The sequence below is a fragment of the Streptomyces sp. NPDC018833 genome, assembly GCF_044390825.1.
Taxonomy (GTDB): Bacteria; Actinomycetota; Actinomycetes; order Streptomycetales; family Streptomycetaceae; genus Streptomyces.
This window is the reverse complement of record NZ_JBIRZM010000024.1, coordinates 1-56,348: the sequence shown is the minus strand read 5'-3', so window position 1 is coordinate 56,348 and position 56,348 is coordinate 1. Positions and strand designations below refer to the sequence as shown.

General features: G+C 72.1%; 49 protein-coding genes, 3 pseudogenes and 1 riboswitch (1 of these 53 running past the window's edge). Of the genes and pseudogenes, 30 read left to right on the top strand and 22 right to left on the bottom strand.

Features of this window, described 5'->3' with window-relative positions; translation table 11 throughout:
• Both ACH5AF_RS32895 and abc-f read right to left on the bottom strand, forming a co-directional pair.
• On the bottom strand, window positions 1-110 hold the beginning of the coding sequence (locus tag ACH5AF_RS32895; protein WP_398906876.1) for a helix-turn-helix domain-containing protein. Its footprint begins 112 nt before the window's first position; only the first 110 of its 222 coding nucleotides appear in the window; the start codon lies at window positions 108-110; its stop codon lies beyond the left edge, outside the window.
• A 354-nt stretch (window positions 111-464) separates the two neighbouring features.
• Entirely contained in the window at window positions 465-2,063 is a 1,599-nt protein-coding gene (abc-f, locus tag ACH5AF_RS32890) for a ribosomal protection-like ABC-F family protein (RefSeq protein ID WP_398906874.1), read from the bottom strand.
• Window positions 2,064-2,570: 507 nt separating this feature from the next.
• Here abc-f and ACH5AF_RS32885 point away from each other — a divergent pair.
• A complete protein-coding gene (locus ACH5AF_RS32885) occupies window positions 2,571-2,978 on the top strand; it encodes a VOC family protein (RefSeq protein WP_215181381.1) in 408 nt (135 codons plus the stop codon).
• 35 nt (window positions 2,979-3,013) lie between these two features.
• Here ACH5AF_RS32885 and ACH5AF_RS32880 read toward each other — a convergent pair whose 3' ends face one another.
• The 3 genes from ACH5AF_RS32880 to ACH5AF_RS32870 all read right to left on the bottom strand — a co-directional run bounded on the left by ACH5AF_RS32880 (window position 3,014) and on the right by ACH5AF_RS32870 (window position 6,949).
• Window positions 3,014-4,492: a hypothetical protein gene (locus ACH5AF_RS32880; RefSeq protein WP_398906872.1), complete on the bottom strand. Its 1,479-nt coding sequence runs from the start codon at window positions 4,490-4,492 to the stop codon at window positions 3,014-3,016.
• An 89-nt stretch (window positions 4,493-4,581) separates the two neighbouring features.
• Complete coding sequence (locus ACH5AF_RS32875; protein WP_398906870.1) at window positions 4,582-5,709, bottom strand: alpha/beta hydrolase; 1,128 nt, start codon at window positions 5,707-5,709, stop codon at window positions 4,582-4,584.
• A 550-nt stretch (window positions 5,710-6,259) separates the two neighbouring features.
• Window positions 6,260-6,949 (bottom strand): class II aldolase/adducin family protein, encoded by a 690-nt coding sequence (locus ACH5AF_RS32870; protein WP_398906868.1) that lies wholly within the window; start codon window positions 6,947-6,949, stop codon window positions 6,260-6,262.
• A 220-nt stretch (window positions 6,950-7,169) separates the two neighbouring features.
• Here ACH5AF_RS32870 and ACH5AF_RS32865 point away from each other — a divergent pair, with 220 nt between their 5' ends.
• The 7 genes from ACH5AF_RS32865 (at window position 7,170) to ACH5AF_RS32835 (ending at window position 15,640) form a co-directional block, all read left to right on the top strand.
• A complete protein-coding gene (locus ACH5AF_RS32865; RefSeq protein WP_398906867.1) occupies window positions 7,170-8,408 on the top strand; it encodes an anion permease in 1,239 nt (412 codons plus the stop codon).
• 12 nt (window positions 8,409-8,420) lie between these two features.
• A complete protein-coding gene (locus tag ACH5AF_RS32860) occupies window positions 8,421-8,642 on the top strand; it encodes a hypothetical protein (protein WP_398906865.1) in 222 nt (73 codons plus the stop codon).
• A 146-nt stretch (window positions 8,643-8,788) separates the two neighbouring features.
• Window positions 8,789-8,931, top strand: a riboswitch (cobalamin riboswitch).
• 89 nt (window positions 8,932-9,020) lie between these two features.
• The gene (locus ACH5AF_RS32855; RefSeq protein ID WP_398906863.1) at window positions 9,021-9,971 is read left to right on the top strand and encodes a cobalamin biosynthesis protein; all 951 of its coding nucleotides are present in this window, start codon (window positions 9,021-9,023) and stop codon (window positions 9,969-9,971) included.
• Window positions 9,968-11,476 carry a cobyric acid synthase gene (locus tag ACH5AF_RS32850; protein WP_398906862.1) on the top strand — a complete coding sequence of 503 codons (1,509 nt, stop codon included), beginning with the start codon at window positions 9,968-9,970 and terminating at the stop codon, window positions 11,474-11,476. The genes ACH5AF_RS32855 and ACH5AF_RS32850 overlap by 4 nt, the downstream gene beginning before the upstream one ends.
• A 53-nt stretch (window positions 11,477-11,529) precedes the next feature.
• On the top strand, window positions 11,530-13,587 hold the full coding sequence (locus tag ACH5AF_RS32845) for a putative cobaltochelatase (protein ID WP_398906860.1): 2,058 nt from the start codon (window positions 11,530-11,532) through the stop codon (window positions 13,585-13,587).
• On the top strand, window positions 13,587-14,195 hold the full coding sequence (gene cobO / locus ACH5AF_RS32840) for a cob(I)yrinic acid a,c-diamide adenosyltransferase (RefSeq protein WP_398906858.1): 609 nt from the start codon (window positions 13,587-13,589) through the stop codon (window positions 14,193-14,195). Before ACH5AF_RS32845 ends, cobO begins: the two co-directional genes overlap by 1 nt.
• Entirely contained in the window at window positions 14,189-15,640 is a 1,452-nt protein-coding gene (locus ACH5AF_RS32835) for a cobyrinate a,c-diamide synthase (RefSeq protein ID WP_398906857.1), read from the top strand. Before cobO ends, ACH5AF_RS32835 begins: the two co-directional genes overlap by 7 nt.
• 11 nt (window positions 15,641-15,651) lie before the next feature.
• Here the strand turns inward: ACH5AF_RS32835 and ACH5AF_RS32830 are convergent, their stop codons facing one another.
• Window positions 15,652-16,371, bottom strand: a complete 720-nt coding sequence (locus tag ACH5AF_RS32830) for a ZIP family metal transporter (protein ID WP_398906855.1) — start codon at window positions 16,369-16,371, stop codon at window positions 15,652-15,654.
• A gap of 100 nt (window positions 16,372-16,471) precedes the next feature.
• On the opposite strand from ACH5AF_RS32830, the pseudogene ACH5AF_RS32825 reads away from it, so the two are divergent.
• Both ACH5AF_RS32825 and cobC read left to right on the top strand, forming a co-directional pair.
• Window positions 16,472-16,852: pseudogene (locus ACH5AF_RS32825) on the top strand (cobalamin biosynthesis protein); the annotation flags it as partial.
• Window positions 16,853-16,980: 128 nt separating this feature from the next.
• Complete coding sequence (cobC, locus tag ACH5AF_RS32820) at window positions 16,981-18,114, top strand: Rv2231c family pyridoxal phosphate-dependent protein CobC (protein WP_398906853.1); 1,134 nt, start codon at window positions 16,981-16,983, stop codon at window positions 18,112-18,114.
• A gap of 184 nt (window positions 18,115-18,298) precedes the next feature.
• Here the strand turns inward: cobC and ACH5AF_RS32815 are convergent, their stop codons facing one another.
• On the bottom strand, window positions 18,299-19,243 hold the full coding sequence (locus ACH5AF_RS32815; RefSeq protein ID WP_398906852.1) for an SCO1860 family LAETG-anchored protein: 945 nt from the start codon (window positions 19,241-19,243) through the stop codon (window positions 18,299-18,301).
• Between the two features lie 358 nt (window positions 19,244-19,601).
• Between ACH5AF_RS32815 and ACH5AF_RS32810 the strand changes: the two genes are divergently transcribed.
• Window positions 19,602-19,976, top strand: a complete 375-nt coding sequence (locus ACH5AF_RS32810; RefSeq protein ID WP_398906851.1) for a VOC family protein — start codon at window positions 19,602-19,604, stop codon at window positions 19,974-19,976.
• Window position 19,977: 1 nt separating this feature from the next.
• Here the strand turns inward: ACH5AF_RS32810 and ACH5AF_RS32805 are convergent, their stop codons facing one another.
• Together ACH5AF_RS32805 and ACH5AF_RS32800 are read right to left on the bottom strand one after the other, a co-directional pair.
• Entirely contained in the window at window positions 19,978-21,087 is a 1,110-nt protein-coding gene (locus ACH5AF_RS32805; RefSeq protein WP_398906849.1) for an ABC transporter substrate-binding protein, read from the bottom strand.
• Between the two features lie 315 nt (window positions 21,088-21,402).
• Window positions 21,403-22,488, bottom strand: coding sequence for an amidohydrolase family protein (locus ACH5AF_RS32800; protein WP_398906847.1), 1,086 nt, complete (start codon window positions 22,486-22,488; stop codon window positions 21,403-21,405).
• A gap of 511 nt (window positions 22,489-22,999) precedes the next feature.
• On the opposite strand from ACH5AF_RS32800, the gene ectA reads away from it, so the two are divergent.
• The 4 genes from ectA to thpD are packed head-to-tail and all read left to right on the top strand — an operon-like array spanning window position 23,000 to window position 26,181.
• Window positions 23,000-23,557 carry a diaminobutyrate acetyltransferase gene (gene ectA, locus ACH5AF_RS32795; protein WP_398906845.1) on the top strand — a complete coding sequence of 186 codons (558 nt, stop codon included), beginning with the start codon at window positions 23,000-23,002 and terminating at the stop codon, window positions 23,555-23,557.
• A gap of 23 nt (window positions 23,558-23,580) precedes the next feature.
• The gene (gene ectB, locus ACH5AF_RS32790; protein WP_398906982.1) at window positions 23,581-24,849 is read left to right on the top strand and encodes a diaminobutyrate--2-oxoglutarate transaminase; all 1,269 of its coding nucleotides are present in this window, start codon (window positions 23,581-23,583) and stop codon (window positions 24,847-24,849) included.
• A gap of 33 nt (window positions 24,850-24,882) precedes the next feature.
• Window positions 24,883-25,281, top strand: a complete 399-nt coding sequence (locus ACH5AF_RS32785) for an ectoine synthase (RefSeq protein ID WP_215181350.1) — start codon at window positions 24,883-24,885, stop codon at window positions 25,279-25,281.
• A gap of 3 nt (window positions 25,282-25,284) precedes the next feature.
• Window positions 25,285-26,181 carry an ectoine hydroxylase gene (gene thpD / locus ACH5AF_RS32780; RefSeq protein ID WP_398906843.1) on the top strand — a complete coding sequence of 299 codons (897 nt, stop codon included), beginning with the start codon at window positions 25,285-25,287 and terminating at the stop codon, window positions 26,179-26,181.
• A gap of 78 nt (window positions 26,182-26,259) precedes the next feature.
• On the opposite strand, the gene ACH5AF_RS32775 is transcribed toward thpD, so the two are convergent.
• Window positions 26,260-27,336 carry an alkene reductase gene (locus tag ACH5AF_RS32775; protein WP_398906841.1) on the bottom strand — a complete coding sequence of 359 codons (1,077 nt, stop codon included), beginning with the start codon at window positions 27,334-27,336 and terminating at the stop codon, window positions 26,260-26,262.
• Window positions 27,337-27,520: 184 nt separating this feature from the next.
• Here ACH5AF_RS32775 and ACH5AF_RS32770 point away from each other — a divergent pair, with 184 nt between their 5' ends.
• Window positions 27,521-28,030, top strand: coding sequence for a MarR family winged helix-turn-helix transcriptional regulator (locus ACH5AF_RS32770; protein ID WP_398906980.1), 510 nt, complete (start codon window positions 27,521-27,523; stop codon window positions 28,028-28,030).
• Window positions 28,031-28,046: 16 nt separating this feature from the next.
• On the opposite strand, the gene ACH5AF_RS32765 is transcribed toward ACH5AF_RS32770, so the two are convergent.
• The gene (locus ACH5AF_RS32765) at window positions 28,047-29,105 is read right to left on the bottom strand and encodes an aminotransferase class V-fold PLP-dependent enzyme (RefSeq protein ID WP_398906839.1); all 1,059 of its coding nucleotides are present in this window, start codon (window positions 29,103-29,105) and stop codon (window positions 28,047-28,049) included.
• Window positions 29,106-29,181: 76 nt separating this feature from the next.
• Here ACH5AF_RS32765 and ACH5AF_RS32760 point away from each other — a divergent pair, with 76 nt between their 5' ends.
• Window positions 29,182-29,670, top strand: coding sequence for a GNAT family N-acetyltransferase (locus ACH5AF_RS32760; protein ID WP_398906837.1), 489 nt, complete (start codon window positions 29,182-29,184; stop codon window positions 29,668-29,670).
• Window positions 29,671-29,840: 170 nt separating this feature from the next.
• Here ACH5AF_RS32760 and ACH5AF_RS32755 read toward each other — a convergent pair whose 3' ends face one another.
• Window positions 29,841-30,551 (bottom strand): DsbA family oxidoreductase, encoded by a 711-nt coding sequence (locus ACH5AF_RS32755; RefSeq protein ID WP_398906836.1) that lies wholly within the window; start codon window positions 30,549-30,551, stop codon window positions 29,841-29,843.
• Between the two features lie 122 nt (window positions 30,552-30,673).
• A pseudogene (locus ACH5AF_RS32750) lies at window positions 30,674-30,910 on the bottom strand (ArsR/SmtB family transcription factor); the annotation flags it as partial.
• Here ACH5AF_RS32750 and ACH5AF_RS32745 point away from each other — a divergent pair.
• From ACH5AF_RS32745 to ACH5AF_RS32735, 3 genes and pseudogenes are all read left to right on the top strand, one after another.
• Window positions 30,829-31,269, top strand: a complete 441-nt coding sequence (locus ACH5AF_RS32745; protein ID WP_398906978.1) for a ketopantoate reductase family protein — start codon at window positions 30,829-30,831, stop codon at window positions 31,267-31,269. The pseudogene ACH5AF_RS32750 and the gene ACH5AF_RS32745 overlap by 82 nt on opposite strands.
• Window positions 31,227-31,340, top strand: a pseudogene (locus tag ACH5AF_RS32740) (oxidoreductase); the annotation flags it as partial. The gene ACH5AF_RS32745 and the pseudogene ACH5AF_RS32740, both read left to right, overlap by 43 nt.
• Before the next feature lie 88 nt (window positions 31,341-31,428).
• Entirely contained in the window at window positions 31,429-31,599 is a 171-nt protein-coding gene (locus ACH5AF_RS32735; RefSeq protein ID WP_398906835.1) for a ketopantoate reductase C-terminal domain-containing protein, read from the top strand.
• Between the two features lie 360 nt (window positions 31,600-31,959).
• Here the strand turns inward: ACH5AF_RS32735 and ACH5AF_RS32730 are convergent, their stop codons facing one another.
• Window positions 31,960-32,391, bottom strand: coding sequence for an SMI1/KNR4 family protein (locus ACH5AF_RS32730; protein ID WP_398906833.1), 432 nt, complete (start codon window positions 32,389-32,391; stop codon window positions 31,960-31,962).
• A gap of 37 nt (window positions 32,392-32,428) precedes the next feature.
• The gene (locus tag ACH5AF_RS32725; protein ID WP_398906832.1) at window positions 32,429-33,964 is read right to left on the bottom strand and encodes an aldehyde dehydrogenase (NADP(+)); all 1,536 of its coding nucleotides are present in this window, start codon (window positions 33,962-33,964) and stop codon (window positions 32,429-32,431) included.
• Between the two features lie 164 nt (window positions 33,965-34,128).
• Between ACH5AF_RS32725 and ACH5AF_RS32720 the strand changes: the two genes are divergently transcribed.
• From ACH5AF_RS32720 to ACH5AF_RS32700, 5 genes are all read left to right on the top strand, one after another.
• Complete coding sequence (locus tag ACH5AF_RS32720) at window positions 34,129-34,899, top strand: IclR family transcriptional regulator (protein ID WP_398906830.1); 771 nt, start codon at window positions 34,129-34,131, stop codon at window positions 34,897-34,899.
• Between the two features lie 275 nt (window positions 34,900-35,174).
• Window positions 35,175-36,164: a hypothetical protein gene (locus ACH5AF_RS32715; RefSeq protein ID WP_398906828.1), complete on the top strand. Its 990-nt coding sequence runs from the start codon at window positions 35,175-35,177 to the stop codon at window positions 36,162-36,164.
• Window positions 36,161-37,570, top strand: coding sequence for a sensor histidine kinase (locus ACH5AF_RS32710; protein ID WP_398906827.1), 1,410 nt, complete (start codon window positions 36,161-36,163; stop codon window positions 37,568-37,570). The genes ACH5AF_RS32715 and ACH5AF_RS32710 overlap by 4 nt, the downstream gene beginning before the upstream one ends.
• Window positions 37,567-38,223, top strand: a complete 657-nt coding sequence (locus ACH5AF_RS32705; protein ID WP_398906825.1) for a response regulator — start codon at window positions 37,567-37,569, stop codon at window positions 38,221-38,223. Before ACH5AF_RS32710 ends, ACH5AF_RS32705 begins: the two co-directional genes overlap by 4 nt.
• A 944-nt stretch (window positions 38,224-39,167) precedes the next feature.
• Window positions 39,168-40,397 carry a TerD family protein gene (locus tag ACH5AF_RS32700; protein WP_398906976.1) on the top strand — a complete coding sequence of 410 codons (1,230 nt, stop codon included), beginning with the start codon at window positions 39,168-39,170 and terminating at the stop codon, window positions 40,395-40,397.
• Window positions 40,398-40,442: 45 nt separating this feature from the next.
• Here the strand turns inward: ACH5AF_RS32700 and ACH5AF_RS32695 are convergent, their stop codons facing one another.
• A complete protein-coding gene (locus ACH5AF_RS32695) occupies window positions 40,443-42,098 on the bottom strand; it encodes a TROVE domain-containing protein (RefSeq protein ID WP_398906975.1) in 1,656 nt (551 codons plus the stop codon).
• A gap of 251 nt (window positions 42,099-42,349) precedes the next feature.
• Window positions 42,350-43,435, bottom strand: coding sequence for a DUF2855 family protein (locus ACH5AF_RS32690; RefSeq protein ID WP_398906823.1), 1,086 nt, complete (start codon window positions 43,433-43,435; stop codon window positions 42,350-42,352).
• A 55-nt stretch (window positions 43,436-43,490) separates the two neighbouring features.
• Between ACH5AF_RS32690 and ACH5AF_RS32685 the strand changes: the two genes are divergently transcribed.
• Window positions 43,491-44,138, top strand: a complete 648-nt coding sequence (locus ACH5AF_RS32685; RefSeq protein WP_398906821.1) for a TetR/AcrR family transcriptional regulator — start codon at window positions 43,491-43,493, stop codon at window positions 44,136-44,138.
• Window positions 44,139-44,970: 832 nt separating this feature from the next.
• Here the strand turns inward: ACH5AF_RS32685 and ACH5AF_RS32680 are convergent.
• Entirely contained in the window at window positions 44,971-46,431 is a 1,461-nt protein-coding gene (locus ACH5AF_RS32680; RefSeq protein ID WP_398906820.1) for a hypothetical protein, read from the bottom strand.
• A gap of 332 nt (window positions 46,432-46,763) precedes the next feature.
• Here ACH5AF_RS32680 and ACH5AF_RS32675 point away from each other — a divergent pair, with 332 nt between their 5' ends.
• Window positions 46,764-48,602 carry an endonuclease/exonuclease/phosphatase family protein gene (locus ACH5AF_RS32675; RefSeq protein WP_398906818.1) on the top strand — a complete coding sequence of 613 codons (1,839 nt, stop codon included), beginning with the start codon at window positions 46,764-46,766 and terminating at the stop codon, window positions 48,600-48,602.
• A 188-nt stretch (window positions 48,603-48,790) separates the two neighbouring features.
• Window positions 48,791-49,699 (top strand): 4-hydroxy-tetrahydrodipicolinate synthase, encoded by a 909-nt coding sequence (dapA, locus tag ACH5AF_RS32670; protein WP_398906816.1) that lies wholly within the window; start codon window positions 48,791-48,793, stop codon window positions 49,697-49,699.
• Here dapA and ACH5AF_RS32665 read toward each other — a convergent pair.
• Window positions 49,684-49,887, bottom strand: a complete 204-nt coding sequence (locus tag ACH5AF_RS32665) for a hypothetical protein (RefSeq protein ID WP_398906815.1) — start codon at window positions 49,885-49,887, stop codon at window positions 49,684-49,686. The genes dapA and ACH5AF_RS32665 overlap by 16 nt on opposite strands.
• A gap of 120 nt (window positions 49,888-50,007) precedes the next feature.
• Window positions 50,008-51,009, bottom strand: coding sequence for a 2,3,4,5-tetrahydropyridine-2,6-dicarboxylate N-succinyltransferase (gene dapD / locus ACH5AF_RS32660; RefSeq protein WP_398906813.1), 1,002 nt, complete (start codon window positions 51,007-51,009; stop codon window positions 50,008-50,010).
• Between the two features lie 363 nt (window positions 51,010-51,372).
• Between dapD and ACH5AF_RS32655 the strand changes: the two genes are divergently transcribed.
• Window positions 51,373-52,392, top strand: coding sequence for a glycerophosphoryl diester phosphodiesterase membrane domain-containing protein (locus tag ACH5AF_RS32655; RefSeq protein WP_398906812.1), 1,020 nt, complete (start codon window positions 51,373-51,375; stop codon window positions 52,390-52,392).
• Between the two features lie 96 nt (window positions 52,393-52,488).
• Here ACH5AF_RS32655 and ACH5AF_RS32650 read toward each other — a convergent pair whose 3' ends face one another.
• Window positions 52,489-53,448 (bottom strand): esterase/lipase family protein, encoded by a 960-nt coding sequence (locus ACH5AF_RS32650; RefSeq protein WP_398906810.1) that lies wholly within the window; start codon window positions 53,446-53,448, stop codon window positions 52,489-52,491.
• A 268-nt stretch (window positions 53,449-53,716) separates the two neighbouring features.
• Between ACH5AF_RS32650 and ACH5AF_RS32645 the strand changes: the two genes are divergently transcribed.
• Window positions 53,717-55,009, top strand: a complete 1,293-nt coding sequence (locus ACH5AF_RS32645) for a PucR family transcriptional regulator (protein WP_398906809.1) — start codon at window positions 53,717-53,719, stop codon at window positions 55,007-55,009.
• 242 nt (window positions 55,010-55,251) lie between these two features.
• On the opposite strand, the gene ACH5AF_RS32640 is transcribed toward ACH5AF_RS32645, so the two are convergent.
• Window positions 55,252-56,301, bottom strand: coding sequence for a transcriptional regulator (locus ACH5AF_RS32640; protein ID WP_398906807.1), 1,050 nt, complete (start codon window positions 56,299-56,301; stop codon window positions 55,252-55,254).
• Between the last annotated feature and the right edge of the window lie 47 nt (window positions 56,302-56,348).

Sequence of the window (56,348 nt, the reverse complement as noted above, 5' to 3'; positions counted from 1 at the left end):
GCCAGCGCCCGGATGCTCGCACCGGAGTCGTACTTCTTCTTCAGGTCTGCCGCGAGCTTGTCGCGCGCGGCGCCGGTAACCCGGCTGCCCTTCTTCAGAGTCTCGGCCACCCGTGCCTCCTCATGGGAAGTGCGCTCTGGACTTCTCATGATCACCCCTCACGGGCGTCCTGGCCACCCATTCGACAAGGTCCGTACGGATCGCTTGGCAACGCGATATGCGGCCACGGTGACCGGAATCAACCCTTCCGATCCGGCGCGAGGGAACGTATCGCCTGGCGTCCCGCGAAAATGCCTGGTCAGCGGGTCGGCGGAGGCCACCCCGGGATCGGGGGCCGGAACGCGGCAGTTGGCCAGCCGCCACACTGCGATACCAGACGCTCTCACACAGATGACGGATCACGCGTAGGCCGAATGATCCATACGGAGTGGATCAACAGCGCCCGGAAGTGCCGACCGAGCGCGTCAGGCGAGGGCCACCAGGTCCGCGTAGTCCGCACCCCACAGGTCCTCGACGCCATCCGGCAGCAGGATGATCCGCTCCGGCTCCAGCGCCTCGACCGCTCCCTCGTCGTGCGTGACGAGGATGACGGCGCCCTTGTAGGTGCGCAGCGCGCCGAGGATCTCCTCGCGGCTGGCCGGGTCCAGGTTGTTGGTGGGCTCGTCGAGCAGCAGGACGTTGGCCGACGAGACGACGAGCGTGGCCAGCGCGAGACGGGTCTTCTCACCGCCCGAGAGCACCCCGGCCGGCTTGTCGACGTCGTCACCGGAGAAGAGGAACGAACCGAGCGTCTTGCGCACCTCGACGAGGTCGAGGTCGGGCGCGGCGGAGCGCATGTTCTCCAGGACCGTGCGGTCCGGGTCGAGGGTCTCGTGCTCCTGGGCGTAGTAGCCGAGCTTGAGGCCGTGACCGGGGGTGACCATGCCGGTGTCGGGCTTCTCGACACCGGCGAGGAGGCGCAGCAGCGTCGTCTTGCCCGCACCGTTGAGGCCGAGGATGACGACGCGCGAGCCCTTGTCGATGGCGAGGTCCACATCGGTGAAGATCTCGAGCGAGCCGTACGACTTGGACAGGCCCTCGGCGGTCAGCGGGGTCCGCCCGCACGGTGCGGGCTCCGGGAAGCGCAGCTTGGCGACCTTGTCGGCCATCCGTACGTCCTCGAGGCCGGACAGCAGGCGCTCGGCGCGGCGGGCCATGTTCTGCGCGGCGACCGTCTTCGTGGCCTTGGCGCGCATCTTGTCGGCCTGGGAGTTGAGGGCTGCCGCCTTCTTCTCGGCGTTCTGCCGCTCGCGCCTGCGGCGCTTCTCGTCCGCCTCCCGCTGCTGCTGGTAGAGCTTCCAGCCCATGTTGTAGACGTCGATCACCGATCGGTTGGCGTCGAGGTAGAAGACTTTGTTGACGACCGTCTCGACGAGGTCGACGTCGTGGGAGATCACGATGAACCCGCCGCGGTACGTCTTCAGGTAGTCGCGCAGCCAGACGATCGAGTCGGCGTCGAGGTGGTTGGTGGGCTCGTCGAGCAGGAGGGTGTCGGCGTCCGAGAAGAGGATGCGCGCGAGCTCCACACGCCGGCGCTGACCGCCGGAGAGCGTGTGCAGGGGCTGGCCGAGGACCCGGTCGGGCAGGCCGAGCGCGGCGGCGATGGTGGCCGCCTCGGCCTCGGCGGCGTAACCGCCCTTGGTCAGGAACTCCGTCTCCTGACGCTCGTACTGCTTGAGCGCCTTCTCCCGGGTGGCGCCCAGTCCGTTGGCGATGCGGTCCTCGTTCTGGCGCATCTTGCGGATCAGCAGGTCGAGTCCGCGGGCGGAGAGGATGCGGTCGCTGGCGAGGACGTCGAGGTCGCCGGTGCGGGGGTCCTGCGGGAGGTAGCCGACCTCGCCGGAGCGGGAGATGGTGCCTGCGGCGGGGATGCCCTCGCCGGCAAGGCATTTGGTGAGGGTGGTCTTGCCCGCTCCGTTGCGGCCGACGAGGCCGATGCGGTCGCCCTTGGCGATACGGAAGGAGGCGGACTCGATGAGGACGCGCGCGCCGGCGCGCAGCTCGATACCGGATGCGGTGATCACGGGGAAATACTCCAGGGCGGTGGGACGGCGGAAGGGACGGGCGCAGCGACGCTTCGACGCCGTCTAATGCACAAGGAGAATTGCCATACGGGCCAGTCTAACGGGGCAGGGCAAGTGCTTTTCCGGCTGCGACAGCGGCCGGACGGGTGCCCTGCGGCCCCGTGAGCGCATGGCGCGCAGCCGTGAAGCACCCGCCGGAACGGGGGCGGACGGCCGCGGCGGTCCGGGCGCGGAGCGGCGATCGGGGGCCGGGGCCGGGGAGCCGATCCGGGAGCGCCACCAGGGCCGGGACGCCCCGAAGGCCGGGACGGATGGCTCGGCGGCGCGCACGCGGCAGTCGTTCGCGACGGCCGCGGCACAGGTCAGGGGCCGCTGCGACACGTTCGCCTGAGCCGTACGGAGCGGTGTTGACGGGCGCGGCCGCTGCGGGCCGGGATTGTCGGAGGGCGGTGCCAGACTGAGACGCAGATCACCATCCTGTCGTCGAGCGAGTGAGGAGTGATCGGGATGACGCAGTCGCCGAGCATCTGTCCCACGCTGGTCTACACGGACGCCAAGGCCGCGATCAGACAGCTCACCGAAGCTTTCGGCTTCACCGAACACGCGGTGTACGAGGACGAGGACGGCGGGGTGCTGCACGCCGAGCTGACGTATGGGAACGGCATGGTGATGCTGGGCAGCAGGGGCACCGGCAGCGAGTTCGACAAGCTGATGCAGGATGCCGGTCCGGCAGGGGTGTTCGTGCATGTCGACGACGTGGACGCGCACCACGGCACCGCCGTGGAGCACGGCGCGGAGATCGTCATGCCGCCGACCGACCAGGACTACGGGGCGCGGGACTACATGGCCCGGGACGTCGAGGGCAACATCTGGAGCTTCGGTACGTACACACCGGGGGCGGCGGAGTCCTCGTAGCCCTGCGCCGCCCCGGATGCGTGGTGTGCCGGATGTCAGGCGTGACCGGTGTGCACCTGGAAGGCCGCGCGCCGGACGGCCTTGGCCAGGGCGGGGTCCGGGTGTGCGGCGGCGAGGGCGACGAGGACCTGGACCGTACGGGGGTGCCCGCCGGCCCGGACCTCCTCGATGAGCGCGGGGACCGTGCCCTGCACGGCGGAATCGAGGTGGCGCAGCAGCAGCTGGGGCTCACCGTGGTCGGCGACGGCGGCCGCGGTGTCCACCCAGAGCCAGGTGGCCTCCTCGCGGGTGAGGACATCGGCGGCGTCCTCGGGGTCGGCGCCCTCGTACTCCGCCAGCCACAGCAAGGCGTAGGGCCTCAGGGACGGTTCGGCGGCGGCGGCGCGCACCTCGGGCTCCGCGGGGCCGCCGACGACGCGCAGCGCCTCGAAGGCCAGTCCGCGCAGCAGGGCGTCCTCGCCGCGTGCTACGCCGAGGAGTTCACCGACCGCGCTGGAGACGGTGCGGGCGGCGAGCCAGGCGCGGTACTCGGCGCGCGCTGGTCCGGGGGTGAGGCGGGCGCATCCGCGCAGCATGTCCTCGGCGGACTGCTCGATGTTGCCCGCGGGGCTCTGGGCGGCGACGCAGATCTGCTCCAGTTTGACCCACACCGCCCAGTTGCCGAGGGGGGTGAGCGTGGCCTGACCGCGCTCCAGGGTCAGCGCGCCGATGGCGGCCAGTCCTTCCAGGGCCCAGTCGAGCAGCAGTGGGAGGGGGACGTCGTCGTCACCGGGGCCTGCGGGGGCCGGAGAGGCGGGCACGGCGGGGCCGGCGGCGGGCTGCTCGTCGGCAGCGGGGGCCGCCTCGCCGCGGGGGCCGTAGGGGACCTCGCAGCGTTCCTCGCGCAGTTCGGCGACGCGCTGCCGCAGCAGATCGAACAGGGCCGGTACGAGCACGGGTCCGGCCGAGAGCTGGAGGAGGGAGAGCACCTGGGGCACGGCCTCGACGACCTCGGCCACGGCGGTGGGTGCGACGTCCTCGGGGGCGGGGTGCGCGAGCGACCAGGCGTCGAAGAGGGCGACCCAGCCGCGCAACACGGCCATGTCGTCCCGGTCCCAGGCGCGCAGCCGCCAGCCGGGGCGTGCGGTGCCACCGTGCAGTTCGACGAGACCGGCGAGGCGGGCGCGGTCCCAGCCCGAGCGGACCTGGTCCGGTGTGAGGTCCAATGCGGCTGCCGCCCGTTCCTGGGCGCCGATCGCCGACGGGACCGTGGGCGGGGGGCCTCCGGGCGGCCCTTCGGGCAGGGAGGGGGCCACGCCCGCGGCCGCCCACCGAGCGATGCGTACGGCGTCGGCGAGGACCGCGCGGGCCTGTCGGGCCAGCTCGGCCGGGGCGGGGGTGCCCTCCGGCGGGCGGGGCGCCGGACGAGTGCGCCGGGTCGTCACGGCCCGTCGTGCGGTGGCCAGCGATCGCGGGCGGACAAGACGGAGTCTGGAGTTGCGCGCCAATTGCTCATCAGGCTTTCGGGACGTCACGGGGAGCAGTCTTCCCGCTGACGGCCCGAAAGCCCAAACGGAACGTGGGGGGCCGGGCCGTGGACGTCTCCCGCCTGCGGCTGTGTGAGTTACATGAGAGGCGTGAGGAAGCGGCGGAGCGCTTCTTCGTACGCCATGGGGTCGGCGTTCCACATCGCCGCGTGCGGGGCGCCGGGGACGGTGTGGAGGGTGGCCAGAGCGGGGCGGTCGGCGGCCAGGCGGCGCGAATGCTCCCACGAGGCGATGGTGTCGTCCGGCCCGTGGAAGAGGAGCATCGGGACGCGGACGGCGAGCGGGTCGGCGGCCTCGGCGAGCCGGTCGCCGTGGGGGCCGGTACGGCCGAGCGCGGCGCGCACCGCGAGCGGCAGCAGCAGGGCGGGGGTGCGCCGGGCGGCGGCCAGGGCGCGCAAGGTCGCCTCCCAGTCGAGGACCGGGGAGTCCAGGACGAGTCCGCTGATCCGATCGCGCAGACCGGAGTTGGCGGCGGCCCGCAGGGCCATCGAGGCGCCGGTCGACCAGCCGAGGACGACGACGCGTTCGGCGCCGTGCCGCACGGCGTGCCGTACGGCCGCGTCGAGGTCGCGCCACTCGGAGTCCCCGAGGTGGCTCAGGCCGTCGGGCGGCCGGGGGGCGCCCTCGTCGCCGCGGTAGGCGAGGTTGAGCACGGGGAACTGGTGGTCGCGCAGGAACGCGAGCAGGTTCAGCGGGTGCTCCCGGGTGGTGCCGATGCCGTGCACCGTGATCACCCAGGTGCTGCGGGAACCCGGCACGAACCACGCGGGCAGCGCGCCCAGTTCGCCGGGTACGAGGACATCGGCGTACGGGATGCCGAGGGCGTCGGCGGGGTTTCCGCTGTACACCTGCGGGGTGAAGCGGACCCGGCTGCCGGGCCGGAGCCCCCCGTCGGCAACGCGCTCCAGGCGGCGTACGACCGTGTCAGCGGAGTGCGCGACCTCGTCGAGCACGGGCCCGACGACGGCGTGCACCCCGGAGCCCTGGAGTCCGTACGTCCCCGGGCGCAGGGAAGCGAGGCTGCGGGTGAGCGTCACGCGGGCGGGACCGGTCTCGTGCACGGTGAGCTCCGGGTCGCCCGGCAGAGGGCGGCGGAAGGGTGCCCCGAGGGCGGCGCTGGACGCGTGACGGCCGGCGGCGACCGTCGCCGCGCCGACGCCGATGAGTGTGGTGACGGCCGCTGCCGTCGCTGTAGCGGGGCGCACGGGTCCAGTGTCGACGGGGGCGGGCGGGGGTGCCAGTGGGCGGGACGGGGCGGGTCTCGGCGGGGGTCTTTCCCCACCCCGCCCCTTCCCGTGACTGGGACTCCGCCCCAGACCCCGCCCTGCCCTTCGGGTGGGGGACCTCCCGCGGGCGCCGGACCGTACGGGAGCGTGGTCCTCAAGCGCCGGACGGGCGGGAATCACCGCCGCGCCGGGCGCCGGATCGCCGCCTCACCGCACCCCGGGGCTCCACCCCGGACCCGTGCCACCTGAGGCAGAGCGCCTCCCTCAGCCACCACGCCGCAGAGCAATGTCCTCAAACACCCGGACAGGCGGGAATCACCGCCGCGCCGGGCGCCGGATCGCCGCCTCACCGCACCCCGGGGCTCCACCCCGGGACCTTGCCGCCCGAGGCGGAGCGCCTGCCACGGCCGCCAAGCCGCAGAGGAATGTCGTCCAACACGGGGCACCGCCGCGCGGGCGCGGGTGCCGGATCGCCGCCTCACCGCGCCCGGGGCTGCACCCCGGAGCCGCATGGCCTCCGTTCGTGTCCTCACTGGCGTGAATCACCGCCGTGCGGCAGCCCGGGCTGGCCGTAGGTCGTCAGGCGGGTGGCGGCCGACGCGAGTTCCTCTTCGGACAGGAGCCGCGGTGTGAGCGGCGGGACCGAGGAGGCCGTCAGCCAGACCTGGCACATCCATTCCAGCTGGGCCGTCCTGTCGTACGCCTCGGCCGGCGTCGTGCCGTACGCGACCGTGCCGTGGTTCTGGAGGAGGCAGGCCGTGCGGTCCCGGAGGGCCGTGAGCATGGCGCGGGCCAGTTCGGGCGTGCCGTAGAGGGCGTAGGGCGCCACGCGGACCGGGCCGCCGAGGGCCGCCGTCATGTAGTGGATCGGCGGAAGCTCGGGCACCAGAGTCGAGACGGCGGTGGCGTGCACTGCGTGGGTGTGGACGACGGCCGCGGCCGCTGTGTTCCGGTAGACCTCCAGGTGGAGCGGCAGCTCGCTGGTGGGGGCGAGCGTGCCGATGGTCTGTCGGCCGTCGAGGTCCACTGCGACGACGTCGCCGGGCCCGAGCCGGTCGTAGGGCACCCCGCTCGGCGTGACGAGCACCAGATCACCGACCCGTACGGAGACGTTGCCGGACGTGCCGACCACCAGTCCCTCCGCGGCGGTTCTGCGGGCCGTCGCTACGACGTCGTGCCAGGCCTGTTCGATCGTGTCCTGTCGCACGTGATCAGTCATGACGACGATCCTTGCAGCCGGGCTCGGAGGCCGACAGGGACGGCGGCCACGACAGAGTGTGTTCGAGTGAACGCCGGGTGCTGTCAACGGGTCCCGAAAGGCCAAACGGAATGCCCCGTACCTACTTAACGACACCGTGGAGCCGGACCCAGTTCATCTTCCGTTCACCCAGGTTGCCTACGGTCGGCCAGTCAATGACGTCAAACGATTGCCTGGGTAAATGGAACACATCACGCTGCTGCTCGCGATTGTGATCGTGACAGCTCTCGTGTTCGATTTCACGAACGGTTTCCACGACACCGCCAACGCGATGGCGACGACCATCTCGACCGGCGCCCTGAAGCCCAAGACCGCGGTGGCCATGTCCGCCGTTCTGAACCTCGTCGGTGCGTTCCTGTCCGTGGAGGTCGCCAAGACGATCTCCAGTGGCCTCGTCGACGAATCAGGCATCTCCCCTGAAGTCATCTTCGCGGCGCTCGTCGGCGCCATCCTCTGGAACCTGCTGACCTGGCTCATCGGTCTGCCGTCCAGCTCCTCGCACGCCCTGATGGGCGGCCTCATCGGTGCCACCGTCGCCTCCGCCGGTTTCAACGCGGTCAATGGCGGCGTCGTCATCACCAAGGTCCTGATCCCCGCGGTCGCCGCGCCCCTCGTGGCCGGTTTCGCCGCGTTCCTCGCCTCCCGGCTGACCTACAAGATCGGCAAGAACGCCGACCCGAAGGCCACGGCCAAGGGCTACCGCTCCGGGCAGATCGCCTCCGCCGGCCTCGTCTCGCTGGCGCACGGCACCAACGACGCGCAGAAGACGATGGGCATCATCACCCTGGCCCTGGTCGCCGGGAACGTCATCGCCCCGGGCTCCAACCCTCCGCTGTGGGTCATCGTCTCCGCCGGTGTCGCCATCGCCCTCGGCACCTACCTCGGCGGCTGGCGCATCATCCGCACCATGGGCAAGGGCCTGACCGACCTGCAGCCGCAGCAGGGCTTCGCCGCCCAGACCGGTGCGGCGAGCGTCATCCTCGCCTCCTCCAACCTCGGCTTCTCGCTGTCGACCACGCACTCGTGCTCCGGCGCGGTGATGGGCGCGGGTCTCGGCCGCAAGGGCGGTGTGGTCCGCTGGTCCACCGCGACCCGGATGTTCGTCGCCTGGGGTCTGACCCTGCCGGCCGCGGGTCTCGTCGCGGCGGGCTCGGAGTTCGTCACCAAGCAGGGTTCCTGGGGCGTCGCGGCCGTGGCCGTCTTCCTGGTCGCGTCCTGCGTCGCCATCTGGTTCGTCTCCCGCCGCCAGGTCGTCGACCACACCAACGTCAACGACGTCTCGGACGGGGAGCCGGCGGGCGTCGTCACCGCGGCCATCGCGGCCGTCACCCCGCCGCCCGCGGGCGAGCTCAAGACCACCATCCCGGCCCCGGCCACGCCGCCGGCCGACCCCGAGCCGGTCCGTCCGGCCACGGTGTAAGGAATCATCAGCATGAAGATCGACTGGGCAGCTCTCGGCTCCGTGTTCAGCGTGAGCCTGATCGCCACCGTCGCCCTGGTGGGCCTGTTCACCCTGGGCATCGTGGGCCTGACCAAGCACGAGACGGCGAGCGCGAACGGCGGATCGGCCACCATGGTCCGCACCGGCGCCTACGCCTGCTTCGCCCTGTGCGCCGCGGCCGTGACGTACGGGATCTATCTCATCGTCACCTGACTCCCGCTGACACCTGTCGTCCGCTGACGACGCCGTCCCGCTCGGAGCCGGGCCGGAGGCACCCCGTGTGCCTTCGGCCCGGCTTCGGCGCATCCGGGATGTGGGGCTTCGCACACTGTCCTGCCGCAGGTCAAGGGTGAGTTGACGGGCGTTCGCGGGCATGGTGGACTGCCGGGGCCAAATACGGCGGCAGAAGAGGAAGTCCGGTGCGAATCCGGCGCGGTCCCGCCACTGTCATCCGGCGCACATGCCGGGGAGCCAGGAACTCTCACCGCCGGTCACGTCGAACCAGGGCGCGGACCCTGAGTGAGGACCTCACCATGCCTGGCTGCCGTTCAGCCCTGTCCGTCGGACACCACCTGCGGGACCACTGACCCGATGCGTGCCGACCGTGTATTCGTGTACGGCGCCGCCGCCGGCCTCGCCAGTGACCTGCTCGTCGGCGACCCCCGCCGCGGGCATCCCGTGGCCGCCTTCGGGCGGGCCGCGGGCGCCGTGGAGCGCCTGCTGTGGCGCGACCACCGGGGCTGGGGCGCCCTGCACACCGCCGTGTGCGCGGGCGGCGCCGCGGCTCTGGGCGCGGTGGCGTCCCGTGCCGTGCGCCGCTCCCCCGTCGCGTCCGTCGCCCTGACCGCGGCCGCCACCTGGGCCGTGGTCGGGGGCACGACGCTGGGCCGGGAGGCCCGCGTCATCGGCGAGGCACTGGCCGCGGGGGATGTCGAGGCTGCCCGTGCGCGGCTGCCCCATCTATGCGGGCGTGACCCGCAGGCCCTGGACGAACAGCAGATCGCCCGTGCCGTCGTCGAGTCGGTCGCCGAGAACACCTCGGACGCCGTCGTCGGCGCGCTGGTGTGGGGCGCGGTCGCGGGTGTTCCCGGGCTCGTCGGCTTCCGGGCGGTGAACACGCTGGACGCGATGGTGGGCCACAAGTCACCGCGCCACCGGCGCTACGGCTGGGCCTCCGCGCGGCTCGACGACGTGGCGGGCTGGCCCGGCGCACGGCTCACCGCGGCGCTCGCCGCCGTGGCGGGCCCGGACCCACGCGGGGCGGTCCGCGTGTGGCGCGCCGACGCGGCGAAGCATCCGAGCCCCAACGCGGGCCCGGTGGAGGCATCGTTCGCGGGCGCGCTCGGCGTACGGCTGGGCGGGACCCTGTCGTACGGGGGCCGCGTCGAGCACCGGCCTGTGCTGGGCGGGCAGGGCCGAGCGGTGGAGTTCGGCGACATCGACCGGGCCGTGCGGCTGTCGCGGCGTATCGGAATGCTGACGCTCGTGGCGTGCGCGGGAGCGCGGCTCGCCTACGGGGCCATGAGGGGGAGGCGTACATGAGCGGTGGCGGACTGCTGGTCGCGGGGACCACGTCGGACGCGGGCAAGAGCGTCGTCACCGCCGGGATCTGCCGCTGGCTGGTGCGGCGCGGGGTGAAGGTCGCGCCGTTCAAGGGCCAGAACATGTCACTGAACTCGTTCGTGACGCGCGAGGGCGCGGAGATCGGACGGGCGCAGGCGATGCAGGCGCAGGCGGCCCGCGTGGAGCCGACCGCGCTGATGAACCCGGTGCTGCTCAAGCCCGGCAGCGACCGCTCCAGTCAGGTCGTGCTGATGGGCCGGCCGGTCGGCGAGCTCAGCGCGAGGGGCTATCACGGCGGCAGGCAGCGGGAGTTGTTCGAGCCGGTTCTGGCGTGCCTGGAGGAGCTGCGGGGCACGTATGACGCGGTGATCTGCGAAGGGGCGGGCAGTCCGGCCGAGATCAATCTGCGGCGCACGGACATCGTGAACATGGGCATCGCGCGGGCCGCGCGACTGCCGGTGCTCGTGGTCGGGGACATCGACCGGGGCGGGGTGTTCGCGCAGTTCTTCGGGACGACGGCGCTGCTGGCACCCGAGGACCAGGCGCTGGTCGCCGGCTACCTGGTGAACAAGTTCCGCGGGGACGTGACGCTGCTGGAGCCAGGACTCGACATGCTGCACGGGCTCACCGGGCGGCGGGCGTTCGGCGTCCTGCCCTACGCGCACGGCCTCGGCATCGACGAGGAGGACGGGCTGCGGGTGTCGCTGCGCGGGGCGGTCAGGGAGTCGGTCGTGGCTCCGCCGGTCGGCGATGACGTGCTGCGGGTCGCCGTGTGCGCGGTACCGCTGATGTCGAACTTCACCGATGTGGACGCGCTGGCCGCCGAACCGGGTGTCGTGGTGCGCTTCGTGGACCGCCCCGAAGAACTGGCGGACGCCGACCTGGTGGTCGTCCCGGGCACGCGCGGCACGGTACGGGCGCTGGCGTGGCTGCGGGAGCGCGGGCTCGCGGACGCTCTGGTCCGGCGGGCGGCGGAGGGCAGGCCGGTGCTGGGCGTCTGCGGCGGCTTCCAGATCCTGTCGGAGCGCATCGAGGACGAGGTCGAGTCGAAGGCCGGTGCCGTCGACGCACTCGGACTGCTGCCCGTGCGGGTGCGGTTCGCGCACGAGAAGACCCTTGCGCGCCCCGTCGGCGAGGCGCTCGGCGAGCGGGTGGAGGGCTACGAGATCCACCATGGCGTCGCCGAAGTCCTCGGCGGCGAGGCGTTCCTGGACGGCTGCCGGGTCGGGTCGGTGTGGGGCACGCACTGGCACGGCTCCCTGGAGAGCGACGGCTTCCGCCGGGCGTTCCTGCGCCGGATCGCCGCACAGGCGGGCCGCCGTTTCGTGCCGGCGCCGGACACGAGCTTCGGTGCGCTGCGCGAGGAGCAGCTGGACCGGCTCGGCGATCTGATCGAGGAGCACGCGGACACGGACGCGCTGCTGCGGCTGATCGAGCAGGGCCCGCCGGACGGGCTGCCGTTCGTCCCGCCGGGGGCACCGTGAGCGCCCCGCGGGTCCCGTCCCCAGGTGACACCCCGTCACGTCAAGGAGTGAGCATGAGCACCCGTTATCCGTTCACCGCGGTCGTCGGCATGGACGACCTGCGGCTGGCGCTGCTGCTCAACGCGGTCAGCCCGGCGGTGGGCGGTGTCCTGGTTCGCGGAGAGAAGGGCACGGCCAAGTCCACCGCGGTGCGCGCGCTGGCGGACCTGCTGCCGCCGGTGCCGGTGGTGGCGGGGTGCCGCTTCGCCTGCGATCCGGCCGCGCCCGATCCCCGGTGCCCGGACGGACCGCACACGGACAGCCCGGCGCAGCACCGGCCCACGCGCATGGTCGAACTGCCCGTCGGCGCCTCCGAGGACCGGCTGGTCGGGGCGCTCGACATCGAGCGAGCGCTCGCGGAGGGGGTGAAGGCCTTCGAGCCCGGCCTGCTGGCGGACGCGCACCGCGGGATCCTGTACGTCGACGAGGTCAACCTGCTCCACGACCACCTGATCGACCTGTTGCTGGACGCCGCGGCCATGGGCGCCTCCTACGTGGAGCGCGAAGGCGTCTCCGTACGGCATGACGCGCGCTTCCTGCTCGTCGGGACCATGAACCCCGAAGAGGGCGAGTTGCGGCCGCAGTTGCTGGACCGCTTCGGCCTGACGGTGGAGGTCGCAGCCTCCCGGGACCCCGACCGGCGGGTGGAGGTCGTACGCCGCAGGCTGGCGTACGACGAGAACCCGGCGGGCTTCGCGGCGCGCTGGGCGGACGAGGAGGCGGCGCTGCGGGACCGGATCGTGGCGGCGCGGGAGCTGCTGCCGCGCGTGGTCCTCGGTGACGGGGTGCTGCGTCAGATCGCGGCGACCTGCGCGGCCTTCGAGGTGGACGGCATGCGCGCGGACATCGTGATGGCGCGTACGGCGACGGCGCTGGCCGCGTGGGCCGGCCGCCGTGAGGTCACCCCCGACGACGTACGGCAGGCCGCGCTGCTCGCCCTGCCGCACCGCAGGCGACGCAATCCCTTCGACGCACCCGGCCTGGACGAGGACAAGCTCGACCGGACGCTGGAGGAGTTCGGCGAGGACGAGCCGGAGCCCGACCCGGACCCGGATCCCGGTCCCGGCGATGGCGGTCCCGGCGGCGGCGGGCCCGGCGGCGGGGGCGGGGTGCCTCCGCAGGGCCAGGGTCCTGACACGTCACCCGAGTCCGCCGAACACTCCGAGCCTTCCGAGGAGGCTCCGCGACCCACGCCGGCTCCAGGGGCCGGGAGCGGTGAGCAGCAGCCCGTACGGGCCTCGGAGCCGTTCCGCGCGAAGATGCTGAGCGTGCCCGGTCTCGGCGAGGGCGCATCGGGCCGCAGGTCCCGGGCGCGTACCGAGCACGGGCGGACGACGGGTGCCCGGCGGCCGCGGGGCGCACTCGGCAAACTGCACCTGGCGGCCACCGTGCAGGCCGCGGCGCCCCACCAGCGGGTCCGCGGGCGCAGCGGCCCCGGGCTGGTGGTGCGCCGGGACGATCTGCGGCAGGCCACCCGCGAGGGGCGCGAGGGCAACCTCGTGCTGTTCGCGGTGGACGCCTCGGGATCCATGGCGGCACGGCAGCGGATGAGCGCGGTCAAAGGCGCGGTCCTGTCGCTGCTGCTGGACGCGTACCAGCGGCGTGACAAGGTCGGGCTGATCACGTTCCGCGGGAAGGACGCGGAGCTGGTGCTGCCGCCGACGTCGTCGGTGGACGCGGCCGCGGCCCGGCTGGAGTCACTGCCCACGGGCGGCCGTACGCCCCTGGCGGCGGGCCTGCTGAAGGCGCGCGAGGTGCTGCGCGTCGAGCGCCTGCGGGACCCCTCGCGCCGCCCGCTGCTCGTCGTGGTGACGGACGGCCGCGCCACGGCACGGGGGGCGGGTGACGCGTTCGCGCTCGCCATGCGGGCTGCGCGGCTGCACGCCGCCGAGGGGACGGCATCGGTCGTCGTGGACTGCGAGTCCGGCTATGTACGGCTCGGTCTGGCCGGCACCCTCGCCGGCGAACTCGGCGGCACCGCCGTCACGCTCGACGAACTGCGCGCCGACTCGATCGCCGGTCTCGTCAAGGACGTTCGCTCCGTATCCGCCAACAGCAGAAGGGCCGCGTAATGCCCCAGGGACAGCCGTCCGTCGTACCGGACGACGGACTCACCACCCGCCAGCGCCGCAACCGTCCGCTCGTGTTCGTGCACACCGGCATCGGCAAGGGCAAATCGACCGCCGCGTTCGGGCTCGCGCTGCGGGCCTGGAACCAGGGGTGGCCGGTCGGGGTCTTCCAGTTCGTGAAGTCCGCCAAGTGGAAGGTCGGCGAGGAGAACGCGCTCAAGGTGCTCGGCGCGAGCGGAGAGGGCGGCACGGTCGCCTGGCACAAGATGGGCGAGGGCTGGTCGTGGATCCAGCGCCCCACGGCCGAGGGCGAGCTGTCCAACGAGGACAAGGCGCGCGAGGGCTGGGAGCAGGTCAAGCGGGATCTGGCCGCGGAGACGTACAAGCTCTACGTGCTCGACGAGTTCGCCTATCCGATGCACTGGGGATGGATCGACACCGACGAGGTCGTCGAGGTGCTGCGCACGCGGCCCGGGACCCAGCATGTGGTGATCACCGGTCGCAACGCCCCGCAGAAACTGATCGACTTCGCCGACCTGGTGACCGACATGTCGAAGGTCAAGCACCCCATGGACGTCGGCCAGAAGGGCCAGCGGGGCATCGAGTGGTAGCACGTCTCGTCATCGCCGCGCCGTCCTCCGGCGCGGGCAAGACCACGGTGGCGACGGGGCTGATGGCCGCGTTCGCCGGCCGTGGCCTCGCGGTCTCACCGCACAAGGTCGGCCCCGACTACATCGACCCCGGCTACCACGCGCTGGCCACCGGACGGCCGGGGCGCAATCTCGACGCGTACCTGTGCGGTACGGAGCTGATCGCGCCGCTCTTCGCACACGGCGCGCGCGGCTGCGAACTGGCGCTCGTCGAGGGCGTCATGGGTCTGTACGACGGCGCCGCGGGCCAGGGCGAACTGGCCTCGACGGCACAGGTCGCGAAGCTGCTGCGGGCGCCGGTGGTGCTGGTGGTGGACGCATCCTCGCAGTCGAGGTCGGTGGCGGCGCTGGTGCACGGCTTCGCGTCGTGGGACCCCGGAGTGCGGATCGGCGGGGTGATCCTGAACAAGGTCGCCACCGACCGGCACGAGCGTCTGCTGCGGGAGGCGCTGGAGGAGTCGGGCGTGCCGGTGATGGGCGTGCTGCGGCGTGCGGACGTCATGGCGACGCCGTCGCGGCATCTGGGGCTGGTGCCGGTCGCCGAGCGGCAAACAGATGCTCTTGACGCGGTCGCCGCCATGGCGGAGCGGGTGCGGGCCGGGTGCGACCTGGACGCGTTGCTGGCCCTCGCCCGGAGCGCTCCCGCCTTGCACGCGCAGGCATGGGACCCGGTGGTCCTGGGGCGGCCGCCGACCGCCGGTGGTCGGGGTGTGCCCACCCTCCCCCGGAGCTCCGCTCCGGAGGTGCCCGCGGTCCCACGCAACTCCGCCCCGGAGCTGCCCGCGGTCTCGCGGAACGACCGCCCGGCACCGGTCGTGGCGGTGGCAGGGGGCGCCGCGTTCACGTTCTCGTATGCCGAGCACGTCGAGCTGCTGAGGGCCGCCGGGGCCGAGGTCGTCACCTTCGACCCGCTCCGGGACGAGCAACTGCCCGACGGCACCCGCGGTCTCGTCATCGGCGGCGGCTTTCCCGAGGTGTACGCGCCCGAGCTGTCGGCGAACGAAGCGCTGCGCAAGGCCGTCGCCGAGCTGGCGCGGTCCGGTGCACCGGTCGCGGCCGAGTGCGCCGGGCTGCTGTACCTCGCCCGTTCCCTGGACGGAAAGCCGATGTGCGGGGTGCTGGACGCGGACGCACGCATGACGGGCCGGCTCACCCTCGGCTACCGGGAGGCCGTCGCCGTGGGGGACAGCCCCCTGGCCGCGGCCGGCACGCGCCTGCGCGGCCACGAGTTCCACCGCACGGCGTTGGAACCGGGGGCCGGGCCGACGCCCGCGTGGGGCATGGTCCGTCCGGAGCGCCGGGTCGAGGGCTTTGTGCAACAGGGCGTGCATGCCAGCTATCTGCACACGCACTGGGCATCGCGGCCCGAGGTCGCCGCCCGGTTCGCCGAGGCGTGCCGGGCATGACGCGGGCGGGTTCACTCGGCGAGGCCGACCACCAGCCAGATGAAGCCGACGCCGCCGATCGTGCACAACAGCGTGGAGCGGGCGGGGTGTTCGTGGTGCGCCTCGGGCAGGATCTCGGCGGCCGCGAGGTAGAGCAGCGCGCCGCCGAAGAATCCCAGGTAGCTGCCGAGAAGTTCCTCAGGAAGAGTGAACAGCAGGGTGGACGCCGCGCCGATCACCGGCGCGAGCGCGTCGGCGACGAGCATGGCGACCGCCTTGCGGCGGGTGTTCCCGTACAGGCTGGTGAGCGTGTACGTGTTGAAGCCGTCGGCGAAGTCGTGGGTGACGACGGCAAGTGCGACGGTGGCGCCCATGCCGCCGCCGACCTGGAAGGCGGCGCCGAGCGCGATGCCGTCCATGAGGCTGTGGGTCACCATCGCCGCGGCGGCCGTCAGGCCCACCTGCGGTACGCGGCGTTCCCCGCCGTGCGCGGCCTGCCGTACGGCCAGCAGCCGTTCCACGCAGTGGGCCGCGAGGAAGCCCCCGGCGAACAGCAGCAGCGCCTGCGGTACGCCGAACACCGGCCGGCCCGCCGCCTCGGTCGACTCGGGCAGCAGGTCGAGTCCGACCACGCCGAGCATGAGGCCCCCCGCGAGGCCCAGCACGAGGTGTCTGCGGTCGGTGACGCGGTGCGCCATCCAGCCGCCGAACAGCGTCATGAGAAACGCGCCGAGCGCGACGAACACCGCCATGCGCCCTTGCTAGCCCATCGCCCCGTCCCCGTGCACATCACTGCCGCGCCTGATTGACCCGGTTGCCCCGACCTTCGAGGAGTGCTCCATGACACGTTCGACCGCTCTCGTCGTCGGCCTGGGTGCGTCCCGCGGTGTGCCGGTGGAGGAGGTGGTGGAACTCGTCCTCGCGGCGCTGCGCGGGGCGGGCCTGGCGGCGGCCGACGTGGTCGAGGTCGCCACGCTCGACGTCAAGGCCGGCGAACCGGGGATCGTGGGCGCGGCCGGACGGCTGGGCGTTCCCCTGGTGACGTACTCCGCCGCGCGACTCGCCGAGGTCCCGGTCCGCGGACCGTCCGCGGCGGCGCTGGCCGCGGTGGGGACGCCGTCGGTCGCCGAGGCGGCGGCCCTGGCGGGCGGCGGCGAACTCCTGGTGCCCAAGCGCCGGTCGTGTCCGGTGGGACGGCCCGCGCGTGTGACATGCGCCATCGTGCGGAGACCGCGGTGTACGTCTCCGACATCTGCCGGTATCCGGCGGCAGGGGACATGATGACGGTCGTGCGTTCTTCAACCCCCCACACATCGAGGAGACCCCTGTGATCAGTCTTCCCGTACCGCTGCGCGGCGGCCATGTACACGCGCACTGACGACCGGGGCCACCCCGAGCACCCCGAGCACCCCGAGCGCTCCGAGCGCTCCGAGCGCTCCGAGCCCTCCAGCGAGCCGCACGACCTGCGGCACCACGGGGACGCCGAAGTCCGCGACGGCGGCGCGGACCTGGTAGACCTCGCGGTCAACGTCCGCACCGGCACGCCTCCGCAGTGGCTGCGAAAACGCGTCGCCGCGTCTGTGGCCTCCCTCGCGGCGTATCCGGACGGGCGCGCGGCACGGGCCGCCGTCGCGGCACGGCACGGCCTGCCGGCGGAGCGGGTGCTGCTGACGGCGGGTGCGGCGGAGGCGTTCGTCCTGCTCGCGAGGGCGCTGCCGGTGCGCAGGCCCGTCGTGGTGCATCCGCAGTTCACGGAGCCGGAGGCGGCGCTGCGGGACGCGGGCCACGAGGTGGGCCGGGTGCTGCTGCGGGAGGAGGACGGCTTCCGGCTGGACCCGGGAGCGGTGCCGCAGTCGGCGGACCTGGTCGTGATCGGCAACCCGACCAATCCGACGTCCGTCCTGCATCCCGCCGCGCGGATCGCCGAACTGGCGCGTCCGGGGCGGCTGCTGATCGTGGACGAGGCGTTCATGGACGCGGTGCCCGGCGAGGCGGAGGCGCTCGCAGGGCGCACCGACATACCCGGTCTGGTGGTGCTGCGCAGCCTCACCAAGACGTGGGGCCTTGCGGGGCTGCGGATCGGCTATGTGCTGGCCGAGCCGGAGACGATCGCCGCGCTGGAGCGGGCGCAGCCGCTGTGGCCGGTGTCCACGCCCGCGCTGGTGGCCGCGGAGGCGTGCATGGGCAGTGCGGCGCTGGCGGAGGCCGAGGACGCGGCACGCCGGATCGCCGCGGACCGTGCGCATCTGCTGGCCGGTCTGGCGGAGTTCGACGAGGTGCGGGTGGTGGAGGCCGCCGAGGGCCCGTTCGTGCTGGTCCGCGTCCGGCGTGCGTCGCAGGTGCGGGAACGGCTGCGGGGACTGGGCTTCGCCGTCCGGCGCGGGGACACGTTCCCCGGGCTCGACGGGGACTGGCTGCGGCTGGCGGTACGGGACCGGGCGACGACGAATCGTTTCCTTCAGGCCCTGGACCAGGCCCTGGTCATGGTGGGCTGACGCCGAACGGCTGGACCGGTGGGCTGACGTCTCCCGGCTGCGACCGGCGGACCGGGCCGGGCCTGCGGAACGCGGCGGACCGAGGCCGGCTGCGGAACGTGCGGGCCGGGGCCTCTCCTCGGCGCCGCTCCGCCGGAGGCGCGCGGCCGGGCCCCTCGGCGGGGCCCGGCCGGTACGGGGCTGCTCAGTCCTGGGAGCGCGAGCGGCGGCGGGTGAGGACCATCGCCGCGGCACCGGCGGCCAGCAGCAGTCCGGCGCCGCCCGCGATGTACGGGGTGCTGGAACTGCCGCCGGTCTCGGCCAGGTTCTCGTCGGGCTCCTGTCCCGACTGCGCCGCGACGTTCTTGGCCGGAGCCTTCGACGGCTGTTCCGCCGTCGGCTCGTCGATCGGCTTCTTCGGGGCGTCGGGCGCTGTGCAGGCGGCTTCGGCGAGGGTGACCTCGCCGGTGACCTTGGCGACGTTGAGCTCAACAGGGGCGACCGACACCGTGAGCCGCAGGGCCGTCGCGGCGGCCGTGCGGGACGTGGTGTGCGTCGTCGACAGGTCGAGCGTCACCTCTCCGACACCGGGCACCTCGACACGGGTCGGTCCGGCCGCACTGAGCGTCACCTTCTCGCCGAGCACCTTGACGTGACCGAGCACGTTGGACTTTGCGACGGGCTTCCTGCCCGCTTCGCACACGGCCTCGGAGGTGACCTTCTCGACCTCGACGAGCGACAGCAGGGGCAGTCCCGGCACATGGACCCGTGCCCGCGCGAGATTGCTGTACGCCGCGGCCCTGCCGTCCTCGACGGTAGCCCTCGCGGTGGCCACGTCGGCGCGCAACACCTGGAACGGCCGCCCCTTGTCGACGCCGTCCAACTGCACGCTCAGCGTGGTCTTCTCGGCGCTGCCGGGGGCCCGCACCTCGTTGAGCGTGGCCTTGAGCGGCACGTCGCCGGCCGTGTCGCGCAGGGAGACGTCGAGGCCGGCACGGAGAACAACCGCGTTCGCCCGTCCTTCGCCCCCGGTGGCGTGCGCGGGCGCCGCGAAGGCCAGCGGGACGGCGACCAGTGCGGCTGCGGCCGTTGCCGCGGCGGCCTTGCGTGCGGGCACACGGGTGGGCAGGCGGAAGGTGTTGCTGTTCACGGTGGTGGAACCCCCACAAGAGACATGGCGTCGCCCGCCACCACGGGGACACGTGGCGGCGGGGACGAAGACACCCCGATCCTTACGCACAGAGAGTGAACTGACCGTCGCCTGAGGCGACTTCACCCTAAAGGGAGGTTTCCGCGTCAATATTCGATTCTTGAGGCAGCCCTGTTCCCCGTGACCGCATCCGCCACAGCCGAAGGGCGTGCGTTCTGTGCCACTGATTCCTCATGCCGTTTGTCAAGCCGCAAGTGCGGTGGGCGGCACGAACGGCGCATGCCCGCCGCCGCGGCGGGTACGACCCCTGCCGTACGGGGGAGTCGCGGAGGCGGCCGAGGAACGAGGGGTGTCGGAAGTGATTCGAAAGCTGCAGGCGGTCGCGCTGGACTGCGCCGATCCGGTACGGCTCGCGGAGTTCTACGCGGATCTGCTCGGCGGCCGGGTGGTCGCGGACCCGGAGGATCCCGACTGGGTCGAGGTGCAAGGGTTCGAGGGAACGCCGCTGGCCTGCCAGCGGGTGGACGGCTACCGGCCGCCCGAATGGCCCGGACAGCAGCACCCGCAGCAGCTCCACCTGGACTTCGACGTGGACGACCTCGACGGGGAGGAGAAGCGGGCGCTCGCCCTCGGCGCGACCGTGCTGGAGCGGACGGACCAGCTCCGCCCGGAGGCCAACTGGCGGGTCTACGCGGACCCGGCCGGCCATCCGTTCTGCCTCTGCCTCCACTGAGTCAGCCGGCGTGAAGGATCCGAAAGCGATCGGGTTCCGCCGGATCTCGATCAACGACTTGGATGGGCGGCCAAGTCCATTGCCAAACGCTGATGCCCGGCGTGCGGGAGAACTGGATCTGCCCGCGGGTGCCTTCGACTGCAACGCGCGGCCATGATTCGGCAGTGCGCGCCCGGTCCGCGCCGTGAGAACGCAGCACATCGGCGAGGACGGCGATCGTGTCGTAGCCCTCGAAGGCGACGAAGGAGGGTGCTTCGGCCAGCCGCTCGCGGAGGGCCGTCTCGACTCGTGCGCCGAGCGGGCTGAGGCGCTCGGGCAGGTAGCGCAAGAACGGGATCGCGGCGCTGTCGTCGCCCAGCAACGTCGCCCATTCGGCGAACTCCGGTTGCCCGGCCGGAGCACCAATCATGATCTCGGCGAGGCGCTGGTCGTGGCGGACGGACTTGACGATCGACACTGCCGGCTCCGGGTGGCCGACCAGAAGAAGGAGGGCTGTCGCGCGGTTGTCGACGAGTTCGTCGCACAGGGCCGTGGGGGCGAGCGCGCGCATGTCGAGTTCGATGACCGTGCCGCCGCGTGGAGCGAGGTGGTCACGCAGAATGCGGGTCCCAGTCGCCCAGTAGACACTCGGCTGGGCTGCTACGGCGATTCGGCTGTGGCCCGCGCTGAGGAGGAAGTCTGCGTAGATCTGCCAGCCGTGGGACTGCGGCGGGGAGATGCGCGCAACCCATTCCGTTGGCTGTTCGGTGAGCGCGTCGAGAACCGCTGACGAGCAGAGGAACGGCAGGCCGAGGGCGTCGGCCCTGGCGGCAGCGGCGCGAGCGACGACGCTGTGATACTCCCCGGCCAAGGCAGCCACGCCCAGGCGGGCCAATTCATCTACGGCCGCCGCGGCCCTCTGTGGATCAGCCGCGGTGTCTCGGACCACCAGCTCGAGTGGTCTTCCGCCGATCCCGCCGGCGTCATTGACTTCGGATGCGGCCAGCTCGAGTCCAGCGAGCAAGTGTTGGCCTGCCTCGACCCAGCCAGGCCGAGTCAGCGGAACGAGAACGCCGATCTGGACGGATGATCCGTCAGTCCGCTCCGGTCCACGCGGCGGTGGCGCATTCATGCGTCGGCGTCTCCCCTGTGGTGATTCGGTTGCGGTTCGCCCGGATCGCAGAGTGGCAAGGCCCGGTAGTACGCGTTCATCTCATCTCGCCGTGGCGGGCGCACCTGGGTGACCATGCCGGACATTGCATCCTCCACCATCGCCGACAGACAACCGATTATCTGATCGCTGTGCTGCCCTGCTTCAAGGGACCGGAGACGACGGGTGACCCTGCCGGGTCACGCTCGGTCGACACACCGCCCGGGACGGCCCGGCCGCTCCGGGCCGCCGCGCCACGACCGCCTGCCGAGGTGCCCGTCGGCCGGCCCGACGGGTTCAGCCCACGACCCGCCCGTTCAGCACCACCCGCCGCGGCGCCGCGAGCGCCCTGACGTCGGCCCGCGGGTCCTCCTCATAGACCACCAGGTCCGCCGGGGCGCCCTCTTCCAGCACCGGGCGGCCGAGCCACTGCCGAGCGCCCCAGGTGGTGGCCGACAGTGCCCGGACCGGCGGAATACCGGCCTTCACCAGCTCGGCGACCTCGTCGGCGACCAGACCGTGCGCCAGCGATCCGCCCGCGTCCGTACCGACGAAGACCGGGATGCCCGCGTCGTAGGCCGCGCGCACGGTGTCGTAGCGGCGCTCGTGCAGTCTGCGCATATGGGCGGACCAACGCGGGAACCTGCTCTCGGCGCCCGCCGCCAGGCCCGGGAAGGTGGCGATGTTGACCAGCGTCGGGACGATCGCGACGCCGCGCTCGGCGAACAGCGGGATCGTGTCCTCGGTGAGTCCCGTCGCATGCTCGATGCAGTCGATCCCGGCCTCGACGAGGTCGCGCAGCGAGTCCTCGGCGAAGCAGTGGGCCGTCACACGCGCGCCCAGCCGGTGCGCCTCCGCGATCGCCGCCTCCACCGCGTCGCGCGGCCAGCAGGCGGTCAGGTCACCTGCCTCCCGGTCGATCCAGTCGCCGACGAGCTTGACCCAGCCGTCGCCGCGCCGGGCCTCCTGCGCGACATACGCGGCCAGATCCTCGGGCTCGATCTCATGGGCGTAGTTGCGGATGTAGCGGCGGGTGCGGGCGATGTGGCGGCCGGCCCGGATGATCTTCGGCAGGTCCTCGCGGTCGTCGATCCAGCGCGTGTCCGAGGGAGACCCGGCGTCGCGCAGCAGCAGGGTGCCCGCGTCCCGGTCGGTGAGCGCCTGCTTCTCGCTGGTCGCCGCGTCGACGGGGCCCTGGTGGTCGAGCCCGACATGGCAGTGGGCGTCGACGAGTCCGGGCAGGGCCCAGCCGTGCACGGTGACCGCCTCGGCGCGAGGACGGTCGTAGGTGATGCGGCCGTCCACCACCCACACCTCGTCCCGGACGTCCTCGGGTCCGAGGAGCACCCGCCCCTTCACATGCAGCACCGTGTCATCGCTCATGCCCTGCACTGTACGAGGCGTACAAAGGCGGTGGCCCGGGGCCTCCGTAGGCCCCGCCGAAGGCCGGGGACGCCGGGCCCGCGCACCTGACGCGCCACTGATCGGAGCAGGGCCGGCAGACGGCCGGGGAAGATACGCGGCGGGCGGCCGGAGAGAGCCGGGAGCATCTTCCCCGCACCTCTTTGACGCAAAACAATTCATAGCATGGCCCGTAAATGCGGAGAGCAAATTCAAGTGAACAGGTCCCCGCATTCTGCTGCCCCCGATCTCCGCCCTTAAACGCATGGATTCCCCTCGGTTTTCCGAGGCGCTTCACGGGCGCGTCAGCGTCGTTACGGATATGTGACCGACCCCACAGGAAGGTCGTTTTGCCCCCTTAAATACGGGCAAACGGCGCGATCGCACAGGGTCACGTCGAATCGCTCGCGCCCGCGCGATAACACAGGCGGCGCCTCGACCCAACCCCTTGGCTCGATGCAATCTCGAAATTTGCTCGGTAAATTCAATTCGCATGACCGCCGCACAGGAAGACCTTGTACGAGCCCGAGACGGATTCACCGATTCTGCCGACTCCCCGGAGTTCCTGGAGATAGACACCCCGCGAGTGGAGGACGGAGCCGCGATCTGGCGCATCGCCCGCGACTCCGAGGTCCTGGACCTCAACTCCTCGTACAGCTATCTGCTGTGGTGTCGCGACTTCGCCGCCACCTCTGTCGTGGCGCGCGGCCCCGGCGGCGAGCCCATCGCCTTCGTCACCGGCTACGTACGGCCGGACCGCCCGGAGGCACTTGTCGTCTGGCAGGTCGCCGTCGACCGCGAGCACCGCGGCCGGGGACTGGCCGGCATCCTGCTGGACGCCCTGACAGCCAAGGTCACCGGCGGCCGCGGCGTGCGCGAGATCGAGACGACCATCACGCCGGACAACACGGCGTCCGACGCCTTGTTCACCTCCTACGCCCGGCGTCACGACGCGCCGCTGCGCCGCGAAGTCCTCTTCGACGGCGGACTGTTCCCCGAGGGAACGCACCAGCCGGAAGTGCTCTACCGCATCGGCCCCCTCGCCGCCTGACCCCCACCCCCATGGAGACCGCTGTGACCATCACCCCGCCCGCCCTGAGCGTCTTCCAGACCCTCGAGTCCGAGGTGCGCAGCTACTGCCGCGGCTGGCCCGCCGTGTTCGACCGCGCGCAGGGCAGCTACCTGCACGACGAGGACGGCCACACCTACCTGGACTTCTTCGCCGGCGCCGGATCGCTCAACTACGGGCACAACAACCCCGTCCTGAAACGCGCGCTGCTCGACTACATCGAGCGCGACGGCATCACCCACGGCCTGGACATGGCGACGAGCGCGAAGCGCGCCTTCCTGGAGACGTTCGAGAACGTCGTCCTGCGCCCCCGCGACCTGCCGTACAAGGTCATGTTCCCCGGCCCGACCGGCACCAACGCGGTCGAGGCCGCGCTGAAGCTGGCCCGCAAGGTCAAGGGGCGCGAGGCGATCGTCTCGTTCACCAACGCCTTCCACGGCATGTCGCTGGGCTCGCTCGCCGTCACGGGCAACGCCTTCAAGCGTGCCGGCGCCGGCATCCCGCTGGTCCACGGCACCCCGATGCCGTTCGACAACTACTTCGACGGCAAGGTCCCGGACTTCCTCTGGTTCGAGCGCCTGCTGCAGGACCAGGGCTCCGGCCTCAACAAGCCGGCCGCCGTGATCGTCGAGACGGTCCAGGGCGAGGGCGGCATCAATGTGGCCCGTCCCGAGTGGCTGCGTGCGCTGGCGGACCTGTGCAAGCGCCAGGACATGCTGCTGATCGTCGACGACATCCAGATGGGCTGCGGCCGCACCGGCGGGTTCTTCTCCTTCGAGGAGGCCGGCATCACCCCGGACATCGTCACGCTGTCCAAGTCGATCAGCGGTTACGGACTGCCCATGTCGCTCTGCCTGTTCAGGCCGGAGCTGGACATCTGGGAGCCGGGCGAGCACAACGGCACCTTCCGCGGCAACAACCCGGCGTTCGTGACCGCGACCGCCGCGCTGGGCACCTACTGGGCCGACGGGCAGATGGAGAAGCAGACCATCGCCCGGGGCGAGCAGGTCGAGCGCGCGCTGCTCGCCGTCGTCGACGAACTGGGCGGCGAGGGCGTCGGCTTCCGCGGCCGCGGGCTCGTGTGGGGCCTGGAGTTCGCGGACAAGACCCGCGCCGGCAAGGTGTGCGCCCGTGCCTTCGAACTCGGACTGCTCCTCGAGACCTCGGGCCCCGAGAGCGAGGTCGTGAAGCTCCTGCCGCCGCTGACCGTCTCCCCCGAGGAACTGGACGAGGGCCTGCGCATCCTGGCGCGCTCCGTCCGCGAGACCGCCTGACCACCGCAGAGACAGAAAGGGCAACAACTCACCGTGATCGTCCGATCGTTCAAGGACCTCGAGAACACCGACCGCCATGTGAAGGCCGCGTCCGGCACCTGGGAGAGCAAGCGCATCGTGCTCGCCAAGGAGAAGGTCGGCTTCTCGCTGCACGAGACCGTGTTGTACGCGGGCACGGAGACGTCGATGTGGTACGCGAACCACATCGAGGCCGTGCTCTGCGTGGAGGGCGAGGCCGAGCTCACCAACGACGAGACGGGCGAGACCCACTGGATCGAGCCCGGCACCATGTACCTGCTGGACGGGCACGAGAAGCACACCATGCGCCCCAAGACCGACTTCCGCTGCGTCTGCGTCTTCAACCCGCCCGTGACCGGACGGGAGGACCATGACGAGAACGGCGTGTACCCCCTGCTGACGGAGGAGGGCTGAGACATGACGACCGCACCCGCACGCACCGATCTGTACCCCACCCGTGGCGCGAGTGAGGTGACGACCCCGCGTCAGGACCCGGTCGTCTGGTCCGCACCGGGCACCCCGGGCCCGATCGCCACGGCCGATCTGATGGGCTTCGAGCGCGACGGCTTCCTCACCGTCGACCAGCTGATCGGTGACGACGAGGTGGCGCTCTACCGCGCCGAACTGGACCGGCTGATCGCCGACCCGGCGGTACGGGCCGACGAGCGCTCGATCATCGAGCCGACGTCTCAGGACGTGCGGTCCGTCTTCGAGGTCCACAAGCTCAGCGAGGTCTTCGCCGCGCTGGTGCGCGACGAGCGGGTGGTGGGCAGAGCCCGCCAGATCCTCGGCTCGGACGTCTACGTCCACCAGTCGCGTATCAACGTGAAGCCGGGCTTCGGCGCCTCGGGCTTCTACTGGCACTCGGACTTCGAGACCTGGCACGCCGAGGACGGGCTGCCGAACATGCGGACGGTGTCCGTGTCGATCGCGCTGACCGAGAACCTCGACACCAACGGCGGCCTGATGATCATGCCCGGGTCGCACCGGACGTTCCTCGGGTGCGCGGGCGCGACGCCGAAGGACAACTACAAGAAGTCACTGCAGATGCAGGACGCCGGGACCCCGTCGGACGAGGCGCTGACGCGCTTCGCCGACGCCCACGGCATCCGGCTGTTCACGGGCCGGGCCGGGTCGGCGACCTGGTTCGACTGCAACTGCATGCACGGCTCGGGCGACAACATCACCCCGTATCCGCGCAGCAACGTCTTCATCGTGTTCAACAGCGTGGAGAACGCTGCGGCGGAGCCGTTCGCCGCGCCGGTGCGGCGGCCCGAGTTCATCGGGGCGCGTGACTTCACCCCGGTGCGGTAGCTCCCGGTCACGAAGAAGGCGGGGCCGGTCTCTTTTCCCGAGGAGACCGGCCCCGCCTCTTTGCCGCTGCCGCTACCGCTACCGCTGCGCTCGGACGAGGGCCGGGTAGTCGATGAATCCCTGGTCGCCGCCGCCGAAGAAGGAGGACGGGTCGGCGGTGTTGTACGGACCGCCGGCCCGGAGTCGGTCCGGCAGGTCGGGGTTGGCGAGGAACAGGGCGCCGAACGACACCAGGTCGGCGACGCCGTCCTCGATCAGGGCCAGCCGGCCGGCCGGGCCGTCGGCCGGCACGTTGAGCACGACGGTGCCGCCGAACAGCTTCCGCAGCGTCAGCACGAGCTCCCGCTGGTCGGGGGTGGATTCCAGGACGTGCAGGTAGGCGAGTCCGAGGGGTTCGAGCCGCTGGGCGAGGGCGGTGTAGAGGGCGTCGGGCTCCGGCTCGTCGATGTCGTTGTACGAGTTGCCGGGCGAGAGGCGGATGGCGGTGCGCTCGGCGCCGATCTCCTCGGCCACGGCCCTGACGGCCTCCACGGCGAAGCGCATGCGGTTCTCGGCGGAGCCGCCCCACTCGTCGGTGCGGCGGTTGGTGTTGGGCGCCAGGAACTGGTGGATCAGGTAGCCATTGGCGCCGTGCAGCTCGACGCCGTCGAAACCCGCCTCGACGGCGTTGCGCGCGGCGGCGGCGAAGTCGGCGATCGTCGCCCGTATCTCGTCGGCGCTCAGTTCCCTGGGGGTGACGAAGTCCTTGGGGCCCTCGTGCGTGTAGACCTGGCCCTGGGCGGCGACCGCGGATGCGCCGACGGGGACGAGGCCGTCGGGCAGCAGCACGGGATGGCCGATGCGGCCGGCGTGCATCAGCTGGGCGAAGATCGTGCCGCCCGCGGCGTGCACGGCGTCGGTGACCGCGCGCCAGGCGGCGATCTGCTCGCGGCTGTGGAGCCCGGGGGTGTCGGGATATCCCTGGCCGACGACGGAGGGCTGGATGCCCTCAGTGATGATCAGCCCCGCCGAGGCGCGCTGCGCGTAGTACTCCACGACCGACGGGGTGGGCGTCAGGCCGGGACCGTGGGCGCGGCTGCGGGTCATCGGCGCCATGGCGATGCGGTTGGCGAGCTGCCGTCCGCCGAGCCGGATCGGGTCGAATGCGGTGGTCATGATCGTCCCCAAACTTTATGTGGTCGGCCAATTAATGAGCACGGATGTCACTGTACCGCATTCATTGGCCAGCCAAGGTAATATGTGTGACAGCATCGGGAACGAGGGCCGGACGGGCCCGCCGCCGCAGTCGGCCGAAGGGCGGAGCCGCTCCCCCTCGCCGCTCCTGGCCGAGGAGGTCACCATGTCCGCCGCGCCCGAGACACAGGACGATGCCGTCTGTGCCGAAGCGCTCCCGCATGCCGCCCGCGGCGGCCCCGTGAGCCATGCGCTGTCCAGGGTGGCGAGGCTGCACCGCATCGCCGCGGGAAAGCTGCTCAAGGGGCTGGACCTCTACCCCGGCCAGGAGTTCCTGATGATGCGACTGTGGGGTGCGGGCCCCGTGCGGCAGTCGGAGCTGATCAAGGAAGTGGGCCTGGATCCCTCCACGGTCACCAAGATGCTCCAGCGCCTGGAACAGACCGGTCACGTCAGCCGCAGCCCCGACCCCGACGACCGCCGCGCGGTCGTCGTCGAGGCGACGGAACGCAGCTGCGCGCTGCTCGCGGACATGTCGGCCGCGTGGGCCGAGCTGGAGGAGCAGACGCTCGCCGGCCTGGACGCAGAGGAACGCCGCGAACTGGCCCGCCTTTTGGGCAAGGTCGAGGCGAGCCTGTGCACGCAGACGGCGGACTGCGGGGAAGCGAAGGGGTGAGCGCGGCTGGCGCGCGCTAGCGCGGGCCGATCTGCTCCAGTGCGCGGTCCACGTCCGCCTGCGTGTTGTAGAGGTGGAACGCCGCCCTCAAGGCACCCGAGCGTGAGGAGAGAACGATGCCCGCCGCGCCGAGTGCCGCCGCGCGGTCGCCCAGACCCGGGACGGCGACGATCGCCGAATCACCGGGGACCGGTGCGTGGCCGAGCGCGTCGAGCTCGGCCCGGAACCGCCGTGTCAGCGCCACGACGTGCGCGTGCACCACGTCGATGCCGATCTCCTCCAGCAGCGCGAGCGACTGCTCGCCGCCGTGGTACGCGAGGAAGGCAGGGGGCTCGTCGTAGCGGCGGGCCGAGTGGGCGAGCTCGTCGATCGGACCGTACGTCGTCTCCCACAGCCGCTCGGCCGCGAACGTCCCCGCGTGCATCGGGGACAGCGCCTCCTGCGCCTCCTCGGCCACCGTCAGGAACGAGACGCCCCGCGGACACAGCAGGAACTTGAACCCGCCGGTCACGGTGTAGTCCCACTCCCCCGCCCGCAGCGGCAGCCAGCCCGCCGACTGGCTGGCGTCCAGCAGCGTACGGGCGCCGTGCGCCGCCGCCGCCGACCGTACTGCGGCCATGTCGGCGATCCGGCCGTCGGCCGACTGGACCGCCGAGAAGGCCACGAGCGCCGTGCCGGGCCGCACGGCGTCGGCGAGCGCGTCCAGCGGTGCGTACCGCAGCTTGAGGTCGCCGCGCACCGTGAAGGGGGTGATGACGGAGGCGTACTCCCCTTCGGGGAAGAGGACTTCGGCCCCCGGCGGCATCGACGCGGCGATCAGCCCGGCATGCACCGACACCGAACCGCCGACGGCGACGCGACCCTCGTCCACACCGGCGAGCCGTGCGAACGAGCGGCGCGCGGCGTCCACCGCCTCCGACTCGCCCGAACCGCCCGGGCGCCCGTCGGCCAGCTCCTCGGCGAGCCGGGTGACCGCGCGGACGGTACGGCGCGGCAGCAGCCCGCACACGGCGGTGTTCAGATACGTCGACGTGGGCGCGAACTCGCCGCCGACGAGGGGGTGAAGACTCTCCATGGACCCACCCTCCGATGCGCCGGGTGCCTGGTCAATGGCACCCCACGGCACCACCCGAACGGAGTAGCGTCCTCCCATGCCCGCACTCGCCCACACCGTCCAACGCCTCCGTGCCGATCACGCTCCCGCCCTCCTCGCGTTCGAGCGGGAGAATCGGGCATACTTCGCCGCATCGGTCCCGGACCGGGGCGACGAGTACTTCGCCCGGTTCGACGAGCGGCACGCCGCCCTCCTCGCCGAACAGGCCACAGGGCTGTGCCACTTCCATGTACTCGTCGACGAGGTCGGCCGGGTGCTCGGGCGGGTCAACCTGGTCGACGCGGCGGGCGGCAGTGCCGAACTCGGCTACCGCATCGCCGAGAGCGCGGCGGGCCGGGGCCTCGCGACCGCCGCCGTGCGCGCGGTGTGCGCGTCGGCGGCGGAGTACGGGCTGAGAGAACTGCGGGCGTCGACGACCGCGGACAACGCGGCCTCACAAGCCGTGCTGGTCCGCACCGGCTTCACGGCCACGGGCGAGGTCGTGCTGGACGGCCGACCGGGCATCGCGTTCGTTCGGCGCCTGTAAAGGCAGTGAAACGTGCGGGCCGGCCGCCGGGCACCATGTACGGCGCCTGCAGAACCGACCGGGCGGGCGTCAAGGCATCGGAACGTCAGGCGTCAGCGGACAGGCGGACAGGTGTCAGGCGGTCAGGCGGTCAGGCGGTCAGGCGGTCAGGCGGTCAGGCGGTCAGGCGGTCAGGCGGACGGAATCTCACAGGATCCGTCGGCGTCGCAGGCCGCGGCTGCGGCCGTGCCGGCCAGGGTGAGTGCCCGGCCCTGCCACGCCTGCTCCAGCGCCTGCGTGAAGACCTCGGCGGGCTGCCCGCCGGACACGCCGTAGCACCGGTCGATGACGAAGAACGGCACCCCGGTCGCGCCCAGCTCGGCGGCCTCGCGCTCGTCGGCCCGTACGTCGTCCGCGTAGGCACTCCCGTCGGCGAGGACGGCGCGCACCTCGTCCTCGTCGAGGCCCGCCTCGACGCCGAGCCGGACGAGCACGTCCGTGTCGAAGACGGACCGCTCCTCGGCGAAGTTCGCCCGGTAGGCCAGGTCGAGCAGCTCGTCCTGGCGGCCGCGGTCCCTGGAGAGGTGCAGCAGGCGGTGGATGTCGAAGGTGCTGCCGTGGTCCCGGCCCTCGGTGCGGTAGCCGAGGCCCTCCGAGCGCGCGGTGGCTGCGACGTGCTCCTCCATGGCCTGCGCCTCCTCGCGGGTGCGCCCGTACTTCGCGGCGAGCATGTCGATCACCGGGGCGGTGTCGCCCTTGTCGCGGTTCGGGTCGAGCTCGAAGGAGCGGTGCACGACCTCGATGTCGTCGCGGTGCGCGAAGGCGGCGAGCCCCTTCTCGAACCGCGCCTTGCCGATGTAGCACCAGGGGCAGGCGATGTCGCTCCAGATCTCGACGCGCATGTCTTCTCATCACTCCAGGTCGTGCGGCACAGGGGCATGCGGAGGCCACCTCCGCGGCAGGGTCAACACGGCGTCGGGCCGTCTCATTCCGCCATGGGCCGACGAACGGGGCGTCGGTCCGGCTATGTCGCCTCGTCGGGCCGCAGCACGAGGTCCAGCAGCCCCGGGAAACGCGCGTCGAACTCCTCGCGCCTCAGGCGGTTCACCCGCTTCGGCCCCTGGTCACGCTGTTCGACCAGACCGGCGGCGCGCAGCACCGTGAAGTGGTGACTCAGCGCTGCCTTGCCGACCGGAACGTCGAAGCTGCCGCAGCTGCGAGTCCACACCGGGGAGCCGGCCAGCTCGCGGACGAGCTGGATGGGCCGGCGCCCTGGACGAGGCCCTTACCGACATCGCGCCCGCGGTCGGCCCCGGCACGGCCGTGGTCCCCCTGCTCAACGGCATGCGCCATCTCGACGAGCTGAACGCCCGCTTCGGGGCCGCGCGCGTCCTGGGCGGCGTCGCCAAGGTGCAGACCACGCTGAACGGCGCAGGGGACATCGTCAGACTCGCTCCCGGCGGCGTGCTGACCGTCGGCGAGCAGGACGGTCGCTCATCGGCCCGCGTGGACGCCGTCCGCATCTGCTGCGCGACGCGGACATCACCTCGGAGAAGCCGGCGGACATCGTCGCCGCGATGTGGCACAAGTGGGTCTTCGTCAGCACGGTCGGGACGCTGACCTGCCTGCTGCGCGGCACGGTCGCGGACATCAACGCCGTGCCCGGCGGGACCGGGCCCGGCCCGGCGGTTCTCGCCGAGGCCGCCGCGGTGGCCGCGGCGGCGGGACATCCCGTACCGGACCACGAACTGGCCTTCACCACCGGTGACCCGCCCCGGCGTGCCGCTCTCGTCCTCCCTGTACCGGGACGTCGTGGCCGGACGGTCCACCGAGGCGGAGCACATCCTGGGCGATCTGGTGTCCCGAGCCCGTGCGTACGGGGTCCCGACGCCGCTGATGGACCTGGCGACGCTGCAACTGCGCGTCCACCAGCACAGGCTGAACGGCTGACTGGCTGAACGGCTGACTCGCCGTCGCGAGGCTCGGCACCGGGTGGTCCCCGGATCGCGGCTCGTCCGGGTCCGGGAGCCCCACCTGCCGAGTGCAGAAGGCCTGGGCCCCGGTGTGGTGCTCGAACACCTCCAGGCGGGCCGTCGTCACGCCCGCGCATACGCGGCGGGTGTCGGGTCTTCGCACCGGCCTCGGCCGCATGCGGGCCGAGGCCGCAGGGATCATGCCGGCGCCGGATACACCGGGCCGGCGCGGGGGATCACGTGCCGGCGGTCGCAGGTCACGCCCAGGCAGACGCAGGGATCACGTGCCGACGGGCACCCGGTGCAGGCGCAGGCGCCCGGGGCACGCGCCCGGCGGTCAGCGGTACCAGTCGCCGGCCTCGGTCAGCGCCCGCCGCAGGTAGTCGCGCAGACCGTTCGCGGCCCAGCCGCGTCCGTCGGTCTCGTGGTCCCAGACGAACACGTCGTCGCGCGGCGGAGTGCGGACGAACGCGAACTGGTCACCGCCGCCGTTGTCGCCGAAGAACACCAGCGGCTCGAACGGCATGTACAGCTCGGCGAACGCGGGCTCGGTGCGGAAGGCCAGGTTGTCCCGCCGGATGCGGTCGAGCTCCCACACGACGTCCAGGCCGTCGGGCCCCACGATGCCGTCGCATTCACCGAGCAGCTCCGACAGCGCGCTCGGGAGCGGCCTGCCGAGGGCCTCCTCGGCCGCGCGCAGGGCGCCACGCTCGGCAGGTGCGCCGAGCCCGGCGTCCGGGGCCAGTTCACGGATCAGTTCCCGCCACATCCGGCCGATGATAGAGGCCGGATCCCGGGCCACGCGCTCAGGGGCAGTTCTCGCGGCGTCCGTCGACCCGTCGGGGGAGACCGAGGGGGTTGTCGTCGCGCAGCTCCGGCGGGAGCAGTGCCTCGGGGGTGGTCTGGTACGTGACCGGGCGCATCCAGCGCTCGATCGCGGTGCCGCCGACCGAGGTCGACGTGGAGGTCGTCGCCGGGTACGGGCCGCCGTGGTGCTGGGCGGGCGTGACTGCGACACCGGTCGGCCAGCCGTTGACGAGGACCCGGCCGGCGAGCGGGGTGAGTTCGGTGAGGATCGTGGCGCCGTCGCCATTGCCCTCGGCCTCGTCGCCCGACAGGTGGAGGGTGGCGGTGAGGTTGCCGGGCAGGCGGGACAGGACGGTGCTGACGTCGTCGTGGCTGTCGTAGCGGGCGACGACGGTGACCGGTCCGAAGCACTCCTCGAGGAGGAGATCGTGGTCCCCGTCGGCGGCGAGCCGCGCGGCGGGGACGGTCAGGAAGCCGGGACTGACGGTGTGCGCCGAGCCCGCGCCGGGAGTGACGGGAGTGTCCACGTCCGGCAGGGCGGCGCGCTCGGCGACCCCGGCCACGAAGTTGTCGCGTATGCGGTGGTCCAGCAGGACACCGGCGGCGGCGCTGCTCACGGCGTCGGTCAGCGTCTTGACGAGCTGGTCGCCCGCCGGTCCGACGGGCGCGAACACCAGGCCGGGCTTGACACAGAACTGGCCGACGCCGAGCGTCATGGCCCCCGCGAGGCCGGTGCCGATCTCTTCGGCGCGCTCCGCGGCGGCCGCCTCGGTGATCACGACCGGGTTCAGCGAGCCGAGTTCGCCGTGGAAGGGGATGGGCACGGGCCGGGCGGCCGCCGCGTCGAAGAGCGCACGGCCGCCGCGTACGGAACCGGTGAAGCCGGCCGCCGCGACCAAGGGGTGCTTCACCAGCTCGACGCCCGCACCGAAGCCGTGCACCAGGCCCACGACCGCTTCGGGCAGGCCGTGTTCGGCCGCCGCCCTGCGCAGCACGGCGGCGGCCAGCTCGGAGGTCGCCGGATGGTCGGGGTGGGCCTTGACGACGACGGGGCAGCCCGCCGCGAGCGCGCTGGCGGTGTCGCCGCCGGGCACGGAGAACGCGAAGGGGAAGTTGGACGCGGAGTACACAGCGACGACGCCGAGGGGCACCTTGTAGCGGCGGAGGTCGGGAATCGGCGGGGTGGCGCTGTCGTCCGGGTGGTCGATGATCACATCGAGGAAGGCGCCCTCGTCGACGATGTCCGCGAAGGCGCGCAACTGGAAGCACGTCCGCGCGAGTTCCCCGGTGAGGCGAACGGGCCCGAGCGCGGTCTCGGCGTCGGCCGCCTCGATGAGCTGGTCGCGCGCCCCGTCGAGCAATGCGGCGGCGGTGCGCAGGAAGGCGGAGCGGAGCGTACGGTCGGCGAGGGCGGCGCGGGCGGCGTGCGCCGACCGTACGGCGGCGTCGACCTCCTCGGCTGTGGCTTCCACCGCAACCTGTTCGCGCTGCTTCCCGGTTCGGGGGTCGACACTCCAGACTTGTGCTGCTGCCACCGCGTATTCCTTCCCGGTCTCTGTCACCCACCCGACCTCGTTCGGTATTCTGAACGGTGTTCCTGGTGATGAATTTGCTGGGGACTCTATTTCCAGGCCTTCCGCAGGTCAAGGCATTCCGCGGTCAGGACGGGCACCCGCGCGGTCGAGAGGGGCGAACAGCGATGTCGGCAATCGATTCCGGTGGAGCGCAGGTCAAGTCCGCGGTGCGGACGGTCGAGTTGCTCGAGTACTTCGCCGGGCGCCCGGGCATGCACTCGCTCGCCTCCGTCCAGGAGGCCGTCGGTTACCCCAAGTCCAGCCTCTACATGCTGCTGCGCACGCTCGTCGAGCTCGGCTGGGTCGAGACCGACGCCACCGGCACCCGCTATGGCATCGGCGTGCGCGCCCTGCTGGTGGGCACCTCCTACATCGACGGTGACGAGGTCGTCGCGGCGGCCCGGCCCACCCTGGACCGGCTCTCCGACGACACCGCGGAGACCATCCACCTCGCCCGCCTCGACGGCATCAACGTGGTGTACCTCGCCACCCGGCAGTCGCAGCACTATCTGCGCCCCTTCACCCGCGTCGGCCGCCGGCTGCCCGCCCACTCCACCTCCCTCGGCAAGGCCCTGCTCGCCACCCACAGCGACGAGCAGGTGCGCAAGATGCTCCCCGAGACGCTGGCGCCGCTGACCGAGCACACGATCACCGACCGCGAGAAGCTCATCGAGGAGCTGCACGTCATCCGCGAGCAGGGTTACGCCGTCGACCGCGAGGAGAACACCCTCGGGCTGCGCTGCTTCGGCGTCGCCATCCCCTACCGCACCCCGGCCCGTGACGCGATCAGCTGCTCGGTGCCGGTGGCCAGGCTCACCCCCGCACACGAGCAGATGATCAAGGACGCCCTGTTCGACGCGCGTGACCGCCTGACGCTCGCGACGCGAAGGCTCTGAACCACAAGCTCCGAACACGACTGAACGGGAAGGCTACGAACCCGGCTGAACCGGCAGCTCCGAACCGGAAGCTACGAACCCGGCTGAACCGGCAGCTCCGAACCGGGAGCTCCGAACACGGCTGAACCAGAAGCTCCGAACACGGCTGAACCGGAAGGCTGCGAGCACGGGCCGCGCGGCGACCCGGAGGCACAGGCCCGTCTCAGCCTCACGGCGGAGGGAGATCGTCGCTACGCAGGAGGTGGCCCGGCTCCGCGGCGAGGAGTGTGGACGGCATGACACCGACCTCGCTCCCGGCAGACGCCGGCATCCTCCTTCCCGTGCGGCGCCGCCCGCTGCGGTCCGCTCTGCGCGCCGTCGCGATAGCCGCCTGCCTGCCGTACCTGGCACTGAAGATCGCCTGGATCACCGGCAGCCGCATCGGTATCCCCGAGGGCAGCGTGCTGCTGGACCACCGTGCCCTGATAGCCGTCGTCAACAGCGTCACCGTGCTGATGGACGCGGCCGTCGTCGTCCTCGCCCTGCTGCTGACGCAGCCGTGGGGCATGCGCGTGCGCGGCCGCCTGCTCGGCGTGCCGATCTGGGGCGCGACCGGGCTGCTCGCACCGATCATGGTCGGCTTCCCGGCGCAGCTGGCGGCCTCCGCCGCGGGCGGCACCACGACGCAGGACACGAGCGGCGAACCGTTTCTGGACGGCTGGGTGTTCGACGTCGTCTACAGCGGCTTCATCCTTCAGGGCCTCGCCCTCGGCACGCTCTTCCTGCTGTACGCCAGGGACCGCTGGAGTCACCTGTGGCGGGGACAGGTGTGGGACCTGCCCTCCGCCGTGACGGGCCGGCCGGTGCGCGCCCTTGCCGTGGCCGGTGCGCTGCTGGCGGTGTTCCCCGGCGTCATGCATCTGATGTGGGCGGCCGGATCGACCGCGGCGCTGCCCGCCGCCCGGGTGCTGGAGCGCACGACCGACTTCTACGTCCTGGAGGGCGTGCGCGTCGGCTTCGTGGCCCTCGCCGTCGCCGGAACGCTGCTGCTGGCCTTCCGCCTCGGCCCCGGCCTGTCGGTGAAACTGCCGCTGGGCATGGCGTGGGTCGGGGCGAGCGCGCTGGGCGCCTGGGGCGGCTGGCTCACCATGACCGCCGCGATGCCCCTGGCCGATGGCGCCGAGCAGCCCACAACGCTGCTTACGCTGACCTACGCTGGGGAAATGATCTCCGGCCTGCTGCTGAGCGCCGCCATCGCCGTGCTGCTGCGCAGGCGCGGCGCGTGAGCGAGCCGCGCGCGGCACGCCGCGGGATGACCACCGGCGGGACGTCCCCCGGCGGGAGGGCCTCCGCCGGGGGAACCACGGGCGGAACGGGCTCCGGCGCGAAACCCGCAGGCCGAAGGGGCTCCGGCGCGAGGACCACCGGCGGAAAGCGCTCCGGCGGGAGGTGGCGCGTCGCGGCGCGGGCGCTGTTCGGACTGCAGGCAAGGCTCCGCTGGGTCCATCTGGTGCTCGGCGGCGCGCTGTTGATACCGTTCTGGCTCGTGGGGATGGTCGTGGTCGGTCCGCTGTCCGACACGGGGAACATGTTCGCGACCTCGTTCGTCGTGCAGTTCGGCGCCTACGCCGTCGCCCTGCCGCTCGCCGCGATCGTCGGGCTGCTGCCGCTGGCCAGACCGCTGTCGGTGGGCATAACCCGGGCACTGACCGGGGTACCCGCGGAGCTGTTCGCGGACGAACCCGCGCGCAGCCGGGCCGCGCGCCTGCGCACCTCGGCCTGGTTCACCCTGCACGCGGGCGTCGGCGCGCTGGTCAGCGGTGCGTCGCTCGCCCTGCCCCCGTTCGCGACCACGCTGATCATCGCGCCGCTGAGCCGCTCGGTGCAGGACTTCCTTCATGTGCCGTGGTCGATGCGCCCGTTCGATCAGGTCCTGCTGCTGCCGCTCGCCGGGGTCGGCATGCTCCTCGCGCTCGCCGCGTTCTCGGCGGCGGCCGGAGCGCTGCTCGCGCGCCAGGCACCGGTGCTGCTCGGACCGACGCCCGCCGACCGGCTCGCCGCGGCCGAGCAGCGGGCTGCCGAGCTGGGCGAACGCAACCGCCTCGCCCGCGAATTGCACGACTCGGTCGGCCACGCGCTCAGCGCCGTCACCCTGCAGGCGGGCGCCGCCCGGCGGGTACTGGACAGCGACGTGGAGTTCGTACGGGAGGCGCTGGCCGCGATCGAGGAGACGACACGGCGCACCGTCGGCGAACTCGACGCGGTCCTCGGCCTGTTGCGGCAGGACGGCGAGGGGGTCGACCGGGCCGCCGGTCCGACGCTGGACACCCTGGACGGTCTGGTGTCCCGCAGCGGGGTGCGGGTGGCCCTGCGTACCGAAGGCGATCCGGCCTCGGTCCCCGCGCATGTCTCCCGCGAGGCGTACCGCATCGTCCAGGAGGGGCTGAGCAACGCCCTGCGCCATGCCGGGGCGGTCCCGGTGTCCCTGTGGATCGCCGTACGCGGCGAGGAGTTGGAGATCACGATGGAGAATCCACTGCCCGACGTCGCCCCGGTGGTCCGCCCGGGCGGCGGCCGCGGCCTGCGCGGGATCACCGAGCGCGCCGCGCTCCTCGGCGGCCGGGCGGCCGCCGGGCCGCAGGACGCGGTGTGGCGGCTGTCGGCCCTGCTGCCGCTGGGAGGCGGCCGATGAGCGCGGTCCGGGTCGCCCTCGCCGACGACGAGCGGATGGTCCGCACGGCGTTGCGCGTCATCCTCGACGCCGAGCCCGACCTGGAGGTGGTGGGCGAGGCCGCGACAGGCGCCGAGGCAGTGTCGGTGGTGCGCGAGCTGCGGCCGGACGTGGTCCTGATGGATGTGCGGATGCCGGAGATCGACGGCATCCGGGCCACCGAGCAGATCCTCGGCACGATGGAGGCGCCGCCGCGGATCGTGGTGGTGACGACCTTCGAGAACGACTCGTACGTGTACGACGCGCTGCGCGCCGGCGCGGCCGGTTTCCTGCTCAAGCGTGCCGCCGCCGAGGAGCTGGTGCAGGCGGTACGGCTGGTCGCGCGCAGTGATTCGCTGCTCTTCCCGGCGGCGGTGCGTTCACTGGCCGCCGAGTACGGCCGCCACCGGCCGACGGCGCTGCCCGCATGGGCGGGGCGGCTGACGGAGCGGGAGGCGGAGGTGCTGCGGCTGATGGCCACGGGCCTGACCAACGCGGAGATCGCGGGGCGCATGGGCGTGGGCCCGGCCACGGTGAAGACGCATGTGGCCTCGGTTCTCGCGAAGACGGGCGTGCGGGACCGGACCCAGGCGGTGATCGCGGCGTACGAATCGGGCTTCATCTCCCCTCGCTGAGGGCACGCCGGACAGCCGGTCCCACGCCACCGGTGTTCATGAGGAAGTCCTGAGAAAACGGCCCCGCGGAACGACGTGCGGCGTCCCGCTCGTCCTTCCACGGGATGAACAGAACGATCGGCCGGGGGCCCTCGGCCGGAGCACGTCAGCTGATGCCCAGCAGTTGCTCGACGGGGTCGATGGCGAAGTACACGACGAACAGGGTCGCCGTCACGCCCAGGCAGAAGACGAGCACCGGCCAGCCGGAGAGGTGTTCACCCGCTTCGGCGACCCCTCCGTGGCGGTGCTGGACATGGTCTCGTTCGCCGTGGCGGCGGGAGTCCTCGCGCCGCTGCGGCTGCCACGAGGCCGGGGCCAGGGCCGGTCACGCCGTGGGCCGGGCCGCGGTCACGCCGTGGGCCCACGGCTGGCCGGGCGCGCCGGGGAGCCCCGGGCGGTCCGGCGGGTCAGGGAGAGCGACGTCAGTGCGGCGCGGACCCCGGCCAGATCCGCGTCCGACGCCAGTCCCGCGTGGTGGAGGCGCAGTTCCGTCGCACCGGCGGTCGCCGCCAGGGTGGGGTCCGCCGCCAGAGTGACCGGGGATCCACCCGTCCCGGCGACGACGGTCGGATTCGCGGCAGAGCGTCGCCCGGCGCATGGCGCGGGAACGGCTCCAGCAGGCCGGCCCTGCCGTCCGCCCCCACGACGACCGGAGTGATCGTCGTGGGCGTCGAACCGTCCAGGCCCCGACCGCAACACCCCCGGGCGTGAGGAACCCCGCCCCCGTATTCCCGGACTACGCACCGTTGCGCGCCGCCCGGACACGAGCGAACGCGGGCAAGCAGAACGCCCGAAAGCCGTTCGGGCCGTTCGACTGAGCACGGGTCCTGGTCAAGAGGACTCACTCCCGCTCAGCCCATAGGAACGGTAAAGCGCCTTCGCTCGTTACCTCTGGCATGACAGCTATGACCCCCGGCTCGAACATCCCCCTGGCCGTCGCCCGTGTGGCGGTGGACGTCGCCGCCCCGGTGCGGCTCGACGTATCGGGCCTGCTGCTCACCGCCGACGGCAAGGTGCGCTCCGACGACGACTTCATCTTCTACAACCAGCCGCAGGGCCCCGGCGTCACCTACCGCTCCGGCGGCGGCACCGCTCCGGACGCGATCGTCGTGGACACCGCGTCCGTCCCCGCCGGCATCGAGAAGATCGTGGTGACGGCGAGCCCGGACGCGACAGGGCAGACCTTCCAGGGCATCGAACCGACCGCGACCATCCGCAATGCCGACGACGGCAGCGCGATCGCCACCTTCACTCCGCCGCGGCTGGGCGCCGAGACCGCGCTGGTGGTCGTCGAGATCTATCTCCGGGGCGGCGTCTGGAAGGCCCGTGCGGTCGGCCAGGGCTATGCGAACGGGCTGGCGGGCATCGCCACCGACTTCGGCGTCTCGGTCGACGAGGAGCCTGCGGCCGCACCCGCACCTGTCGCCGCGCCGCAGGCCCCCGCCCCCGCGGCTCCGCCGGCACCTGCCCCCGCCCCCGCGGCCGCCGACCCGCGGATCGCCGCCGCCGTGCCGCCCCCGCCGGTGGCTCCGCCGGCCCCCGTCGCAGCCCCGGCCGGGAAGATCAACCTGGACAAGGGCCGCGTCAGCCTGCAGAAGAACCAGACCGTCTCCCTGGTCAAGGGCGGCCGTCCGCTGCTCTCGCAGGTGAAGATGGGCCTCGGCTGGGAGCCCGCGTTCCGCGGCAAGGACATCGACCTCGACGCCTCGGTCATCGCCTACGGCCCCAGCCGCAATCACCTGGACAGCTGCTACTTCGGCAAGCTCTCCATCCTCGGCGGCGCGATCAAGCACTCCGGTGACAACCTGACCGGCGAGGGCGCGGGCGACGACGAGGTCATCGTCGTCGACCTCGGCCGGCTGCCCGCCGACGCGACGGGCCTGGTCTTCACGGTGAACTCCTTCTCCGGGCAGAAGTTCACCGAAGTCGCCAAGGCTTACTGCCGCCTGTTGGACGCCGCCACCGGCGAGGAGCTGGTCCGCTTCGACCTCACCGGCGCCGAGCCGCAGACCGGCGTGATGATGGCCAAGCTGATCAAGCAGTTCTCCGGCGAGTGGGAGATGACCGCGATGGGCGACTTCGTCAAGTCCCGTACGGTGCGCGGCATGGTCAAGCCCGCGGCGCAGGCCCTGTGACACCCCGGCCACCGGGGACACCCCCACGGCGTCCCCGGTGGCCGCTCACATCCAGGGCCAGTCGGCCGACAGGCCCTGCTCGACGAGCGGCACCATCCGGAAGGCGGCATCGGTCAGCCCGCCGAACGTGTGCCGGTTGGCGGCGCCCGAGGGGCCATGACCGGCCCGATAGCCCGCCAGATTCCAGGTGTAGACGGGCACACGACCCGGGACCTGTTCCGTGGGATCGCCGTAGTGGTGGTACATGGCCTGCTCGTCGGTGACGATCAGCACCCGGTCGTGGTCGCGGTAGTGAGCCCGCACGGCGCGGGTGGTGTCGGTGCCGCCGAGCTCGCGGAAGCGCGCGAGGACCTTCAGCACCGACTCCCCCCTGGTGTACGCGACCCGGCTGTGGTCCGTACCGAACTGCACCAGGTCCGCGTCGTCGGCCCGCATCGCCACCGCAGTGCCGAAGATCGCGGCGGCGTCGGCCCGGTTCAGCTGCGAGCGGTTCGACAGCGGTGACCACATCGAGCCGGAACGGTCCACCAGGATCAGCGTCCGTCCCGGCAGGACGGGCACCTTCGCCAGTGAGTGCCCGAGCGCCACCTCCAGCGGGCAGGCCCAGCGCGGCGACGGCGCGTGCTGGTACGCCGCGAGGTAGCGGATGGGGAACTGCCGTGCCGCGGCGACCACATCCGGATCCGAGATCCGCGCCGCCACCCGCGCCGCGACCTCGTCCGAGACGCCTGCCTCGTCGAAGTTCCGGAGATTGCGGACCAGGGCCATCGGCCCCATGGACGGTATGACGGCCTCCCACGCCGCGGCGTCCATCGGCCCCTGGAGCCAGCCGGCCAGCGACTCCCACGTCATCCCGGCAGCAGCCAGCCGCTCGGCACCGCCGGGCGCGGTGACCACGGCCCGCCGCTCCCCCACGGGCAGCTCCATCAGCTCCCGGTGCGCCGTGAGCACCGGCAGCGAAGCGGGCGGCTCGGCACGGTCCGGGCGGTGCCGGCGGTCGAGCGCGTAACGGAACAGATCGCCCTGCCACGGCTTGGCCGGGTCCGGCGAGGCGTGGACGAGGTTCAGCACGTCGCCGAAGCGGTGGCCCTTGCTCGCGGTGTCGTACTTGAGCAGCGATCTCGCGCCGTACAGCCTGCGCACCGCGTCGGCGGTGCCTCGCTTGACCGGCTTGGGCACCGCACGGCCCCACCGCGACATCCAGTACCCCAGCAACTCGCCGGGTTCGTCCGCACGTTGCAGCACGGAATCCACCACTTGGCGGTTGTGTCCGCCCTTGGTGTGGCCCGCCGCGAGCCGCGCGTGCACGAACTCGGCGGCACCCACGACTGAGGCGGTCCTCATATGGGCCCGGTTGCGCAGCCAGCCGAGCATTGCGGTGGTCCACTGCGGGTCCTCGACGGCGAGCCCGCGCACCAGCGCCACGAACCGGTTGTCGCGGTCGCCCGCCTCCTCGTAGAAGGTCTGCTGCCCCACGAAATTCGCCAGTGCGAGAAGGAAGAGCTCGGAGTGCGGGTCGCGCTCGAACCCGGCACCACTCTCGTAGGTGCGCACCACGGGCCGGGCAACGAGGGGGCGGGTGGAGCGGGTGGCCGAATGCGGTGCGGGTTCTTCGTCCAGATAGAGGACCCGGCCGCCGGCACCGACGTAGGAGTACGGTGCAGCCTCTTCGCGGGCCGCGGCGCTGTTGAAGCGAGTGATACGAAATCCCCCCGAATTCCGGACAAGCACATCGGACGCCGGTGAACGGGCGCCTGGCGAACTGTGCCTCCCGAGATCGCAGGTGGCAGCGGTGCTTTTTTTGTCAGAGGAAGTATCCGCGGCCGACGCACCGGGAAGCACAGTTCGTGGGGAGACTCTAGGAAACGGGCCGCCGGGCACGCCACTTGTTTTCCGGCGCCTTTCCGCGCCCGGAGCGGGAGACCGGTGACGATGCGGCAGGCGCTGTCAGGTCAGAGAGCGAGCACGTGGCCGGTGCGCGGCGCGGTCCGTCCCGACTGGACCTGGTGCCAGACCTGCTCCAGGGCCTGGGGGCCGCTGCTGTGCACGACGTCCACCCACCCCTCGACCACGGGAGCGAACCGCTGCCATGCGTCGGCGAAGCGACGGTCCAGCCCCTCGCGCCCCCAGTCGCCGATGCGCTTGCGCATCTGGTCGGGTGCGAAGAACATGCCCGGTCCCGTTTCGGCAAGCGTGCCGGCGGACCCTGCCTGCTGGCTGGTGACCCCGACGACCACGTCGTGCACCAGGGCGTCGCCGAGGTGAGTGTGCAGCGCGGCGGTCAGGGACTCGTCGCCGGCGAAGTCGGCGTACAGGGTGGGCGTGGTCGAGGAGAGCTGGGCGACGTCCTCATACGCCAGCACCCGGTCGTAGCAGCCGAGGCTCTCGGTGAAGGCGAGATTGCGCCGGGATGTCAGGCCCACCACATCGCACCCCTGCCCCTGGAGCAGGAAGGCGGCACCGTAGGCGGTCTTGCTCGACGCGGACGACAGGACAGCGGTGCGGCCACCGAGCCAGGCGTTGTCGACGATCCAGTCGGCCAGCATGTAGGAGGTCCAGAACAGCGGGCGGTAGAGGATCTGGAGGTCCTCGCGGTCCGCCTCGTAGGCGAGGTCGCCCGTGGTGAGGGCGTAGGCGCTGTAGGGCGGGGGCAGCGTCTTGCGGTGGGGGCTGGCGTCCCGGAAGCCGCGCTCGTCCACCCGCCCGGGTCGTACCAGCAGGTGGCTGCCGGACGGCAGATAGCCGTAGTGGCGGCTTCCGGGCTCGACGCCCTCGACCCGGGATGCGACGACCTCGGCGAAGCCCCAGAGCGGGACGATGCCCCAGCCTTCCGGGGCCGGGAAGAACTCCCAGTAACGGAAGGAGTCGCCGAGCGCGGCGTAGGTGACGTTGTTGGCGGTGAGGCCGATCCGGTCGACGCGCAGCAGTACCTCGCCGTCCCGGACCTCCGGGATCGGCGCCTCGACCAGCTTGGTGGTCGACAGGTCATCGCGGGCGACGAGCAGGTTCCAGCCTGTGCGAGCGGCAGTGGTGTCCATGGGCGGAACGTACTTGAATCCGCATTCGGATTCAATACCGGCTAGGATGTGACCCATGCCGCCCTCTGACCTCGCCTCTTCCGAGCCCGCGCCCTCCGAGCCCCCTGTCCCCCGGCGCACCCGGCGCGGGATCCGCACCAAAGACGCCCTGGTCGCCGCAGCCCGGCGGATCTTCGAACGGGACGGCTACCTGGACGCCCGGATCGTCGACATCGCGGCGGAGGCCGGCGTCGCGACCGGCAGCTTCTACACGCACTTCGCGTCCAAGGACGACGTCTTCACCGCGGTCCTGGCGGATCTGCAGGACGAGATGCTCCACGCGGGAGTCAGCGACAGCCCCCGCAAGGACGTGGGCCGGGGGGTGGAGGACGCCAACCGGGCCTACCTGGAGGCCTACAGCCGCAACGCCGCGCTGATGGCAGCGATGGAGCAGGCCGCCGCCGTGGACCGGCGCTTCCTCGAACTGCGGCTGCAGCGATCGCAGGCGTTCATCGACCGCAGCGCCGCAGCCATCACCCGCCTCCAGAAGGCAGGCGTCGCCGATCCGGCACTCGACCCGGCCGTCACCGCCCGCGCCCTCAGCGCCATGATGAGCCGCATGGCGTACGTGACCTTCGCCGCCGACCAGCCCGTGCCCTTCGAGACACTGGTCCAGACCCTCACCAGGGTCTGGATGAACGCACTGCGCATTCCCCAGGATTGAGCCCCGACCCGCCGGACCGAGAACCCCCAGTCGCCGCTTTGGCTGGCGACGAGCACGATCGCCCACACGACCCCGCACCCCAGGCGCCGCTATCCGGCAGGGCCACGGCCCCGCACCCGTCAGCGCGCCCAGGCACGGGGCCTGAGACGCGCCGCACCTCCACCGCAGTGGGCCTGTGAACACAAGTCCCTGGGCAGGAAGCCCGGGACGCACCGCACCTCCGCCGCAGGAGCCCGGGGGCGCCGCACCGAGGGCCGCCCGAGTACCCATGCACGCCGGCGCGGCCAACAGCCCCCTCGGCAAGAACCGGCGGGACCCGGCCCTCTGGGGCAACGGACCCCGACGCACCCGTCAGCGCGCTCCCGCAGGGGGCCTGGGAACGCCGCCCGACCCAAGCGAGGTCCACGCCCCGGCACCAGGATCGCCCCAGAGGCACCACCCCCTGCAGGGGCAATCCCCCGACCGTCAGCGCGCCTCCGAAGAGGCCCGGCAACGCGCCGCATCCGCCACCAGCGCCTGGGACCCCGCACGTGCCTGGAAACGCCGGCTCCCCCCGCCGGGCCCGCCGCGATGCGCCTCAGCACCCGCAGGGGCCCCGAAACGCCGCGCACCCAGCAGGGCACGCCAACGCGCCTCAGGCCGCACAGCGACCCGGGCGCCGCACACCCGCAGGGGGCCCGAAACGCCGTGCAACCCGGCACGGGTGCCAGGAAGGCGGCGCACCTCCGGCAGGAGCCCGGGAACGCGGCGCATCCAGCAGGGAATCGCCGGGTCGCGTCGCACCACCGCAGGCCCCCTGGCACCGCGCCCCCGCGTCACGGAGCCGCGAGCGTCAGCGAGCAGAGCGGGACTTGAAGGCAGCCTTGCGCGCCTCCTTCGCCAGCCCCCTGTCGCTGTGCAGCCTGCCCATCGCCTCCAGCACATCCGCCGTCCGCGGATGGTCCACCCGCCACGCCGCATCGAAGAACCCGCTGTGCCGGCCGACCAGACCCTCCACCAGGTCCCGCAGTTCCTCGGCCTCCCCGTCCGCGTCGAGCTGCGCGGCGATGGTGTCGATCGCGAGCCAGAAGATCATCGACTCCGGCGGCGGCGGTACGTCCGACGCGCCCCGCTCGGCCAGCCACACCCGTGCCAGACCGCCGAGTTCGGCGTCGTCGAGTACCGCACGGACCTCCGGCTCGGCGTGCGGGCCGACCAGGGTGAGGGCCTGCTGGCAGTGGAGGCGGCGCAGCGGCGCCCCACGGTCGGCGCCACGCGCCGCGGCGAGCAGTTCACGGGCGGCGGCGGCCGGGGCGCGGCGGGCGAGCCACTGCTCGGTCTCGGCCTGCGCGGCGGTCTCGGGGAAGTGGGTGAGCCGGTCGAGCAGCACATCCGCGCCCTTGCCCGCAAGATCACCGACGGCGGGTGCGTCGATGCCGGCCTCCAGCATCCGGGACCGGATGCCGTACAGACCGAGCGGAGTGAGCCTGACCATCCCGTACCGGGAGACGTCCTCGTCCTCGGCCGGGGTCTCGGTTTCCGCGCCCTCGGCCTCCTCCGCCATCAACGCCTCGTCCACCGGCTGGTATTCGACGAGCCCGATCGGCTCCAGCAGCCGGAACTGGTCGTCCAGGCGCATCATCGCCTCGGAGACCTGTTCCAGAACGTCGTCCGTCGGTTCGCCCATGTCGTCGGGCACGATCACCGATGCGGCGAGTACGGGCAGTGGGACCGGCTGGTCGCCGCCGTCGGAGACGGTCAGCAGGTACAGATTGCCGAGCACGCCGTCCAGGAAGTCGGCCTCCGCGTCCGGGTCCCAGCCCAGCGCATCGAAGTCGATCCCGCCGTCCTCGCCGATGACGTCGGCGATGTCGTCGAGGACGGGGGCGGTCGCGTCCGCGAGGACGACGTCCAGGGCGTCCAGCCACAGCCCGAGCACGTCCTGGGGCGAACCTCCGGTGACCAGCGTCAGGTTGGTGCCCGCGACGGCGCCACCGCCTGCGTCGTCGTGCGCGTCGTCGTCCCCGTCTTCGAGGGCGTCGACCTCGACGAGACCGGTGTCGACGGCGACCCGCCATGCCTCGCTCGCGTACGCGGGCCCGTCCGCGTCGTCGGGGGCGAGGCCCAGCACCTCGGCGGCCTCCGGCAGCTGCTCGTCGACGAGTTCGCCGCCGACACCGACCCGCGTCCCCGGCCCCGCCCAGCGGGCGAGCCTGACGGCCCGGGCGAGCAACGGGGCGCCGAGGGCGGCCCGAGCCAGCTCCGCGTCCGAGTGCAGCCGGACCGGCGGGAGTGTGGGGCGGTCTTCGGGCATGTGGTGGTTCTCCTCCGCGGCGTACGGGATCCTGGGCAGGCTCACGGGCCCCCGGACGTAAGGGCCCCGGACGCTGGGGGACCCGGGCGGTGCCAGCGTAGACGCATTCGAGGTGGTTTCGGGGCCCACCGGGAAGAGGCCAGCTCCAAGGGTGCCTGTGCGGGACCACCCGGGCAGGCTCCGGCCGCCGCGTTCATCCACGCGTCCGCCGCCGTACATCCGGGGGCTCTTGACAACTGCACTGTCCAGACAAGAGATTGACGCGCGTAGAACAGTGCAGCACCCCGCCGGCACCGCCGGCACCCCTCATCCCTCACATCCGGAGTACCTCGATGCCTTCCTCCGTCGTACCGAGAACGCCCGCCGTCGCCGCCCTCGTCGCCGCCGCGCTGGCCACTGGTCTGCTCGCCGGCTCCACCGGCGCCACCGCCGCCGAGACCGCCCAGGTACGGATCCACGACATCCAGGGCACCACCCGGACGTCCCCGCTGGTGGGACGGCAGGTCACCGATGTGCCGGGCATCGTCACGGGCGTTCGGACGTACGGCTCACGGGGCTTTTGGTTCCAGGACCCGCAGGCCGACGACGACGCCGCTACGAGCGAGGGCGTCTTCGTCTACACCGGCTCGGTCCCGACCGTCGCCGTCGGGGACCAGGTGCTGGTCTCCGGCACGGTCGGCGAGTACGTCCCGGGCGGCACATCCTCCGGCAACCAGTCACTGACCCAGATAGCCAAGCCGGCCGTCACCGTCGTCTCGCAGGGCAACGAACTGCCCGCAGCCGTCACGGTCTCGGCCGCGTCCGTGCCCGCCGAGTACGCTCCGGACGGCGATCCGTCGGCCGGCAACAGCATCAACGGCCGCGCCCTGCGGCCGCGCACCTACGCCCTGGACTACTACGAGTCGCTGGAAGGCAGCAACGTCCGCATCGGCACGTCCCGCGTGGTCGGCGCCACCGACCCGTACGCGGAGCTGTGGGTGACGGTCAAGCCGTGGGAGAACGACAACCGCCGCGGCGGCACCGTCTACGGCTCGTACTCCTCGCAGAACACCGGGCGCCTGCAGATCCAGTCGCTGACGCCGCGCGCCGAGAAGCCGTTCCCCGACGCGAACGTCGGTGACATGCTCGCCGGCACCACCGAAGGCCCCCTGGACTTCAACCAGTTCGGCGGCTACACCCTGACCGCCCGCACCCTGGGCACGGTGGTGGACCGCGGACTCGCGCGCGAGCGCACGCGCCCGCAGCGGGGTGGCGAGCTGGCGGTGGCCACGTACAACGTGGAGAACCTGGACCCGTCGGACCCGCAGGAGAAGTTCGACGCGCTGGCGAAGGCGGTCGTCGACAACCTCTCCTCGCCCGACATCCTCGCCCTGGAGGAGATCCAGGACGACAACGGCGCGAAGAACGACGGCACGGTCGCGGCCGGCCAGACGCTGAAGAAGTTCACGGACGCGATCCTCGCGGCCGGCGGCCCGGCCTACGCATGGCGGTCCGTGGACCCGCAGAACAACAAGGACGGCGGCGAGCCCGGCGGCAACATCCGGCAGGTCTTCCTGTTCAACCCGGAGCGGGTCTCCTTCACCGACCGCGCGGGCGGCGACGCCACGACGGCGACCGGCGCCGTGCGCGAGCACGGCCGGGCAGCCCTGACGCTGTCGCCCGGCCGGATCGACCCGGCGAACTCCGCCTGGGAGAACAGCCGGAAGCCGCTGGCGGGTCAGTTCACATTCCGCGGCCGTACGGTCTTCGTGATCGCCAACCACTTCGGCTCCAAGGGCGGCGACGAGGGACTGACCTCCCACCACCAGCCGCCGAACCGTATCTCCGAGGCCAAGCGTCTGCTCCAGGCGCAGTCGGTCAACGCCTTCGTCAAGGACATCCTCAAGGCCGACCGCAAGGCCGACGTCGTGGTCCTCGGCGACATCAACGACTTCGAGTTCTCGGCGACGACGAAGGCGCTCACGGACGGCGGCGCGCTGTACCCCGCGGTCAGGTCCCTGCCGCGCTCGGAGCGCTACTCGTACGTCTACCAGGGCAACAGCCAGGTCCTGGACCAGATTCTGACGAGCCCGTCGATCGACGACTTCTCCTACGACAGCGTGCACATCAACGCGGAGTTCGCGGAGCAGAACAGCGACCACGACCCCCAGGTGCTGCGCTTCCGCCCGTAGGGCGAGCTGCGTGCCGGTGCGCCCGCCGCCTCCCGCGGCCGGCGCACCGTGCGCCACCACCGCGACACCGCCGCGGACTGCCGCGCAGCGCCGTGACCAGGCCATCCGGGCATCTCTCAGCGCTGCTTCACAGTCGTCGGAAGCAGATTTAACTGGAGCTCCACCGCCCCTTTGGCCACACTGCGGACATGTCCTCCTCACGCCCTTTCGGCCGCGCCCTGTGCGCCATGGTCACGCCCTTCACCGACGACGGCTCCCTCGACCTCGACGGTGCGCAGCAGCTCGCCACGCGGCTCGTCCACGACGGCTGCGACGGACTGGTGCTCTCCGGAACCACCGGCGAGTCCCCGACGACGTCCGACGCCGAGAAGGCGGCGCTGGTGCGGGCGGTTGTCGAGGCGGTCGGTGACCGGGCCGCGATCGTCGCGGGCGTCGGCACCGCGGACACCCGTCACACCGTCGAGCTGGCGCGCGAGGCCGAGCGGGCGGGCGCCGACGGAGTGCTCGTGATCCCCCCGTACTACAGCCGCCCGCCCCAGGCGGCGATCGAGGCACACCTGCGCCGGGTCGCCGATGCCGTCGGCGTGCCGCTGATGCTGTACGACATCCCCGGCCGCACGGGCGTCCGCATCGAGCCCGACACGATGCTGCGGCTGGCGGAGCACCCCCGTGTCGTGGCCGTGAAGGACTGTGCGTACGACCTGCTGGGCAGCACCAAGGTCATCGCGCTCGGCGGGCTCGCGTACTACTCGGGCTGCGAGGAGACGAACCTGCCGCTGTACGCGGTGGGCGGGGCCGGTTTCGTGTCGACCGTCGCCAATGTCGCCGCGCCCCGTATGCGGGCGGTCCTCGACGCGTACGACGCGGGGGACAACGCCCGGGCCGCTCGGCTCAACCAACTCACACTGCCGCTGGCGGAGTTGATGATGGCTTCGGGGCTGCCGGGCACGGTCACCGCCAAGGCGCTGCTGGGCGCGCTCGGGCGGCCCGGGGGCCCGGTCCGGGAACCGCTGCAGCCCGCCGGCCGCGAGACGGCCGACGGGCTGCTGGAGGCGTACGAGCGCTTGGAGCGCGCCGCGGATCAGCCGTTGGTGTAGGTGCTGCCGAGAACGGCGGCGTGCTCGAGAACGTCCTCCAGCGGATCGTCGATCTGACCGATCGAGACCACGGTCACGTGGTCTCCGTTGTGCGAGCCGGTGTGCGTCTCGTCGGCGTGTGCGACACCGTGCGGTGACATCGCCGCAAGCAGTGCGCACGCGCCGAGAGCGGTCGGCCTGGTCTTCATGTGGTTCCTCGCCTGTGCGGTTCGGCACGGGGTCGTATGACCCTGCGTCGACCTGCTTATCGACCCGCACGCAGCGAAGGTTGCGCGGGGTCACACGATGGGAGCGAGGAAAAGCGACGATCAGTTGTGGCTGTGGAGCACCTCGTTGAGGCCGCCCCAGACCGCGTTGTTCGGGCGGGCCTCGACGGCGCCGGTGACCGAGTTGCGGCGGAAGAGGATGTTCGACGCGCCGGACAGCTCGCGGGCCTTGACGATCTGCCCGTCGGGCATGGTGACGCGCGTACCGGCGGTGACGTACAGACCGGCCTCGACGACGCACTCGTCGCCGAGCGCGATGCCGACTCCGGCCTCCGCGCCGATGAGGCAGCGCTCGCCGATGGAGATGATGACGTTGCCGCCGCCGGACAGGGTGCCCATGGTGGAGGCGCCGCCGCCGATGTCGGAGCCGTCGCCGATGATGACGCCCGCGGAGATGCGCCCCTCGACCATCGAGGTGCCGAGCGTGCCCGCGTTGAAGTTGACGAAGCCCTCGTGCATGACCGTGGTGCCCTCGGCGAGGTGCGCACCGAGCCGGACGCGGTCGGCGTCGGCGATCCGCACGCCCTTGGGGGCGACGTAGTCGGTCATCCGCGGGAACTTGTCGACGGAGGTCACCTGCAGGTGCAGGCCCTCGGCGCGGGCATTGAGGCGCACGGCCTCCAGCTGGTCGACCGCGACGGGGCCGAGGCTGGTCCAGGCGACGTTGGAGAGCACGCCGAAGAGGCCGTCCAGGTTCTGCCCGTGCGGCTTGACCAGGCGGTGGGAGAGCAGGTGGAGGCGCAGGTAGGCGTCGTGGGCGTCCAGCGGCTTGTCGTCGAGGGAGGCGATGACGGTGCGGACGGCGACGACCTCGACCCCACGGCGGGCGTCCGGGCCGATGGCCTTCGCGGCGCCGTCGCCGAGGAGCTCCACGGCGCGCTCGGCGGTCAGCCGCTGGGTGCCGGCGGGGCCGGGCTCGGCAGTGAGCTCGGGGACGGGGTACCAGGTGTCGAGGACGACGCCCTCGGCGGTGACGGTGGCGAGGCCGGCGGCCACGGCACCGATGGTGCGCTGAGCAGTGGTGCTGTGGGACGAGTCAGTCATGACAGGAAACCTAACCGGCCGGGGCCCACGGGGGCGAACCGATCTCAGGTGCCGGGCGGCGGTGTCGCGCGGAAGGGCGCGAGGAGCAGGGGATCACAGCAGGGGATCACATGCGGCGCGGTCCGCGTCGCGCGCGTCCACGCGCAGAAGGCGGGGACAGGGGGAGGCGGGGGCGGAGTGGGCCGCGGCTCCGGGCCCGGCTACCTTGTTCGTCCGGACGGGCGGCCGCAGCGCCCCGTCCGGTCATCATCCGACGTGGGGGGTCCAATGGCTTACGGAAACACGCCTGGTCCGGGGGGAAACCCGCCGCCGTATCCGGGTCCGCCCGCGTGGGGCGCCTGGGCGCCGCCGCCCAAGCCCGGAGTGATACCGCTCGGGCCGCTCGGCCTCGGCGAGATCCTCGGCGGGGCGTTCGCGACGATCGGCCGGCACTGGAAGCAACTGCTGGGCTTCGCGTTCGCAGTGTACGGCATGGCCGTCGTGCTGTTCGGCGCGGCGCTCGCCCTCGCCTATGTGGCGGTGAAGACGGAGCTGCACCGCCTGCTCGAGCGGCCCGACGAGAGCGCGCCGGGCAGCGACGAGGTCATGCCGCTGGTGCTGACGTTCGGCGCCGTGTACCTCTTCGGGCTCTTCGCCCTTCTGGTGGCCAACGCCGCCGTGTACGCCGGCTGCCCTGCGGTCCTCCAGGACGCGGTGCTGGGCCGCCCGTCGAGCTTCGGCGCCATCTGGCGCCGGGTGTGGCCCCGGCTGTGGGCCGTGCTCGGCACCGTACTGATCACCGCCCTGATCGCCGCGGTCCCCCTGGTCCTGATGACCCTTGCCTTCGTCGGGATGGTCGTGGCGTTGATCGCGCTGGCCGCCGACGGCTCCGGCGGTTGGGGCTGGTTGGGGCTGATCGGCATCCTCGGGGCACTGGCCACCGGGCCGGTGGCGGTCTGGCTGTGGGTGCGGTTCATCTTCGCGCCCGCCGTCGCGGTCCTCGAGGGGCAGGGCACCATCAGCGCGATGGCGCGCTCGGCGCAGCTGGTGCGGGGCGCCTGGTGGCGGGTGTTCGGCATCTCGCTGCTGGCCGCCGTGATGGCCGCCGCGGTGAGCTACCTCATCCAGCTGGTGTTCCAGTTGCTGAGCCTCGTCCCCACCGGGCCCGCGTCCCTGTCGGACGAGGCGGCCGACGGCGGTGCGGCCGTCACGATCGTCGTCACGACGATGGCGTTCGGACTGCTGACCATCCTGGTGGGTCAGATCCTCACCTCGGCGTTCCCGCAGCTGGTCATCAGCCTGCTCTATGTCGACCAGCGCATCCGTAAGGAGAACCTCGCCCCGGCGCTCGCCGAGGCCGCCGGGCTGCCCCCGCAGCGGGCACCGGACGCGTACGGGCTCTGAAGACGTACGGGCACTGAAGGCGTACCGGACCTGAAAACGTACGGGACCCCGCCGACCCGGAAGCCGGGCGGGCGGGCTCCCGCGGAGCGTGCACGGTCACAGCGGCATGCCGTACCCCGTGCAGGTGGGCCGGAAGTCGTCGGGGCCGTCGGCCAGGGCGTTCATGGTGATCTGGAGCGTCGGGTCGTCGTTGAACAGCCCCATGTGGCCGGCCCTGTCGTCGGGGCACATGTCCTGCAGGACGATGTTGTTCACGTCCTTGCCGGTCAGGGCCTGGGAGGCGTACGGGGTGACGACCTTCTCCTGTCTGGTCATGATGACCGTGTACTCGGGTCCGTCCGGCACGCTGTCGCCTTCGGCCCACATCTCCTCGGTGTAGTCGCTGGTGCGGAGCTGCTCGACGACTCCGGGGAACCGGCCCACCCTCGACGGCCCGGTGACGAAGCCCATGAGCTTCAGCGAGTCGCCGAGCCGGGCGATGCCGTTCAGGTCGGTGCCGTGGGAGCTGGGAGCCCAGCCGACGTAGTGGTCGACCTTCTCGGCGCCGCCCATCTTCTTCATCCACCACATCGGCACGCTTCCGCCGAGCGAGTGGCCGACGATGTCCACCTTCTCGGCGCCGGTCGCCCACTGGACCTCGGTCACGAAGGCGTCCAGTTGTGCGGCCGAGTCGCGGTTGGAGCCGAGACCGCCGACGCGGCCGAAGGACGCGGGTGTGAAGCCGTAGTTCATGGCGAAGACGCAGTAGCCGTTGTTCTTGAGGCGGGGAGCGGCCTTCACGAAGTTGGCTCCGATGTTGAAGAAGGTGCCCGGCAGCATGACCACCGGGTTGGGGTGTTCGGCACTCGGCCGGCACGACCAGTCGTTGGCTCCCGGCACGGCAGCCGGGGAGACCGCGTAGTTCCACAGCGCCTGGGCGACGCCGCCTTCGCGCAGCGGCTCCCGCTCGGCGGCCTGCGCCGGGGCCGCGGCGCAGGTGAGGGCGACGACGGCGGCGACCACGGCCGCGGCCGGTCCGGTCCGCCATCGACGGGCGGACCGATCGATCCCTGACATCGGGTGCTCCTGGGGGTTGATCAGCCCGTCCGGGGGCTGATGGAGGCGGAGGCAAACGGGCATGTGCATACCCGCAAGCAGCCTGACCGCGGTTCGGTCCTTCGGGCCCCGGGCCGGGTCCAAACATTCGGCGGCAGGATTGTGAGCCGTCACAAAACCCTCCCGGGGTACGGGCCCTCGGCCGCGCGTCGGCATTGACACCCCGCGTGTCCTGCGGCGACCTTGGTTACTGGTAAGTAAGATCAGCAGCTTCGATGAGGTCGCCACCGTGGACAGTGAGGGATACGTACCGCTCTCCTTCGGAGGGGTTCCGGTGCATCAGCGGCTCGCCGGGTCGGTGGACGAGCTGGCCGCCCGCGTCCTCGCCCGGCTCGTCGACCATGTGCCGGTGTACGGCACGCTGCCGGTCGAGCAGCTGCGCAGCGAGATCCAGCGGGTCATCGGCCAGGGCATACGCGCGTTCGTCTCCGTCCTGCGCACCGGTTCGCTCCCGAACGAGGCGCAGTTGCAGGTCGTGCGGCAGTCGGCCGCCAAGCGGGCCGAGGAGGGCGTTCCCGTCGAGGCGGTGATCAGCGCCTACCACGTGGGGGCGCAGGAGTGCTTCGAGCAGATGTCGGCGTATGCGACGCCGGACGACCTGCCGGAGGTGAAGGCCGTGAACGTGCTGGTCCTGCGATTCCTGGAGCGGATGACGGCAAGTGTGGTGTCGGGTTACTTCGCGGAGCGGCAGGCGGCCGCGGGCGAGGAGCAGTCGGCCCGGCAGGCGATGCTCACCGCGCTCGTCGACGGGGAGGACGTCCGGGCGACGGCGGACCGCTGGGGCATCGCCCTCCCGGCCTGCTATCTGGTCCTCGGGCTGGCCATCGGCCCTCACCCGGACGAGCGGGCCCCGGGAGTCAGCCCCGTGTTCGCCAGGACGCGGAAGCTGCGGCGGCTGCGGGTGGAGCTGGAACGTCACGCCGAGGGCCCGGTGCTCTCCGCCCTGTCCGGCGACGGCGGGCTCGCCCTGATCCCGTACGGCACGGAGGCCCGGCTGCTCGCCGACCGGGACTGGGACCGGCTGTCCAGCGTGGTGTCCCACATGAGCCGGGTGGCCGGGGTCGACATCATGGCCGGCGCGGCGGCGGCCGCCCCCGAGGGCGTGTCCGCGGCCGTCCGGCAGGCGGAGGAGGTACGGCGGGTGGCGGTCTCGGCGGGCCGGGATCCGGGCGTCTACCGGCTCGGGGACGTCCTGCTGGAGTACCAGTTGATGCAGCCCGGCCCCGCCCGCGACGCCCTGGCCGAACTGATGAGGCCACTGACCGGCCGGCCCGAACTGCTGGGCACACTGCGGACGTTCCTGGACAGCGGGCTCAGCCGCCAGCTCACCGCCGAACGGCTGCGCGTGCACCCGAACACGGTGGACTACCGGCTGCGTCGTGCGGCGGAGGCGACCGGCCTCGACGCCACGTCAGGTGCGGACGTGATGCGGGTGCGGGCGGCGCTGAGCGCCCATGACGCGCTCGGCGCCCGGCCCGGAGCGGCGGCCGGCGCCGAGGGCGGCGGCCCCGACGCCGGGTGACGCGACCCGGCGTCGTGGCGTCAGTCGAGCAGGGTCTTCTTGGGCCGCAGCACACAGAACTCGTTGCCTTCGGGATCTTCTGTAACGCGCAGGATGATCCAGAGCGGCCGTATCGCAAGACGTCGAAAGCGACAGTTTCACCCGGACCGACAGGCCCCGCCTCCGCCCCTTCGTGGGCCAGGGGGCTGTTCGCATGTCCGGGGCCGGTCACGGACAGCTCGGCGGGCCAGAGCGCAGAGTGATTACGCGGTGGCCGGGACGCTCACGGCCTGGGCCCGCTCGTACAGGGCCTGGGCCGCCCGGTTCCGTACGTGGGGGCGGATGAGGGCCTTCATGGCGGCCACCCGTTGATCCGCCCGGCCAGACTGGACCAGCGGGTAATCATCCAGCACGCGGTCCCAGGTGACGCACGCGGCCTCCAGGTGGCCAAGCTCCAGTTGGCGTTCCGCCATCATCGCGTCATAGCGAACGCGGGTCCGGCGGTACACGTCGTGGCGGAGACGGGACGACTCCTCCATGTTCTTCACGGACCCGGCCAGGTCCCCTAGGCCGTACTGGACCTGGGCAACGTGGTAAGCCAGGGATGAGGGGTCATAGCTTCCGAACGTCTTTGCCCGGGACTCCGCCTTATCCATGGCCACTTCCGCCTCCCGGATGTACTGGAGTGCGGTGGCACGGTGGCCGCTCGCGGCGTGGGCGTGGGCCTGTTGCCCGGCCAGGAACGCGCGCATACGGGGCCCGGCGTTCGGGGAGGCTGCGGCGGCAGCGTCGGCCAGGCGGAGGGCGTGGGCGTTGTGGCCCAGGTCCACGGCCTGGAGGCTCATCCCGCGCAATGTGGTGCAGTAGGTCAGGTGGTCGTCGGCGGCCCCGGCCAGTTCCAGGGCTTTGACGTAGTACCGCTGTGCCAGGCCGTGCAGCCCTTCATCCACGGCCATGTACCCAGTCAGGTCCAGGAGGTCGGAAGCGGCGGAGAGCATGGCCTGACGTACGTCGTCGGAAGCATCAGCTCGGAGGTGGGGGGCGACCGTGTTGACCAGGAATGCGGCGGCCATGGGCCTGGCGTGGCGGCCGCCGAACATGTCGTCCAGCTCTGACACCTTGTCCGTCATGGCCACCACCGCGTCCACTTCCGCGTACCCGATACGGCGAGAGCGGCCGGCCTGGACGGCCTCCATGCGGCCCACCACGTTCGGCCAGTCCGGAATGGTGAGCGCGACGGAGAAGAGAGCAGCGCCCAGAACGCCACGGCGGGATGGGTCCAGTTGAGTCGGCCCGGGGCGCGGTTCAGGCATTGCTGCCTGCCCGTTTCCCCGGACCGCTCTCCGAACCCGGCGTACCC

Coding starts and splice junctions, on each gene's coding strand:
- ACH5AF_RS32805 (WP_398906849.1), bottom strand. CDS start 21,087: ATGAATGCGCCACCGCCGCGTGGACCGGAGCGGACTGACGGATCATCC.
- ACH5AF_RS32685 (WP_398906821.1), top strand. CDS start 43,491: ATGCCGCCCTCTGACCTCGCCTCTTCCGAGCCCGCGCCCTCCGAGCCC.
- ACH5AF_RS32860 (WP_398906865.1), top strand. CDS start 8,421: ATGAAGATCGACTGGGCAGCTCTCGGCTCCGTGTTCAGCGTGAGCCTG.
- ACH5AF_RS32640 (WP_398906807.1), bottom strand. CDS start 56,301: ATGCCTGAACCGCGCCCCGGGCCGACTCAACTGGACCCATCCCGCCGT.
- ACH5AF_RS32885 (WP_215181381.1), top strand. CDS start 2,571: ATGACGCAGTCGCCGAGCATCTGTCCCACGCTGGTCTACACGGACGCC.
- ACH5AF_RS32680 (WP_398906820.1), bottom strand. CDS start 46,431: ATGCCCGAAGACCGCCCCACACTCCCGCCGGTCCGGCTGCACTCGGAC.
- ACH5AF_RS32675 (WP_398906818.1), top strand. CDS start 46,764: ATGCCTTCCTCCGTCGTACCGAGAACGCCCGCCGTCGCCGCCCTCGTC.
- ACH5AF_RS32850 (WP_398906862.1), top strand. CDS start 9,968: ATGAGCGGTGGCGGACTGCTGGTCGCGGGGACCACGTCGGACGCGGGC.
- ACH5AF_RS32765 (WP_398906839.1), bottom strand. CDS start 29,105: ATGGAGAGTCTTCACCCCCTCGTCGGCGGCGAGTTCGCGCCCACGTCG.
- thpD (WP_398906843.1), top strand. CDS start 25,285: ATGACGACCGCACCCGCACGCACCGATCTGTACCCCACCCGTGGCGCG.
- ACH5AF_RS32650 (WP_398906810.1), bottom strand. CDS start 53,448: ATGTCAGGGATCGATCGGTCCGCCCGTCGATGGCGGACCGGACCGGCC.
- ectA (WP_398906845.1), top strand. CDS start 23,000: ATGACCGCCGCACAGGAAGACCTTGTACGAGCCCGAGACGGATTCACC.
- ACH5AF_RS32715 (WP_398906828.1), top strand. CDS start 35,175: ATGACACCGACCTCGCTCCCGGCAGACGCCGGCATCCTCCTTCCCGTG.
- ACH5AF_RS32855 (WP_398906863.1), top strand. CDS start 9,021: ATGCGTGCCGACCGTGTATTCGTGTACGGCGCCGCCGCCGGCCTCGCC.
- ACH5AF_RS32760 (WP_398906837.1), top strand. CDS start 29,182: ATGCCCGCACTCGCCCACACCGTCCAACGCCTCCGTGCCGATCACGCT.
- ACH5AF_RS32755 (WP_398906836.1), bottom strand. CDS start 30,551: ATGCGCGTCGAGATCTGGAGCGACATCGCCTGCCCCTGGTGCTACATC.
- ACH5AF_RS32870 (WP_398906868.1), bottom strand. CDS start 6,949: ATGACTGATCACGTGCGACAGGACACGATCGAACAGGCCTGGCACGAC.
- ACH5AF_RS32700 (WP_398906976.1), top strand. CDS start 39,168: ATGACCCCCGGCTCGAACATCCCCCTGGCCGTCGCCCGTGTGGCGGTG.
- ACH5AF_RS32800 (WP_398906847.1), bottom strand. CDS start 22,488: ATGAGCGATGACACGGTGCTGCATGTGAAGGGGCGGGTGCTCCTCGGA.
- ACH5AF_RS32730 (WP_398906833.1), bottom strand. CDS start 32,391: ATGTGGCGGGAACTGATCCGTGAACTGGCCCCGGACGCCGGGCTCGGC.
- ACH5AF_RS32690 (WP_398906823.1), bottom strand. CDS start 43,435: ATGGACACCACTGCCGCTCGCACAGGCTGGAACCTGCTCGTCGCCCGC.
- dapD (WP_398906813.1), bottom strand. CDS start 51,009: ATGACTGACTCGTCCCACAGCACCACTGCTCAGCGCACCATCGGTGCC.
- ACH5AF_RS32865 (WP_398906867.1), top strand. CDS start 7,170: ATGGAACACATCACGCTGCTGCTCGCGATTGTGATCGTGACAGCTCTC.
- ACH5AF_RS32665 (WP_398906815.1), bottom strand. CDS start 49,887: ATGAAGACCAGGCCGACCGCTCTCGGCGCGTGCGCACTGCTTGCGGCG.
- ACH5AF_RS32770 (WP_398906980.1), top strand. CDS start 27,521: ATGTCCGCCGCGCCCGAGACACAGGACGATGCCGTCTGTGCCGAAGCG.
- ACH5AF_RS32775 (WP_398906841.1), bottom strand. CDS start 27,336: ATGACCACCGCATTCGACCCGATCCGGCTCGGCGGACGGCAGCTCGCC.
- cobO (WP_398906858.1), top strand. CDS start 13,587: ATGCCCCAGGGACAGCCGTCCGTCGTACCGGACGACGGACTCACCACC.
- ACH5AF_RS32830 (WP_398906855.1), bottom strand. CDS start 16,371: ATGGCGGTGTTCGTCGCGCTCGGCGCGTTTCTCATGACGCTGTTCGGC.
- ACH5AF_RS32705 (WP_398906825.1), top strand. CDS start 37,567: ATGAGCGCGGTCCGGGTCGCCCTCGCCGACGACGAGCGGATGGTCCGC.
- dapA (WP_398906816.1), top strand. CDS start 48,791: ATGTCCTCCTCACGCCCTTTCGGCCGCGCCCTGTGCGCCATGGTCACG.
- ACH5AF_RS32720 (WP_398906830.1), top strand. CDS start 34,129: ATGTCGGCAATCGATTCCGGTGGAGCGCAGGTCAAGTCCGCGGTGCGG.
- ACH5AF_RS32845 (WP_398906860.1), top strand. CDS start 11,530: ATGAGCACCCGTTATCCGTTCACCGCGGTCGTCGGCATGGACGACCTG.
- cobC (WP_398906853.1), top strand. CDS start 16,981: ATGTACACGCGCACTGACGACCGGGGCCACCCCGAGCACCCCGAGCAC.